Source organism: Streptomyces sp. NPDC026417, assembly GCF_055567695.1.
In genome coordinates this window covers 25,037-81,503 of the sequence record NZ_JBVHPY010000027.1, presented here as the reverse complement: position 1 = coordinate 81,503, position 56,467 = coordinate 25,037, and the positions used below count along the sequence as shown (strand labels likewise).

Genomic DNA, 56,467 nt, shown 5'->3' with positions numbered 1-56,467 from the left:
ATGGCGCGTTGGAAGGCGCGGCGGACGCGCACGTCGGAGAAGAGCGGGCTCTCGGTGTTGAGGTAGAAGCTGTCGACGGCGCCGGGGGTGGCCTTGGTGACGACCTGCACGCGGGTGTTGCGCTTGACGGCGCCGTACTGGTTGGCGGGCAGCGCGCCCGCCGCGTCGACCTGGCCCGAGGTGAGCGTGCCGACGCGGGTGGCGGCCTCGGGGACGAACCGGACGGTGACCTGGTCCAGCCGGGCCGGGCCGGAGTGCCCGGCGCCCTGCGGCGCCCACTTGTAGGCGGCGTTGCGGGTGTAGACGCGCTGCTGCCCGCGGGCGTACGTCTGCGCCTTGAACGGCCCGGAGCCCACGGAGTCGGTGCCCGCGCACAGTTTGTCGTTGCCGTCGTCCAGCGAGGCGGGGGAGGCGATGCCGAGGTTGGTGGTGCTGGCGGCCTGGAGGAAGGGCGCGTAGGGGCGGCTGAACCGGACCTGCACGGTGTACTTGTCCTTGACCGTGGTGGAGCGGTAGGGGCCGAGCAGTCCTGCGGCGTACTGGGACTGGGTGCCCTTGGCGGTGATGTGGTCGAAGTTGGCCTTCACGGCGGCGGCGTCGAGGCGGGTGCCGTCGTGGAACGTGACGTTCTCGCGCAGGGCGAAGGTGTAGGTGCGGCCGTCGTCGCCGATCGTCCATTTCGTGGCGAGCCACGGCTTCAGGTCGCCGTCCGGTGTCTGGTAGACGAGCGAGTCGAAGACGGGACGCTGGACGAAGGAGGTGATGTCCTGCGCGCTGGCGTGCGGGTCCCAGCAGTCGGGTTCCTGGTCCGCGGCATAGGTGAGCGAACCGCCGGACCGGGGAGCCGCCGCCCCGGCGGTACCCGTGTCACCGTCGCTGTTGCTGCAGCCGGCGACGGCGAGCGCGAGGGGGAGGAGCAGGGCTGCTGTGCGGACGGTCCGGCGTGGATGCATGGAGGCTCCGTATGGCGCGAAGGGGTGCGAGTGCCGAGGGAACTGTCGCCATCGGGGCTAAAGCGGGGCTGAAACGCTTTCGTTGGAGCCGGGCCGCACCGCGGCAGCCGCCTGCGCCAGGAGCCGGAAGGAGTGCAGCCGCTCCTCCGGGTCGGGGACGACGGTCAGAGCCATCACCTCGTCGCTGCCGGTCGCCGCGACGAGCGCGTCCAGCTTCTGGCGCACGGTGTCAGGGCCGCCGATCAGCTGCGGTTCGGCGAGGTCGTCGAGGAAGGTCCGCTCGGCGGACGTGAACGTGTGGCGTGCCGCGGTCGCGGCCGAGGGGAAGGCGTCGAAGCGGGGCACCTGACGCATCCGTATCTTGCCGAGCAGATACGGTGCGGCGACCCGCCGGGCGTCCTGGTCGCTGTCCGCCACGGTCGCCAGTACGGCGATGAGCGTCCTGGGCCGGTCCAGGTACGGGGAGGGCCGGAACGCGGTGCGGTAGGCGTCGAGCGAGGGCAGGGTGGCGTAGGGGTTGATCTGGTGCGCGTACGCGTACGGCAGGCCCAGGGCGCCGGCGAGCTGGGCGCTGGAGGGGCTGGACCCGAGTGCCCACAGGTCGGGCCGCCCGTCCGCGGCAGGTACGGCGATGATGCCGGAGGCCGGGTCGCCGGGAGCGAAGTAGCCGTCGAGTTCGACCAGTTGGTGGGCGAAGTCGTCACCGCCGCGATCGGGTGCCCGACGCAGGGCGCGGGCGGTCAGCGGGTCGGTGCCGGGGGCCCGGCCGAGCCCCAGGTCGATGCGGCCCGGGTGCAGCGCCTCCAGGGTGCCGAACTGCTCGGCGACCACCAGGGGCGCGTGGTTGGGCAGGAGGACTCCGCCGGAGCCGACGCGCAGGGTCGTGGTGGCGGCGGCGAGCCGGCCGATGAGGATGCCGGGCGCGGAGGTGGCGAGGCTCGGGGTGTTGTGGTGCTCGGCGACCCAGTACCGCCGGTAGCCGAGGGCCTCGACCTGCGGTGCCAGGGCGACGGTGCGGCGCAGCGCGTGGGTCGCGGAGTCCTCCTCGAAGACGGGGACGACGTCGAGGACGGACAGGGCGAGCGTGGATGCGGGCTGGCTCATCGGTGGACTCCTAGGTGCTCACGGGCGGTGGCCCGGGCTGCGCCCGCCGGCGCGGGGGATCGACCGGCGGGCGCAGCGGCATGGGAAGGCGGCTGTCAGGCGTGGTCCGCCACGGGTTCGGCCGGCGCGGCCGCGGGTGCGGGCTGCGGCCTGCCCGGCAGCAGCAGGCCCGCGACGAAGACGACGACCGCGGCGGCGACCGGCCACCAGAAGGCATTGCCGAAGGTGTCGGCCGTGGGCGTGGTGTGCGCGCCGCCACCCTGCAGGAGCAGCGCGACCACGGCGATGCCCAGGGACGCTCCGATCTGGTTCAGGATGAACACCGCGCCGGTCGCGCCGGCGACGGCTTCGCCGGGCACGGTTCGGTACACCGAGCCCATCGTGGGCGCGCCGACCAGGCCCATGCCGAAGCCCGCGGCGAGCTGCGCGAGCGTCAGCGCGATCTGGGAGCTGCCCGCGTCGGACTGGGTGAACACCAGCGCTCCGGCCCCGATGAGCAGGGCGCCGAGCGGTACGAGCCGCTTCGCGCCGATCCGGTCGGCGAGATTCCCGGCGACGGGCATGCCGATCAGGGTGCCGAATCCGAGCGGGGCGAGCAGCAGCCCGGACTCCAGGACGCTGTGGTCGTGCACCTGCTGGTAGTACAGCGGCAGCAGGAACAGCAGCGAGAACAGTCCGCCGCCGAGGAGGAACATCGTGGCGACGCTGGCCGAGAACCCCTTGCTGGAGAACAGCCGCACGTCGAGCAGCGGGGTCCTGGCCGTGCGCAGCGCGTGCACGGTGTAGGCGGTGAACAGGGCGAGCCCGAGGACGATCCCGGTGATGACGGTGGTGCTGCCGAAGCCGTGTGCGCCCGCCTGGGACAGGGCGTAGACGAGCGCGGCGAATCCGGGGCACAGCAGGGCGACGCCGAGCACGTCCAGCGGCACCGGCTCGGTGCCGCGCGGCGGGTCGGCGGGGAGTACCCGGACGGCGAGGATGATCGCGGCGAGTGCGAACGGGATGTTCACCAGGAACATCCACTCCCACGAGAGGTTCTCCAGGAGCAGGCCGCCCACGATGGGGCCGACGACGGGACCCAGGGTGATCGGTACGGAGATCAGGCCCATCACCCGGCCCATCCGCTCGGGGCCCGCGGCGGTCGCGACGACGGTCATCATGATCGGGTCGACCATGCCGCCGCCCAGTCCCTGCAGGACCCGGAAGGCGATCAGGCTCTCCGCGTTCCAGGCGACGGCGCACAGGGCCGAGCCCGCGAGGAACACGGTCAGGCCGAGCAGCCACATCTTCTTGGCGCCGAAGCGGACCGTGGCCCAGCCGGCCACCGGGATGGCCAGTGCAACGGCCAGCAGATAGCCGGTGGTGACCCACTCGATGGTGGAGAGGGTCGCGTGGAACTCGCCGCCGAGCGTGCTGATCCCGACGTTGACGATGGTCGCGTCCAGGTAGGACATCATCCCGCCGAGCACCATCACGCCCACCACGGTGAGCAGTGCGGCATCGAGCCGGGCGGGCCCGGTCTCGTCCGCCTTCGTTACAGACACAGCAACTCCCTTTAACCGACTCACTCTGTAAATTGAACTGGGTAGTTAAATTCTGTGGCTGGCACGGTAGCATGGCCGCATGAACGTTGGCGAGAGCGAAAAGGCCGCAGCAATCCCCGCCGAGCGGGGTCGCATGGACAAGCGCAGGGCGATCGTCGACGCGGCACTGCGCGTCTTCGCGCGCGTGGGCTACACGCAGGCGAGCCTCGATCTGATCGCCGTGGAGGCGGGTGTCTCGAAGCCGACGATCTACAACCACCTCGGCTCGAAGGAGAACCTCTTCCGGTACGTCATGACCGAGACGGCCGCCGGATCCAACGCCAAGACCCTGCACGTCCTGCAGGACTTCCCCACCGATCCCGAGGGGCTGCGGCCCGGCCTCCAGGACATCGCGCACAAGCTGGTCGACTGCTACTGCGACGAGCGCTCCGAGGCGGTGCGCCGGCTGTTGTACGCGGAGGCCGTGCGCTTCCCCGACCTGTTCGACGCCGTCCGGGCCAGTGGGCCCGACCAGTTCACCGAGGCCCTCGCCGGCCGGCTGGCCCGCCTGTCCAACGCCGGACACCTGCGGATCGAGGACCCGGTGCGGGCCGCCAACCAGTTCATCGCGCTCATCTACGACGAGCTCCCGGGCATGAGCGCCCTGGGCACCCGTCCGCTCGACCCCGAGGAGGTCGCCGAGGTCGTCTCGGCCGGCGTGGAGACGTTTCTGCGGGCCTTCGGCGCGGGCGAGGAGCACCTCAGCGGCTGAAACCGCCGAAGGAGCCACGGTAGAACAGCAGCGGCTCCCCGTCCGCGGTCGCGTCCAGGGCGCGCACCCGCGTGAGCACGATGGTGTGGTCCCCGGCGGCGTGCTCCGCCTCCACCGAGCACTCCAGCCAGGCCAGTGAACCCTCCAGGACGGGGGTCCCGCCGGGCGAACCTGTCCACGGCAGCCCGCTGAACTTGTCCGTGCCCGATGCGGAGAGCCGCATGGCCGCCTCCTTCTGACCGGCGCCCAGGATGCTGATCCCGAGGAGTCCGGCCCCCCTGATGCGCGGCCAGCTGCTGCTGGTGTGCGCCACGCAGAAGGACACGAGGGCCGGTTCGAGCGACACCGAGCAGAACGAGTTCGCCACGAGTCCCGCGCGCGTACCGTCGGCCGGATCGGCCGCGGCGACCGCGACCACCCCGGTCGCGAACCGGCCGAGCACGTTGCGCAGACATCGGGAGCCGCCCTCCAGCAGCATCTCGCTCACGCGCGCCGCCTTCCGCCGTAGCGCAACCGGGCGAACTCCCGTGTCAGCGCCGTGCGTTCGGCCCCGTACCCGCCGCGCATCCGCAGCACGGAGAGCAGGGTCCACAAGCGGGTCTGGGCGAAGTGCGACGGTGAGCCGTGCACGTCGTCGTGAGCCAGCAGGCGTATCCCGCGCACCCGTTCACGCAGCAGACGCGCGTCGGCCGACGGGATGATCTCGTCCCGCAAACTGGTCACATGGGCCACCGGCACGCGCAGCGCGGCCAGTTCGTCCCCGCTCAGCGCCCAGTCCCGGACCAGGTCGTACACCTTCTCCGGCGCGGTGCCGGTGAGATGGGCGAGAGTGTCGGTGGTGACCTGGGGTACTCGCCGCTGCCAGTCGGCGTCCGTGAAGAAGTCCCGCACCGGCAGCCCGGCCCCCACGACCCCCCTGATCCGCTCGTCGCGCAGCGCCGCCCGCAGCGCCAGGTGACCGCTGAAGCTCAGGGCCAGCGCATAGGTACGCGACACGTCCGCCCGCCCGGCGACCGCGTCCAGCAGCGCCGAGAACATGCCCGGGGCGTCCGCGTCGTAGGGCAGCGTGTTCTCACCGACGCCCGGCATCTCCGTGACCACGCCCGCGAAGCCGAGGTCGCCGAGCTGGGTCAGCACCGGCGCCCACTGCTCCTTGACGGACACGATGCCGCCGGTCAGCACCAGCAGGGGCCGCGGCTCGGCGGCGTCGAGCCCCACCGTCCAGCAGCGCACCCGGCCCGCGGGCAGGGTCACGTCGAGGCGCTCGATCGACGGGAAGACGTCTGCGCGCCAGGCGTCGAACGCCGCGGTGCAGCGGTCCAGAGCCGTCTGCCGGGCCGGGCCGTCCACGAAGGGGAAGCGGGCCATGTTGTAGTGCACACAGGCGTCCAGCAGCCGTCCCTCCTGGGCCAGCCGGTCCGCCTCGGTGCTCCACTCGTGCACCCACGACCCCGGCGTGCCGTCGCCGTCGTCGCGGACCCGGGCGAGCAGCGGATCGTAGTGCTCGGGGGGCAGACCCTGCGACCGGGTGTGCGCGACCACGAAGTTCTTGAGTTCCGCGATGTCGTTCATACGCTCTCCAGCGCCTCCTTGACCTCGGTCAGCACGTCCGCCGCCTCGGCCCCGTCGATCACGCGGTGGTCGAAGCAGAGACTGAGCCGCAGCACGGGCGCGACCGCCACGACCCCCTCGCGCACCACCGGCCGGTCGGTGACCCGGCCCACCCCGAACGTCAGCGTCGTACCGCCCACCGACTGGAAGGAGTCCACCGCCCGGTGGCCCAGGGACGTCACCGCGACGGTGCCCGTCAGGTGCGGCCGCAGCTCCAGCGAGCGGGCGGCCCGCCGGAACCGCCGCCGGGCCGCGATCAGCGCCCCCCGGTGCAGCGCCCGGATGCCCTCGAAATCCGGCGCCCGCTGCGGATCACTCGACCGGACCCGCTCCACATGGGCCTGGATGTCGGCGAGTTCGGCCTGGTGCAGGTCCGGCACCACGGCGCCGAGCACCACTCGGTGCCCGGCGAGCGTGCGGTCCAGGGTGAGCTTGCCGCTGACGAACGGATAGCGGGCTATACGTGGCCGCCAGGGAGGGCCGCTCACAGCGGCGTTGGCGTCGGGATGCTTGGCCAGCACGCCGCCCACCGCGCGCAGCACGTACGCGGTCGTCGCATACCGCACCCCGTCGGATTCCTGGGCCGCCGCACGGTGCGCACGGACCGCGCTCATGTCGACCTCGGTGTCCAGGAAGACCGGGGCGAACTCCTTCACCACCTCCTGGAAGAAGAGCGTGTGCCGGCGCTGGCGGGGGAGTGGTTCACCGGTCCGCCGTGTGCTCATGACGCGGTCGCCAGTCGGTAGACGGCCTCCAGGGACGGCGCCTCCAGGACCTCGGCGAGGACCAGCGGGCGCCCGGTCTCCCGTTCCAGGATCGTGCACAACGACAGCAGGTGCACCGAATCCCACGAGGGGACGGCGTCGAAGCCGAGACCGACGTCCTCGGCGGTGACGGACAGGGCGAGTTCGTCGCGCAGCAGGGCCACGAAGTCGTCGATGGAATTCACGGGGTGTCGTTCCCTCCCGGTTCGGGCCGCAGCCGCGCGGTCAGACGGATGTGCTCCGGCGGCGCCGGCACCCGGTCGAGGTCGTGCCGGAACAGCGCCCCGGCCCCGCCCTGCTCTCCGGCGACCGGCGCGAAGCCCGAGCGGGTGTAGAAGTCGGCGACCTTGCCGTTCTTCGGGCTCGGCACATAGCGGCCGATCACCTGACGGGCGCCGGTGGCGCGGGCGTCCGCCAGCACGGCCGCGAGGACCGCCTGCTCGATGCCGCGCGAGAACACCCGGCAACTGAGCAGGAAGTTGTCCAGTACGACGGCGTCGCCGTCGCGGTGCAGCAGCACCGTCCCGACCAGCCCGTTGTCCCCGAACCGGTCCCGGGACTCGATCACCAGGACGTCCGAGCCGGGCGCCCGAACGAGCGCCTGCACGTCGGAGGGCTGCAGCCGCTCGGTGGTCAGATTGAACTGATTGGTGCGCAGGGTGATCTGCGAGACCCGGGCGAGCTGCCCGGCCGTGGCGGGCGCGACCGTCACCGCGATGTCCAGCTCGCGGAGATAGCCCTCCAGTGAGTCGAAGTCGTCCAGGAAGTCCTTGCGTGCCCGCTCCTGCCGGTACCTGGTGGGTCTGGCCCGGTCCTCCGCGGTCAGCTCCACCACGTCGAACCAGCCGTCGTGCAGCAGGTCGCCGACGTGCCGGGCCGGCTCTTCGCCCACCGCGACCACCGCGACACCCGGCAGTTCCCGGCGCACCAGACCGCGTTCGAAGGAGCTGTCGTCGACGAACACCACGCTGTCCACGGACAGGTTCAGATCCGCGGCGAGCTCCGTCAGGTTCTCGTGCTTGGGTCGCCAGTCGGCCCGTACCTGCACGAAGTCCGTCTCGCGCAGGGCCAGGTCCGGGTGGTCGCGCAGCACCTTCTCGACCGGCTCCAGGTCGTTCTTGCTGACCGCGGCCAGCAGCACGCCCTGCGCGGACAGCTGCCGGGCCACCCGCTGGAAGCGCTGGAACGCTTCGCCGCGGTAGCCGCCCGCCACCTCGATGCCCTCCGGCCCGGCCTCGCCGAGGACTCCGCCCCAGAGCGTGCCGTCCAGGTCCAGGGCCAGCACCTTCTTGCCGCCGCCCGTGGACTGGCGCAGCAGATGCCCCACCTCGCGGGCGTACGCCGCCAGCAGTTCCGGCGACAGATGCGCCTTGGCGTAGACGCTCTGCCGCACGTCACGGGCGGGCAGCCCCTCGGCGAGCAGCGGGTCGAGGTCCACGGTGACGGTCCCCGGCCGCCGCTCCGGCAGCCGGAGCAGCCGGGCATTGGCCTCACGCCACAGCACGCCGAGCCGGGCGCGCGAACGCAGGTCGACCAGCTGGGCGGTCAACTCGCGTGGCAGAGGCAGGGTGTTGAGGACGAGCGTGGCGGCGGGTGCGGCCCGAGCGAAGACCTCGGCCGCGTGCTCCACCAGATCGACCTTGTGGGCCAGGACCCGCTCGGCGTCCTCCACGGTCCACGGCACCGGCAGCTCGTCGGCGATCAGCGCCGCGTCCAGCACACAGAGGACGAACGCGGGAGCCCGTGCGTACAGCGCGCTGTCCGGGGTGAGCAGATCGAAGACCCAGCTGTCGAACTCCGACAGCTCCACCCGGGCCAGGAGACCGTGCCGGGCGGCCTGCGCGGTGAGCGCCGGGACCAGGGCGGACAGGGTGCCGTGACCGGTCACGGCGACGAGGGGCGCGGGCGTGTCCGGGTGGGCGGCCAGCACCTCGTCGGCGTCGGCCCTGGCCAGCAGGTGGCCCGCACGGGCAAGACCCGCGTCGTCCAGCTCCGCCAACAAGCCGCGCACGTACGGGTAGCGGGCGGCGAGAAGGCCGCTGCGGTGCAGCTCGGCGAGGCCGGCCACGGCGTCCTGCGTCACGGTGCGCTCCCCTCCAGCGCGAAACCGGCCTTGAGCCACTTGCTGGACTCGATCGAGATGCCCAGCGCCCGCTCCCCGGCGCGGAGTTCGGTCAGGGCACGCTCCAGCTGGAGGAAGACGATGGCGTTGCCGCAGTTGCCCGCCTCGTCGACCACCGACACGTCCCGCGCCGCGGGCAGGGCGAGCCGGTCGCTGATCAGCTTGGTCATCCGGCCCGACAGTTGCGGCGGCAGCAGCAGGCCCACGTCCTCGGCACGCCAGCCGGAATCCGCGAGGAGTTCGTGCAGCACCTCCTCGGTCATCCGGGGCACGTGCTCCTCGATCGCCTTGTAGTCCTCGGTCGCCGCGGGCCGGTCGCTGCCCCGGTCGGCGGGACCGAACCACTCCAGTACCGCGCCCGGTTCACGGCCCAGACCGACCAGCCGGGTGAACAGGGCCCGTACCGCGGCCGAGCCCGGGGCCGGCTCGGCGGACACGACGGCAGCGCCCGCCGCGTCCCCGAACAGCACGAAGTTGACCAGCTCGGCCGGGTCCGCCCGGCGCAGATCGGTCGTCACGTCGTAGAACCGGGCGATGACGTCCCCACCGAGGACCAGCACCCGGCGGGCGGCGCCCCCGAGGACCAGCTGACGCGCCACGTCGAGTGCCTGCACGGCGCCCGAGCAGCCCGACTGGAGCTGGAAGCTGCGGACCTGGTCGATGCCGAGCCGGTCCGCGACGACGTTGACCGTGGCCGGCATCAACCGGTCCGGGGTCGCGGTGCCCAGCACCACCGCGTCGATGTCGCCGGGGGCGAGAGCTGCCGCCTTGAGCGCCTTGCGGCCCGCCTCCTCCGCGAGATCGGCGAGGGTGCCGGTGAGTCGGCCCGACTCCAGGTCGAGGGCCAGATGCCGCGACCTGGTGCCGATGAACGCCTCGACCCACTGCTCCCACAGTGCGTCCATGCCGAACCGCCGGGCCAGCGCCGCGTTGTCCACGGGCGGGCCGGGCAGCGCGGAGGCCGCCGACAGAATGTGCACGTCCTGCTGGGACATGTGCCGTTCCTCCTTGGGGGCCGCGACTAGTCGGAGAGCAGGATCCGCGCCTCGGCCGACGCACGGACCCCGGTCATCCGCCACTTGCGGAAGCCGGTCAGGCCCGCGTAGCGGCCGCCCGTACCGGTCGCCGGGTAGAACACCCACTCGCTGGTGCGCACGTCGTGGAAGTCGGCCCAGCCCTCGGCGTGGATGGTCCCGTCCTCCAGCGTGATGTCCTCCGAGTAGTAGGTGAGCAGCCCGTCGTCGCCGGGGCGCACGTACGTGATGGTGAAGGTGCCGTGCGAGGTGCCGATCAGTTTGCCGGTCTCGTCGTACAGCTCGTCGTCGAAGGTGCCGCCCTGCCCGAGCTGCGGGTCCTCCAGGTTCTCCACGTCGTCGACGACCTTGACGACGACTTCCTTGGGCACGCGCAGCACGATCTGGTCCGCCATGGTGGGTCCCTTTCCGGGTGAGGTGCTGGATGGGGTGGTGAGGTCTCAGGGGGTGAACAGGGCGCGCTCCGCCAGGGCGCCCGCGACCACCGGCTGCCGGTCGGGCGTCACCCCCGGGCCGGTCGGATCGAAGACCGCGCCGGGAGTCCCCGGCCCGGGCGGGCGGGGGAAGAAGGCGCGCGCATCGCCGCGCGCCGCCACGGCCCACACGTCGTGGCGCGTCCACGTCGCCGTGTTCACCGGGTCGTTGTCCGCGAACGTGTACGGCGCGTACTGCAGGCCGGTGGGGTCCGGCTGGGTGAAGCGGCCCCAGAAGCCGTTGTAGAAGTGGTGGTCGAGGAGGTGGGCGCTGCGCAGCAGCTGGTAGGCGCCCCGGTAGCGGAAGGGGTTGGCCGCAGCGGCGTCGCCCGACGCCGTCACCGCGCCGTGCGGGGTGTAGCCGTAGCGGGCCGCGACGCGGCCGTCCTCGTCGAGCAGGGCGAGGACGGAACCCTGCTGGTCCGTGACGGTCCAGTAGTGCCGGCCGTCCGCCGTGAGCACGGCGAGGACGGTGCCGTCGGGGGCGCGGACGACATCGGTGGGCACACCGTCGTCCAGCACGCGGGCGATGCCCAGCGGCGAGTACGTGAACACGTGCGTGACGGTCCGGCCGTCGAGCGCCGTCTCGGTGATGCGGCGGGGCATCTCCTGACCGAGGGCGTCGTAGCGCATCTCGGCCACCAGCTGCCCGCCGAAGACCCCGGCCAGGGTCTGGTTCGTGGGGCTGTAACTGAACGAGCCGGTCGGGTTCACCTCGTCGGTGAAGTTGCCCGCGCCGTCGTAGCCGAACTCGGTCTCCCCGAACCGCACCACCTGGCCCGCCGCGTTGAGGGTGAAGCCGATCGAGCCCAGCCGGGTGAGATGGTGGGCGTCGTCGTAGGCGTACGTGACGTCGCCGGCCCGCACGAGACGCTTCAGACCGTCGTAGGCGTACGTCGTCGTCTCGCCGTCGACGGTGACGGAGCGCAGCACGTCGGTGTCGGCGCCGTCCGGCGTGGCGTACCCGTAGGCCACGCGGACCAGCTCCGCGCCGTCCCTGTCACGCACGACCAGGGAAGTCCGGCGGCCCGAGGCGTCGTGGCCGATCTCCTGCACGGCGTTGCCGAAGTCGAGGCGGGTGACCCGGCCCGCCGCGTCGTGCCCGAAGCGGACGACCCGCCCGGACGGGCCGGTGACGGACGCCAGGTCGCCCGACCCGTCGTAGGCGTAACGAGTGGTGCCGCCCGCGGTGGTCAGGGACAGCGGGGCGCCCGTCGGGTCGTACGTCAGTCCGATCTCGTCGCGGTCCTCACCCTCGGTACGGACCGCGGTGGCGAGGCGGCTGCCGGCCGCCGTGCGCACCCAGGTGAAGGAGTACGCCCAGCCCGCCCCGGCCTTGCCGACCACCCGGCCCAGTGCGTCGCGGGCCAGGGTCAGCAGCACGGCGCCGGAGTCCTCGTCGGTCACCTCGGCGAGCCGGCCGGAGGCGTCGTGCCGGTAGCCGGTGCGCCGCCCGTTGCCCGCGCTCACCGCGGTGATCCTGAACAGGTCGTCGTGGTGGAAGACGGTGCGGCCCAGCGGCGCGGGGGGTGTGACCGCGGTGAGCAGGCCGTCGGCGATGTAGGAGAAGGCGGTCGTGTCGCCCTTGCCGTCGGTGAGGGAGGAGAGCCTGCCGTGCACCGGGTCGTAGGCGCGGACGTCCAGGGGAGTAGCCCGGCCGGGCGCGGTGGTCCGCGCCAGGCGGCCCTGCGCGTCGTACTCCAGGAGCAGCGTGTTCCCGGCCGGGTCCCGCAGCGCCGTGGGGAGCGCGGGGTGCGCCGCGTCGCCGTACTCGGCCGTCGACCGGGCCGAGGTCGGCAGCGTCACCGCCGTCAACTCACCCGACGGGCCGAGGGAGTAGCGGATCGTGTGCCCGGTGGCGTCGGTCGCCCCGGCCGGCCCGCCGTGTTCGTCCCACGACCAGTGGCCGAGTTCCCCGGCCGGGCCGGTCACCGACAGCGGCCGGTCCTGCGCGTCGAAGGCGTGCACGGTGACGCGGCCCACGGCGTCGGTCACCGTGGTCCTGCCGGGCGCGTGGTCGAACCGGGCCCGGGCGCGCCCGTCGGGGCCGTCCCAGCCGACCTCGGTCACCGTGCCCGACGGGCCGTATGCGATGTGGACACCGCCGCCGTCGGGCAGCAGCAGACCGGCGAGCCGGCCCTCTTCGTCCCACCGGTAGCCGGTGGCGTGTCCGTCGGCGTCGGTGTGCCGCACGAGCCGGCCGTCCCCGTCGTACGCGAAGCCCGCCACCCGCGTGCCCAGCGGATCGAGCACCGCGGTGACCAGCCGGTCCGTGTCGCGCACCAGGGCCGCGCGCCGCCCGCGCGCATCGGCGTCCGGTCCGCGCAGCAGCGTCCAGCCGGGACCGAACCCGTGCTCGGCGTCATCGGGCTTGCCGCCGCTTCGGTACTCGCGTACGACGCGCAGCTCGGCGCCGGGCGGCCCCGCCACGAACAGATCCTGCTGACGCAGCCGCAGCTCGCCGGTGGCGAGGGCCACCGCGAGTTCCTGGGTGTCTGCGAGCGGCAATCGCCATTGCACGGCGTCGGTCGGCAGATCGCGGGGCACGGTCACGGGCGGGCTCCTCGGTCCGGTCGGCGGAGCGCCAGACTCACCCGCGGCTCTAAAGCTGCCCTAAGGGACCCGCAGGCCCGCCGTCACCGCCGGTTCGCCCGCCAGACCGGACGATCGATGAATGATGTATGACACTCCTATTACGCGTTGGCCGCCGCGACGCGGCCCCCGTACGCTGAGGCGAGTCGAAGCTGTCCCGTGCGCCGCCTGGGGTGCAACGTGCCCTCGCGACCGCGTCAACGGGACCCGGGGGAGAGGGACTTCAGACTTGACCACCACGACGACCCGAATACGGCCCGCCGCACCGTTCACCGTCCGAGGAGCCGAACTGCACCGGCTCCTCACCGCGGTGGACCAGACGGCCGTCCGCCGCGGCTGCGTCATGGAGCTCGCCGGCGACCCCGGCACCGGCAAGACGCGCCTGCTGACCGCCCTCGCTCAGGAGGCCCACGCCCGTGACCTGACGGTGGTGCGCGGCACCTGCACCGAGCAGTACGCGGACGTCCCCTTCCAGCCGTTCATCGAGGCGTTCGGCACCTGGTGCACCAGCCCCGGCGACACCTCCCCGCGCCCGGCCACCGCGCTCGTGAGCGCCCTGTCCGAACCGCCCGCCGGGCCCCGGCACACGGACTTCACCGACCGCTGCCGGTTCTTCGCCGAAGTCCGCCGACTGCTCGCCGACTGCGTCGCCGCCACGGACCGCGGACTGGTCCTGATGCTCGACGACGTCCACTGGAGCGACCTCGGCTCCGTGGAGCTCCTCGACATGCTGATGCGCTGGCCCGTCACCAGCGGACTGTCGGTGGTCGTCGCGCACCGCCCGCGGCAGACCCCCGTGCCCTTGCGCGCCGTGCTCCAGCAGGGCGTCGAACTCGGCGCGGTCGAACCGGTGCGGCTGGAACCCGTCACCCTCACGCAGAGCGCGCACATACTTCAATGGGCGGGCAGCCGGGACGAGTTGACGGAGCTGCACGCCCGCGCCGAGGGGAACCCCCTCTACCTCACGGCCCTCGCCGAGGCCGCCCCCGGGGCCCCGGACGCGGATGCCGCCGGCGGCCTCATGGCCCGGCTGCTCACCGAGACGGCCCACCTGGACCACACCGAGCGGACCGCCCTGCACGCGGCAGCCGTCCTCGGCGACACCTTCGACGTCGACGGAGTGGCCGAGGTCGCCGCCCTGGACCGGGACGCCGCCTGCCGGGCGCTCGGTGCCATGCGCCGCCGCGACCTCGTACGCACCACCCCCTCCGGCCACCTCGCGTTCCGGCACCCGCTGATCCGCCACGCGCTGTACGCGGACTCCGACGCCTGCTGGCGGGCAGGCGCCCACCGCAGGGCCACCCATCGCCTCGCCGCGCTCGGCGCGCCGCCCGTCGAGCTCGCCCCGCACATCGAGCGGGCCGGGACCAACCCCTCCGCCGCCGACCTCGCCGCGCTCACCGAGGCCGCCCGCGCCGCCCTGCACCTCGGACGCGTGGACGACGCGGCCCACTGGCTGACCATGACACTGACCCTGACCGGCACGGCCGCCGCCGACACGGCCGAGCTGTGGCGCTCCGTCGTCCGCGCCCTGGCGGCACAAGGGGCCGCGGACCGGATCCGTACCGTGAGCCGCCTCCACCTCGCGGCCCCCGCGCCTGCGGCCGCCGACCGCGCCGACGACGTCGCCTTCCTGGCCACCGTGTACGCCGGGCTCGGCCACGCCGACGAGGCGCGGAGCCTGATCGCGGCCCACCTCTCGCGCACGGCGGACATCGCTCCCGCCCATGCGGCGACGTTCCAGGTACAGCTGCGCCTGGTGCAGGTGCTCGCGGGATCGCTGCCGACCCGCTCCGACGCCGAGGCCCTGGTCCGTGACACCCGGCACGCCGACCCCGCCACCGCCGGCGGAGCGCTGGCCCTGCACGGACTGTGCGCCGTGCTCACCGGGGACATCTGCACCGCCGAGACCCGTCTCGACGCCGCCGCGCAGCTCCTGGACAGCGTGGACGCCACGGCCGGCCGGCCGGGCGCGCACCTGCCGGAACACCTGCTGACGCTCGGCTGGGCGGAGGCGCTCATGGGCTGGCACGGGGCGGCCGTCGGCCACATCGAGCGCGCCGTGCCCCTCGTCCGGGAGAACGGGGACGGCCACCTGCTGGCGCCGATGCTCAACACCCTGGCGTACGCCCACTACCAGTCGGGGCGGATGGCCGACGCGCTGGACGCGGCGCAGGAGGCGCGCACCACCGGCCGGGCCGTCGGCCGCGCCGACCAGGCGGGACTCGCCGTGGCGATCATCTCGGCCGCTCTGGCCCAGCTGGGCGGCACCGCCTTGCAGGGGCGCGGTCCGGTGGTCACCGGCCCCACGGAGCAGGAACCGCGGACCCCGCTCAACGCCCTGCTGCACGCCGAGGCCGCCCTGGCCCGCGGTGACGGGGACAGCGCCCTGTCGCTGCTGCTGCCGACCGGCACCGCCTGGCGGGTGTCGGAGCCGGTGCCGGTACTCGCCGCCCGGGGCTATGAACTCCTCGCCGCGGCCGTGCTCTCGAGCCCCGAGCGGGACACGGACATCGCGGAGTGGGTGGAGCACGCGGCCGAGGCCGCCGCGGGCACCGGCCTGCCCGAGCAGAGCGGCCACGCGCTGCTGGCCCGCGGCCATCTCCTGGCCCATCGGGGGCAGTTCCAGGAGGCGGCGCGGACCTACGAGGACGCGGTGGAGCTGCTCGGCGGCGAGACCCCGGCCGGGGTGCGGGCCCGGCAGCTGGCGCGCCAGGCCCGGGGCGGGACAGGCCACGGGGCCGCGCTCCTGGCCGACCTGACCGTGCGCGAGCGCGAGGTCGCCGACCTGGCCGGGCAGGGCTTCAAATCCAAGGACATCGCCGAGCGGCTCAGTGTCAGCCCACGCACGATCGACGTCCATCTGGCGCGGATCTACAGCAAGTTGGGGGTCGACTCGAAGTCGGCGCTGGTCCGGTTGATGGCCCTCGCCCGCTGAGGTACGACGACAGCGCTGGCCAGCAGCCCACCGTCCGCCGACCACCGTCCGTCGAAGACGGAGACGGGCCGCCCGCCGACCGACGGGCCCGGCACGAGGAGCCGGGCCCGGAACGTGCCGTGCCGGGCCCCCGCCGAGGCGACGGAGAAGGAGATGTTCGCCTCCGAGAAGTCCAGCAGCAGCCCGGTCAGCGGGAACCATGCCTTGTAGACGGCCTCCTTGGCACTGAACAGCAGCCGGTCCCAGGCGATGCCGGGGGCGGCGGCGCCCAGGCGCCGGATCCGCCCGCGCTCCTCGTGCAGCGACACCGTCTCCAACATGCCCGGGGGCAGGGGCAGAGCGGGCTCCGCGTCGATGCCGAGCGCGGCGGTGCACACCGCCCGCGACACGGCAGCGGCCCGGAATCCGGCGCAGTGCGTCATGCTGCCGACGATCCCCTCCGGCCAGCGCGGCGCGCCCCGCCGGCCCGGCAGCAGGGGAGGCCCGGCGAACCCGAGACGGGCCAGGGCCGTCCGCGCACAATGGCGTACGGTCGTGAACTCGCGGCGGCGGGACTCCACGGCGTGCGCCACCACCGGCTCCTCCTGCGGATGCAGCCTGGCCTGCGGCGGATCGCCGTACACCTCCACCACCTCCGTACTCGGCGGCAGCAACGCGCGGATCACCGCGGCCCACCCTCCGCCGGCAGGATGCGGCGCAGTACGCCGACGGGCCCGGAGCGCCCGCGCCACTCCCTCGGATAGCCCACCGACACCTCCTCGAAGCGCACCCCGTCGTGCCACGTGGTGCGCGGAATGTGCAGGTGCCCGTACACCACCGCCTCCGCCCGGTAGCGCCGGTGCCAGTCGTGGGTCGCCTCGGTGCCGCACCAGGCCGCGAAGTCGGGGTGACGCAGGATCCGGGTGGGCTCGCGCACCAGCGGGAAGTGATTCACCAGGACCGTCCTTGTCTGCGGGGCCAGCGCGTCGAGGCGACGTCGGGTCACCCCGAGCCGGGCCCGGCACCACGCGTCGAGCGTCGGATACGGGTCGGGATGGAGCAGCGCCTCGTCGGCGGCCACCACGCCGTTGGCGAGTGCCCGCGCCAACGCCTGGTGTTTCGTGTGGACGCCCGGCTGCCGGAACGTGTAGTCGTAGAGCAGGAACAGCGGCACCACCGTGACCGGGCCGCCCTCGCCCTGCCACACCGGATAGGGGTCTTCGGGTGTGAGGACTCCCAACTCCCGGCAGAGCCGCACCAGATGGCGGTAGCGTGCCTCTCCGCGCAGGGTGACCGGGTCCAGCCGGTGCGTCCACAACTCGTGGTTGCCCGGCACCCACACCACCTTCGCGAAGCGCTTGCTCAACAGCTCCAGCGCCCAGGCGACGTCCGAGACGATCTCCCCGGTGTCACCGGCGACGATCAGCCAGTCGTCCTCGTGCTCGGGCCGCAGCGTCTCCGCCACGGCGCGGTTGTCCTCGAAGGCGACGTGCAGGTCGCTGATGGCCAGCAGGCTCCCCGCGCCGGTCCCGCCCGTCACGCCCGGACACCGGGCAGCCGCGAACCGACCAGCCGCGCCACGGCCTCCCAGTGCTCGGCGAGGAAGAAATGCCCACCCGCGAAAACCCTCAGCTCGAAGGCGCCGGTGGTGTGCCGACCCCATGCCGCCGCGTCCTCCACGGACGCCTCGGTGTCAGCCTCGCCGGTGAGCGCCACGACGGGACACGACAGCGGTGCCCCCGGTGTGCCCGTGTAGGCGGCCACGGCGCGGTAGTCGGCCCGCAACGCCGGCAGGATCAACTCCCGTACATCCGCGTCGTCCAGCAGCTTGGTGCCGGTACCGCCCAGCCGACGGACCTTGTCGAGCAGCGCGGAGTCGTCCCGGAAGGCTTCGGCACCGTGCCGCGGCCGGGACGGTGCCCGGCGGCCGGAGACGAACAGCGCGTCGGGGCCGGCGCCGCCCGCCCGGGACAGCACGGCAGCCGTCTCGTACGCGACGGACGCGCCCATGCTGTGGCCCAGGAAGGCCCAGGGCACGCCGGCCGCCCGGCCACGGTCGGCCAGTTCGTCCGCGATCAGCGCGGCCAACCGGTGCAGATCGTCCACGGCGGGTTCCCGGTGCCGGTCCTGGCGGCCCGGGTACTGCACGGCGAGCACCTCCACATCGGGCGGCAGCGCCGCGGCGAGCGGCTGCCAGTACCCGGCCGCACCGCCCGCGTGCGCGAAACAGACCAGGGTCGCCGCGGGGGTGGCGCCGCCGGGCCGCAACCTGCGCAGCCATCGCGAGTTCGCGCCGGCCCGCACATCCGTTCCGGAAGCCATGTCAGACCGCCAGCGGGAGGTCGAGGTGCCGGTCGGAGGTCAGGATCGCCTGGTGCATCCGACGCAGCGAACGGCAGGGCTCCAGGCCCAGTTCGGCTCGGAGGACACGCTGCGCGGAGCGGTACACCTGGAGCGCCTCGGCCTGCCGCTCCGAGCGGTACAGCACCAGCATCAGCTGCCGGTAGAAGGCCTCCCGCAACGGGTACTGCGCGGTCAGCGAGGACAGCAGGCCGATCACCTCCCGGTGCCGGCCCAGCGCGGTACGGGCGTCCACGAGCAGTTCGAGGCAGGCCAGCCGCTCCTCCTCGACCCAGGTGCTGAACGATCCCAGTGCCGTCCCCTCCGCCGTCCCCGCCAGCACCGGACCGCGTACGAGTGCGAGCGCCCGGTCGAACGCCCCGGCCGCCTCGTCGTGGCGCCCCGCCTGCTGGTGCGCCCGGCCGGAGCGCATCGCGTCCTGGAAATCGTCGACGTCGAGCTCCGCCCCGCCGCGCCGCAGCAGATAGCCGGCGGGTGTGGTGGCGATGGCCTGGCCTTCGGAGTCCCCCGCACAGACGAGGAACTTGCGCAGCTGCGAGATGTAGACGTGGACGGCCGCGGCCGCACGGCGCGGCGGACGCGTCCCCCACAACTCGCTGATCAGCTGGTCCTTGGTGACACTCTGCCCGGCGCTGGTGAGCAGCAGGGCGAGCAGGGTCTCCATCTTGGGGGCACTGAGGGTGAAGTGGTCCTGGCCGTTCGCCACCCGCAGCGGGCCCAGTAGTTCGTAACGCATCGACACCTCGTGCGATAGGGGAGGTCGGTTGCGGTCGCGCTCGATCACAGTCGCTTCCGCTGCGGTGTCCGCGCATCAGTGGAACTACGTACGTGACAACCTTTGGCCAATATCCGCCGTCGCACGCTCCCGACCAGGCCCCTCGAACACCCCTGCCCGCAGCTCCCGTTGAGCGTTCCGCAGCCCGCTTTGGTCTCGCTTAGGCGTGCCCGGGGACGCTTGCCGCATGCGCACCTATCTGGTCCGTCTCCTCCGCGTCGTGTACGAGAGCCTGGTCGCCTTCGGACAGTTGTGGATCCTCCATCCGCCCCCACCGCCGGACGTCCCCGCGGCCCCGGCTCTGACCGGCCCGCCACCGGATCACCCCGAGCGCCTCTGCCCCGAGCTGCCGCTCACCGCCGTCGAGCAGGAGCTGCAGCGCGCGCTGCGGGGCGACGGGGCGCCGGGCCGCACGGGCCGCTGAGTCGCTCTCGGCGTCCGCTCGGCCGATACCTACCGGTCGCCGGCGGGATCGCCGGCCTCCGTGTCGTAGCGTTCACGGGCCCGGTGCACCTCGTCGAAGTGGGACTCCGCCCAGTCCTTCACCGCGGTCAGAAGCAGGCTCAGGCTGAGGCCGAGCGGGGTCAGCTCGTAATCGACCCGGACCGGGACGGACGGGGTGACGGTGCGGGTCAGGATGCCGTCGCGTTCCAGCGAGCGCAGCGTCTGGGTCAGCATCTTGGGACTGACACCGGCGATCTTCCGCCCGAGGTCGCTGTAACGCATCGGACCGGCGGCGAGGGCGCTGACGATCAGGCTGACCCACTTGTCGCTGATGCGGTCCAGGAGCTGATTCGTGGGGCAGCTTCTGAGGAACGCGTCGTAGTCGAGACGCGCCTGCTCGCGCCGTTGTGCCGCCGTTCTGGTCGCCATGGCTCACCTCGGGGAGACGTACGCACTCTCGGGTAACTACTTCCTCCTGGATAGTAACTCTTCCTAGGGTTGCTGTCAGTCGCGGAGAAACCGCGCTGAACAGTCGAAGCCAGGGAGATCCCGTCATGCGTGCTGCAGTGGTGACGTCGTTCGGTGGGCCGGAGGCCGTGCGTGTCGTGGAGGCGGCGGTGCCGGAACCCGGGGCCCGGCAGGTGCGGATCAAGGTCGCGGCGGCGGCCCTGAACCCGGTCGACGCGGGTGTCCGCGAGGGCGTCTTCGGCGGAGCGGGCAAGCCGATAGGCCTGGGCTGGGACGTCGCCGGAACCGTCGACGCGACCGGGGTGGCGACCGCCTGGAGCCCCGGGGACGAGGTGGTGGCGCTGGACTACGGCATGGTCAAGGCCCTGGGGGCGCACGCGGAGTACGTGGTCGTGCCGACGGAGGCGGTGGCCGCGGCGCCCAGGACGGTGGACGCCGTACACGCGGCGACCCTGCCGCTGAACGCGCTGACCGCCGCCCAGGCCCTCGACCGGCTCGACCCGGCCCCCGGTGCCTCGCTGCTGATCACGGGTGCGGCGGGCGCGGTCGGGGGGTACGCCGTGCAGCTCGCCACCCGCCGGGGGGTGTCCGTCACCGCCCTCGCCCGACCGGACGACGAGGAGCTCCTGCGCTCCCTGGGCGCCGCGCGGTTCACCGGCGACGATGTCGAGGCCGGCAGTTTCGACGCCGTACTCGACGCGGCTGTGCTCGGCGAGCCCGCGCTGGGCTGGGTGCGGGACGGGGGTGCCTACGTCGGCGTGATCCCCCAGGCGGCGCCGGCACCGCAGCGGGGCGTGCGGGTGGACACAGTCGAGGTGAGCGCCGACGGGGCCCGCCTGGCGGAGCTGGTCGCGCTGGTGGACGAGGGCGCGCTGACCCTCCGCGTGGCGGAGACCTTCTCCCTGGACGACGCACCCAAGGCACACGCCCGGCTGGCCGAGGGAGGCGTACGCGGGCGCCTCGTGCTGGTGCCCTGACAGAAGCAGGCCCTTCCGGCGGAACGGCCTGCCTCGTGGCCACGTTGCTCTGCCCGTGCGCGCGGCCAGGGAATGCTCGTGACGAGCCTGTGCACGGCTGCCGCGAACGAGTTGCTGCAATGGCGGGTGGCTGGGCAGGGCCCGTCAGCCCCGCTCTCACGCATGAGCGGGGCTGACGGGTAGGTGGCTACGGGCGTCGATGCCGCCCGGTGACCGTCAGGGCAGGGTCCATTTCTGGTTCGGGCCGGTGTGGCAGGTCCACAGGTGGACGGGTGTTCCGTCGTTCCAGGTGCTGCCGGAGGCGTCGAGGCATTTGCCGGACTGGGGGTTGCGTACGGTGCCGTCGGTCCCCGGGTTCCACTTCTGTGCGCCGGTTCCGTTGCAGGTCCACAGTTGGACGCGGGTGCCGTCCGCGGTTCCGCCTCCGGAGACGTCCAGGCATTTGCCCAGTGCCTTGAGGGTGCCGTCTCCCGGCACGGTCCAGGTCTGTGCGGCCGAGCCGTTGCACGTCCACAATTGCGCCCGGGTGCCGTCGGCCGTGCCCGCGTTCTCCACCTGCAGGCACTTGCCGCCGACCCCCTTCACCGCACCCGAACGGGGACCAGGGGGCTGGGTGTCGGCCTGCTTGACACGGATGTTGCGGAAGGCCACTTCGTCGCCGTCACCGTGGTTCTGGATGCCGATGTGCCCCTGCTTCAGGCTCCGGGCCGGGTCGGTGTTGGTGAAGTCGTTGATCTTGCTGCCGTTGAGGAAGACTTCCAGCCGCTCCCCGGTGACGCGCAGCTCGTACGTGTTCCACTGCCCCGGCGGGTTCAGCGCGGCATCGCGCGCGGCGATGTCGGCGGACCGGAACCCGTAGACGGCTCCCGTGGTGCGGTCGACGGAGTCGGTGGCGTCGATCTGCACCTCGTAGCCGTTGTTCACCGCCGACCACGGGTCCGAGGAGGCCGGGAAGCCCAGGAGGACGCCGGAGTTGTCGTCCCCGCTCGCCTTCCAGTCCAGCTTGAGCGAGTAGTCCCCGGTGAACTCCTTGGCGCCGTACCAGAGCATGCCGAGCCCACCGTGGGACGTCAGCGTGCCGTCGGCCAGAGCGAACCCGCCCGGCCCGGCCTGCTGCCAGCCGGTGGTGCCCGAACCGTCGAACAGGGATGTGTAGCCGGTCTCGGGGCGGCAGTCGGCGTGCGTCATCCCGGCGGCCCAGCGGATGCCACCCAGGAGATGGCGCCGGAAGGCGGCCTCGGCGTAGGAATCCTCGGTGTGGCCGCCCCCGGTGTAGAAGGCCCGGCCGCCCCGGTAGTCCTTGCACCACGCGATCGGATGGTCGGCGCCCATCGAGCCGCCCGCATAGCTGGATTCGTCCAGCGAGGCCAACACATGCGCCGTGGTACGGGGGTTGGTGCGGTAGTCGTACCACTCGTCGGTGCGCTTCCAGGTGCTGCCCAGATGGGCGGTCGCGTCGTGCGCCCGGTCCTCGACGTCGACCGTGGCGGACTGCACGGCCGGATGGGACCGGAAGAGGGCACCGGCCAGCCCCTCGTAGAACGGCCAGTCGTACTCCGTGTCGGCCGCGGCGTGGATGCCGACGTATCCGCCGCCGCCCTGGATGTAACTCTCGAAGGCCGTCTGCTGGGCGGCGCCCAGGACGTCCCCGGTCGTCGACAGGAAGACGACCGCCTTGTACTGGCCCAGGTTGCCTGTGGTGAAGACGCCCGGGTCCTCGGTGGCGTCCACGGTGAAGTTGTTCGCCGCGCCGAGCTGCCGGAGTGCCGCCACCCCCTCGTCGATGGAGGAGTGGCGGAAACCCGTGGTCCGGGAGAAGACGAGGACCTTGTAGGCCGGGTCGGCCGCGGCCTTGGCGGTGGCCTCCGCGTGCAGGCCGGTCGAGGCGTCGGCGGCCGTGGCCGGCGACGCGGCGGCCTGCGGGGTGGAACAGAGCGCGGCACCGACGAACAGGCCCAGAGCCGCTTTGAGTTGCGTGCGCATCTGCGTCACCTCCTTTCTAGGGCAGGGTCCATTTCTGGTTGGCTTCGGCGTGGCAGGTCCACAGGTGGACGGGTGTTCCGTCGTTCCAGGTGCTGCCGGAGGCGTCGAGGCATTTGCCGGACTGGGGGTTGCGTACGGTGCCGTCGGTCCCCGGGTTCCACTTCTGTGCGCCGGTTCCGTTGCAGGTCCACAGTTGGACGCGGGTGCCGTCCGCGGTTCCGCCTCCGGAGACGTCCAGGCATTTGCCCAGTGCCTTGAGGGTGCCGTCTCCCGGCACGGTCCAGGTCTGTGCGGCCGAGCCGTTGCAGGTCCACAGCTGGGCCCGGGTGCCGTCGGCCGTGCCCGCGTTCTCCACCTGCAGGCACTTGCCGCCGACCCCCTTCACCGCACCCGAACGGGGACCGCCCGTGGTGGTGAAGGAGAACTCGTCCACGTCGAAGAGGGAGCCGCTGCCCCCCTTGAAGACCAGATAGAGAGTCGTGGAGCCCGCCGGCCGGCTGCCGAGCGTCGCCGTCACGTCCCGGAAGGTCTCCCAGCCGCCCGTCACCGGCACGGTCGCCGTGCCGAGCAGCGTGCCGGTCTTGGACCCGGCGCGCACCTCGATGGTGCCGCCGGCGCCGCCGGAGGAGACACGGGCGGTGAAGGTGTCGGTGTTGCCCAGCACGTACGGCTTGAAGGAGATCCAGTCCCCGTTGTCGATGTACCCGACCGTCTTGCCGCCGTGGGCCGGGGTGTGAGCGGCGACCTCGATGCCCGAGGAGTCGCCGTAGTGTTCGGCCTGCCGGTGGCTGGGCTGGGTGATGTGCTGGTCGTGCGTGGTCAGGGCGGGTTGACCGTTCGCGCCCTTGTCGGTGTATTCCGCGTCGATGACGCCGAAGATGTTGGCGTTGGGGTCGTGTTCGCCGTCGGCCAGCGTCTGGAGGGTGCCGTTGCAGCCGGTCGTCGACGTCTGCGGGTGGCCGTGGCTGTCGTGGCCGATGATGAACGTGACCTTGACCTTCGTGCAGTCGATGGTGCCGTCCTCAGGATCGGTCACCGTCACCTTGAACGGGATCGCGGCCCCGGCGTCGTAGATGGCGCCGTCACCGGGCAGGTCGATGCGCACCGTCGGTGCGGTGTTCCCGACGGTGATCTGTACCGATGCCGTGGCGGTCTTCCCGGTCGTGTCGGTGACCTTCAGCGTCGCCGTGTACTGGCCGTTGGCGGTGTACGTGTGCGACGGGTCGGCTGCGTTGGACGTGGTGCCGTCGCCGAAGTTCCAGGAGTGGGTGAGTGCGTCACCGTCCGCGTCCGAGCTGCCGGCCGAGGAGAAGGTGACGGACAGCGGCGCTTTGCCGGAAGTGACGTTCGCCTTCGCCTGGGCCACCGGGGCATGGCCGCCGGTGACGTGCTCGATGCGGTACAGGGCGCTGTTCGCGTCGCCGTTGAAGTAGCCGGTGCCGTAGTCGAGGACGTAGAGGGCGCCGTCCGGGCCGAAGGCCATGTCCATCACCTGCGTGCCGCTCCAGGGGAAGGAGTTGATGGACTGCACGGTCCCGTCGCCGGCCGCCTCGATGCGTTTGATCCAGCGGCGGCCGAACTCGCCGGCGAAGAAGTCGCCGTCGTACTCCTGCGGGAACTTCACGTCGGACGACGAGTTCGCGTCGTAGCGGTAGACGGGGCCGCCCATCGGCGACTCGGACCCGCTGCCGAACTCCGGCACCGAACCGCCGTCGTAGGGGATCCAGGCGGGCTGGGCGGGGGGCAGGTCGGTCAGTCCGGTGTTGCGGGGCGAAGTATTCTTCGGTGCACCGCAGTTGAACGTGGCGCCGGTCGCTCCGGTGGCGAAGTCGTGGTCCACGTATGCGCTGTTCTTGCCGGTGCAGTACGGCCAGCCGAAGTTTCCCGCCTTGGTGATCCGGTTGAACTCGACCTGCCCGGCGGGACCACGGGACGCGCTGGCTGTGCCCGCGTCGGGCCCGTAGTCGCCGACGTAGACGGTGCCTGTGGCCTTGTCGACACTCATGCGGAAGGGGTTGCGGAAGCCCATCGCGTAGATCTCGGGGCGGGTCTTGGCGGTGCCGGGCGCGAAGAGGTTGCCGGACGGGATCGTGTACGACCCGTCGCTGCTCACCTTGATGCGCAGGATCTTGCCGCGCAGGTCGTTGGTGTTGCCCGCGGAGCGCTGGGCGTCGTAGGCCGGGTTGCGCGAGGAGCGCTCGTCGATGGGGGTGTAGCCGTCCGAGGCGAAGGGGTTGCTGTCGTCGCCGGTTGACAGGTACAGATTGCCCGTCGCGTCGAAGTCGATGTCACCGCCGACGTGGCAGCACAGGCCGCGGGAGGCGGGCACGTCGAGGATCTTCTTCTCGCTTGAGGTGTCCAGGGTGCCGTCGGTCCGCAGGACGAACCGGGAGAGCCGGTTGACGCCGTCGAACGGCGTGAAGTCGGCCGGTGCCCCGTCCGTCGGGGCGTCGCCGCTCGGTGTGCTCAACTTCGGTGCGTAGTAGAGGTAGATGAAGCGGTTGGACGTGAATCCGGGGTCGACGGCGACGCCTTGCAGGCCTTCCTCGTCATGGCTGTACACGGCGAGCGTGCCGGCCACGCTGGTGGTGCCGGCGGCGTCCGTCAGCCGGAGTGTCCCGTCCCGCGACGTGTGCAGCACCGAACGGTTCGGCAGCACCGCAAGGGTCATGGGCTCGCCCGTCTCGGCGACGCCCTTGGCCAGGGTGACCTGCTGGAACTCGTCGGCTGCCGCGGACATGGCCCGACCGCCGGGGTCGGCCGTGTCCGCGGCGGCCGGACTCACCGGCAGGGCGAGGCCGATGGCACACGCCATGGCCGGCAGGAGGAAACGGACACGTCTGTGTCCGCGCGGTCTCGTGCGCACAGAGTTCTCCCAGAGGGGGTGGGGGTGGCGGCAGCCCACAGGGACCGCCGTGAGGGAGTACAGGCGCGCGCCGTCGCGCCGTCGAGCCCCGGTCGGGGAGTTCATGACCGGTTCATTTCAGGGAAGTTAGCGGGGTTGGTTCAAACTCGTAACCCCTTTGGTTCAAGATCTTCGCTCTTTTTCCCATCAGGGGACAAAGTCTCGGACTCCGATGCCAGAAAGGGAAGTTGGGCGTAATCCTTGATCGCTGGGGCGGCGCACTCGACAGCCGCACGCGAACACAACCCACCATTCGGCCAAGTCAAAGCGTTACGCGGCCTCGGCTGCTTCGTGTCCTCACCTGGCTAAGTTCGCAGCAACAATCGATCAACCAGGGGGACCCACATGCGCCGGACTCGAGCTCTCCTCGTCGCCGCGGCGGGGACCGCCCTGCTGGCGGGGTCCGGCCTCGGGTGCGTCCCCGAATCCGGCGTCCAGGGCACTGCCTCGGGTGTCAGGAATTCGGCCCCGGCCCCCTCCGTCAGCGCGGCAACCCCCACACCCCTGCCCGGCGCCACCACCCGCCCTCCGTCGCCCACTCCGGTTGCGCCGTCCGAGCCCGTGACCAAAGCGCCGGCGCCGACGCGACTCGCCATGCAGGTGGCCGCCCCTGACGGCGGTCTCGCGCTGAAACCCGGTGGAGCCGCGGGTGAGTTCACCGTCACGCTGCAGAACGGCAACACCCGCGCATACCGGCATCTGCTGCTCGCCTTCCAGATGGAAGCCCTGCCCGGCACCGCCACTCACCCCGCGTACACGCTCGAATCCTGGGACAGTGCGAACGGGACCTGGCGCGCGGCCACCCTGCGTATCGCCAACGACGCCTTCCCGTACACGCTCTACACGGGCGGCGCCCCGCTGGCCAAGGACGCGACGTCCGCCCACCGCTTCCGTGTCCGTGCCCTCACCGGGGCGCCGCATGGACCGAACCCCATCATGGTCAGCCTGATCGACACGGACGCGGACACCCGCACGCACGTGACCGCGCTGGCCCACACCACGCTGTGAGCCCAGGCAGGCCGAGCGTTCCGGCCACCGAGAGGACCTCATGACACCTCGGTTTGATTTCGCGAGTGCCCTGGACGAGCGGCGCTGGTACGTGGCCAACGAGCTGCTGGCGTTCCTGCTGGAGCTCGCCGCCCTTGCGTGTCTGAGCTGGTGGGGGTTCGCCGTCGATGCCGACAAAGCGCTTCGCATCCTGCTGGGAGTGGGAACGCCCCTGGTGGCGATCGTGCTGTGGTCGTTGTTTGCCGCGCCGAAGGCGCGGCTGAGACCGCGGCTGCCTCTCGTACTGGCCGTCAAAGCGGCGGTACTGGGTGGAGGAGCAGCGGCCCTGTACGGAGTCCGGCATCCTGCCGCCGCCGTCGTGATGGCGGTTGTCGTGGTGATGAACACAGCGGTGGCCGAGATATCTCGCCGCAGACCGGCGGGCCCGCGCAGGAGGTCGGAGGCCGCCACTCCGGCCTCGGACGGCTGAGGCCCGGGACGGCAGCCGGCGCCCCCGGGAATCGCACTCCCTACGCGAGATTACCCAGGGGCGAAGGCCCACCCCGGCCTCTCATGCGGTGGCGCAGCACGCAGGCGCCGAGTGGGTGCCGGCCGGCTCACCGAGCCGCTGGTCGGGGCATCGGCTCCCTTGCACCGGCAGGTTGGTGCGGGCCGAATCCGACGGGTGTCAGGGACCGACAACCCTGTGGGTGGCAGGCAGGGCACTGTCTGCCGGGCCCTTCCGGCGAGAACAGCCGCCAGGCCATACGCGGAGCCCCGCTGTCCGACCTGCCGATCCGTCCTCATGCGATCAGGCTCCGCTACCCTCGCCATCCGCGGCGACCGCGCCTGGCGGAAAAGTGCTGTTACGCGCTCCGGCCACGACACCGGAGTCGGGGCCGTGCCGTCCGCAGCGTGTCGGCCGACACCACGGTTCCCGATTCCCCTCACGGGGCGAAACGCGACGGACAGGAGCTGACATGGCCGGGACGGCACTCCCCAGGACGACGGTCGCCGAGGTGATGGCGGAGCTGGCCGAGATCGAGGACCCGAAGACACGCGAGGTGAACAGGAAGCACGGTGACGATCACGGTGTGAACCTCGGCGAACTGCGAGCGCTCGCGAAACGGTTGAAGACGCAGCAGGACCTGGCTTGTGGACTCTGGGCAACGGAGGACACCGCGGCGAGACTGCTGGCGACGCTGATCTGCCGGCCGAAGGCGTTCGGGCGGGACGAGTTGGACGTCATGGTGCGCGAGGCACGCACACCCAAAGTCCACGACTGGCTCGTGAACCACGTCGTGAAGAAGAGTCCGCACTCCGAGGAGCTGCGACTGGCCTGGTCCGGCGACCCGGATCCCGAGGTCGCGAGTGCCAGCTGGGCGCTGACCGTCGAACGGGTGGCGAAGCAGCCCGAGGGCCTCGACCTCCCAGGACTGCTCGACGTCATCGAGGCGGAGATGAAGGACGCCCCCGATCGGCTGCAGTGGGCGATGAACCACTGCCTGGCCCGGATCGGGATCGAGCACGCCCAGTACCGCGCCCGCGCGATCGACATCGGCGAGCGCCTAGGGGTGCTCAAGGACTACCCGACCTCCCCGGGCTGCACATCCCCGTTCGCGCCGGTCTGGATCACCGAGATGGTGCGCCGCCAGCCCAATCCGTAGACCCGAGCGACAGCTGACCGGCTCGCTCGCCGGGGGGACTTGAAGGAAACAGCTGCCGCTCCGCTCAGTGTGTGTGGAGAGCCCGGCGACTAGGCGGGCGCGCCGAGGTACTGCTCCGACGACAACTCGAAGACCCGTACCCGCCGACCGCCGGCGGGACTGACCGTCTCACGGAACACCCGCATCCCCAGTTTGGTCATGATCCGTTCCGAGGCGTCGTTGCCCACCTGAGTGATGCTGACGAGCCGTTGCAGCCCGCGTTCCTCGAACGCGAACCGTACGGCGGCGGCAGCGGCCTCGGTGGCCAGGCCCCGTCCCCAGTGGGCACGTCCCAGTCGCCAGCCGACCTCGACCGCGGGCAGTACCTCCGGCAGGAAGGCGGGCACCGAAAGGCCTGTGAAGCCGGCCAGCTCGCCGGTGGACCGGATCTCCACGGCGAACAGGCCGAAGCCCTGCGACTCCCACTCGCGCTCCCATGCCTGCATTCCGGCGCGCGTCTGCTGTTCGTCCCGGACGCTGCCGTCCCGGATCCACCGCATGACCTCGGGGTCGGCATTGATGGCAGCCATGGGTGCCACGTCCTCCTCGCGCCAGCGACGCAGGATCAGACGGGGAGTCTCGAGCGTGACCATCCCGTCATTCTGGATCACGAACGGGCTCTGCGTCATCCTCGCCGGGTACCGCCGATGCATGCCCTGGTAGCGCGCCATCAGGTCTTATCGTCGACGCCGATCAAGAGGATGTGTGGGGGTGTGCCGACAGCGGCTCTCGAGTGCTCCCGGAGGCGACGGAGGTGCCGACGGTGGTCAGAGCAGGTCGGCCACCAGCACGGCGATGTGGTCCTCCTTGTTCCTCCCGAAGTTCTCCAGCAGGAAGTCGCAGAGGGCTTCCAGGCCCTCCGGAGCGCCGGTCACCGCGTCGCGGAGTTCAGCCATCGTCACGTCCAGGGAGGCGGTACGTACCTCGATCAGCCCGTCCGTGACGAGCAGCAGGCGGGTGCCCGGAGGCGTGGCCACCACCGAAGGCGGCGGATGGGGCAGCCGCAGTCCCAGCAGAGGACCGTGCGGGCTGTGGAACGCGGCGTCGCCTTCGGGACTGATGAGGAGCGGAGGGATGTGGCCCGCGTTGGCGATGTGAATGCGACGGCCGTCGGGTTCGATGAGGGCCAGACACAGAGTGAGCGTCACCGTGGGCTGGGATCGTGCCAGGAGGGTTTCGAGATGGTGGAGGATCCGCTGCGGGGGGTGCCCCTCAATGGCGTAGGCGCGCAGGGCGTGCCGCACCTCTCCCATGACGGCCGCGGCGCTGAGGGAATGTCCCGCCACGTCACCGATGGCCAGCAGCAGGCCGTCGGCCGTCGGAAGGGCTTCGTAGAAGTCACCGCCGATTTCGACGTTCTCGGACGCAGGCAGGTAGCGGACGGCCATCTCGATGCCGTCGACGGCAGGCAGTTCGGCCGGCAGGAAGGAGCGCTGCAGGGCGAGGGCGAGCGCGTGTTCCTCGTTGTAGGCCCGCAGCGCCTCCACGGCCAGTGCGCAGGCGTGCGTGAACTGCTGGAGGACGTGCTTCTCGTTCGGTCCGGTGATGACGGCGGCGGGCACCGCGAGACAGACTGGCGGACGCCCGCGCTTGGTGCGCGCCACCGCGACCGCGACGTCCTCCACGAGGTGGTCGCCGGGCAGCAGAGTCGTCCACTGACCCGCGGTGAACCGGAGGAGAATCGCTCCGGTTCCGCTCCCGAAATCCTGGTCGACCAGCCGGTCCAGCAGTTCCGGCCTGGCCGGCACGGTCCGGGTGGGAGCGTCCCGCCCGGCGCTCGTGCTGTGCACCGCCTGGCCCTGCGGTGACAGGAAGACCGCGCTGGCCGGGCACGACAGCAGTTCCGCCGCTCCGCCGGTCGCAGCGGAGGCGAAGGAGTGGAAGCCGACGGCACTGTAGACACTCATGGTCGCCCGGTTGAGTGCGAACAGGCGGGTGGCGAGTTGCTCGGCACGGTGCCGGGCGCGCGCGTAGCGGAGCGTCGCCGTGACGGTGGCGAGCAGCTCGTCCGGGTCGATCGGCTGGTCGCAGCGGGCTCGGCGCGGGCCGATGCGGTGATCGGCAGAGACGGCCCGCGCCTCGCCTCGGTTGCAGCAGTGTGCTTCCGTCGTCCTCGCCGGTTCTCGAAGGCCAAGATCCTCGCCGGAAAGACCCCTGAGCGTGGTACCTATAGTCCTCTTGTGTGGTGGATGCAACAAAAGGGCGCAGAGGCTCAAGGTGCCCGCGCCGGACGCCGGCGCGGGCCGGCACGCCGGGGCGGTAGGAGAAACGTGATGGAACCGGACCTTGGTTGACGACATAGCGACGCCGGACGAGTCATCCCTGCAGGTGACGGTCACTCTGGACGGCGGCAGTGAGTGCATAGGGGTGGCACGGCATCTGGCCGTCGACTTCATGGACCGGGCCCGTACCGAGCACCGGCTGCTCGTCTCACGGCGTGCCGTGGACCTTGCCCAGCTGGTGGTCAGCGAGTTGGTGACCAACGCATGCAAGTACGCGCCGGGGCCGGCGACGATGGACTTGCGCATCGCCGACGGCATGCTCGAGGTCGTGGTTCAGGACTCTCTGCCGGCGCTGCCCGCGGCCAGGGCGGCTGATGCCGGCCGTGTGGGTCAACACGGCCTGGAGATCGTGATGGCCGTCGTCCGGCATTTCGAGGTGCAGCCCGCCCCGGACGGCAAACGCATCATCGCCCGACTCGCTCTTGCGGACGAGCCTGAAGGTGCGGGAGTCGAGCAGTGAGAAACGGCCGTGATGCCGCCCGCTCAAGGCTGCCTCGTGGATCCGCCGTCTCGACGACGTAAGACCTTGCCCCGAACGGTCGGCCCGGGCCACGGGACCGTGCCCATCGAGCGGCAGGAGTTCGAGTACGACGAGTGTCGGCGCCCGGGGAGGCGGCCGCGGGTTCACGCGGTCGCCTGGCCCGTTCGGGCCGCCTCCGCTCGCAACGCGCGCGCCCGCTCGGCCGGATCGTAGTTCGGACCGACCCCCTCGATCAGCACCACGTCGCCCTCCACGTGGTCGGTACGCAGACTCAGGATCGCCTGGTAGGCGGGGGAGTCGTACCAGGCGCGGGCCTCGGCCAGGCCGGGGAATTCGATCAGCACCATGTTGCCGGGCCACGTACCTTCCACGACCTCGACCGGCGGACCGTGGATGACGAAGTGGCCGGCGAAGGGGTCGAGGGTCGCCTGGATGCGCTCCAGGTACTCGATGATGTCGGCGTGATTCCGGCGGCTGCGGAGATGGGCGAAACCATAAGCGGGCACGACGGGCTCCCTTGAGTTCCTGGTCTGAGCGATGACCGGAACGTAGCCGAGGGTGATTCCGCGGGGCGATTACCTCGGAGGTAATGGCCGGACCCACGCGCGCAGTCGAGGGTATTTCAAGGTCGCTCGAAAAGGTTCTCTGTCGGGAGCCCACCGGGAAGCATCGTGCTCGTCGATGGGCGTCGCCCTCCGGGCCACGCCTTCCAGTCCTCGTGCGCATCCACAAGGAGTCCCCATGCGTCTTCGTCGTTCCCTGGCTGCCGCGGTTCTCGGAACCGCGCTCGGACTCGGCACCCTGGCCGTACCGGCCCACGCGGCCCAGCCGGTCGGTGACACGCCTCCTCCCGCCACCGCTCCCGTCGGAAACGTCCAGGCCGACGATCCTTCCTACCCCTGGGCCTTCGTCGGCTACTACTACTGGAACGAGGACTGCCTCAAGGCCGGCGAGCGTGGCCAGGAGCTTCGGAAGTGGTCGCGGTACCAGTGCATCAACGGCGGTTGGTTCCCCGGCGACGACTACGAACTGTGGGTCATCTGGAACTGAGCCGCGTCGGCCGGCCGCGGACTCCCTGTGAAGGGACACTCCGCGATCAGGCTTCCACCCATGCGGACAGCCCCGTCCCGCGCGCGGGACGGGGCTGTCCGCACAGTCGCGTCGAGTGGTTCCCGGCCGGCCGGGCGCGGTGTGCGGCCCGCCGTGAGCCTGCGCGACTCTCCCGCTCACCGGCACGGTGGGCGATAGGGGATACCCGTCAGATATCGCCGCCACGCGGCTCGCGTGATCTCCGGACGCGCCTGGTCGCAGGCATGCGCGACGGCGCGATCGAAGTCGAGCGGCAACTGCCGCACCATGCCGTCGTACACGCCGGAGAACAGCGTCCCGCCGTCGGGTGAGTAGCGGAGTACGGAGACGGCGGTGCTGTAGCCGGTCAGCGTCGTCCCGCGCCGGGGGTGACTGGCGTCCGTGACGTTCCACGAGCGGACCGTGCGGTCGTCGCTCCCGGTCGTCACGGTGCGCCCGTCGGGGCTGAAGGCGATGGTGCCCACGACGTCACTGTGCCCGGTGAGTCCCGCGGTCTCGCGGGGCCGCCGGTCGCGAACGGACCACAGCCGTACGGGCGCGTCCCCGCCGCCGGACGTGACGAGGACGTCCTCGCGCGGGCTGAAGGCCACGGCGAAGACACCGAGGTGGTGCGCCCGCCAACGGGCCAGCCGGACCGGCGCGCGCGGTGCGCCGACGTCCCAGAGCTGCGCCGTCTCGTCCTCGCCGCCGGTGGCCAGGGTGCGCCCGTCCCGGCTGAACGCGACACAGCGCACGGTGTCGGTATGGCCCTTGAGCACACTCAGCGGCCTGGGGTGTCGCGGGTTTCCGGTGTCCCACAGGCGCGCGGTGCGGTCGTTGCCGGCGCTCGCCAGGGTTCCGCCGTCGGGGCTGAACGCGAGTGAGCGGATGCTGCCGGTGTGGGCGCCGGTGGCAGACAGGAGCACCGGGCGCCTGGGATCGGCGACATCCCACAGCCGGATCTTTCGGTCCGTGCCCGCGACGGCCAGAAGGTCGCCGCGCGGGCTCATCTCCACGGCGTGGACGGCGGTTTCGTGTTCCGGCAGCGTGGCCAGGAGGCGCGCTCCCGCCGTCCTGCCGACCTCCCAGAGCCGTACGGCTCCGTCACCGCCGCCCGTGACCATCGTCCGGCCGTGCGGCGCGACCGACAGCGAGAGCAGCTCCTCCCGGTTTCCGGACCACGTCGGCATGAGGGTACTGAGCAGGCTGTCCCGCGTGGCGTGGCCCGGCGCGAGGCGATAGGCGACGAGCGCGAGTTGGACCGCCAGGGCACGGTGCCGGCCTGCCAGTTCGGGCGCCTTGGCCGCCGCATTCCCGGCGATGGCGCGGTCGCGCTGCTGGGTCATCTTCTCGTTGGCGCGCATGGCGTACACGGTCATCGCCAGGGTGAGCGTGAGCAGCGCGGCCAGCGCGGCGACGAGCATCCGCATCCGGCGCGCACGGCGCTGGGCGGTCTCGCTCTCGGCTCTTTCCGCATCGGTCCCGGCCCGGAGGAAGGCCCGCTCCCGCCGGGTGAGCTCGATGCTCCCGGAGTCCGCCAGCTGCCGGCCGAGTGCGAGACGTGCGCCTCGGTACAGGACACCGGGATCGCGGTCCAGGGACTCCCACACCGCAGCCGCGTCCGTGAGCCGCCGGTGCTCCCGCAAGGCCTGCCTGCTGCCGGTCAGCCAGCTGCGCAGCCTCGGCCAGCCGCGGATCAGGGCTTCGTGCGTGATCTCCAGCCGCTGCCCGTCGAGGGTGATCAGACGGGACTCCGCGGCCCGCTCCAGAACGATGCGGGTGTCGCCGTCCGGGTCCAGTTCGGAGCGCTCGATCCGGCGCTTGGTGTCCTCCGTGCCCTCGCCCGGCGCCGTGAGACGCAGGAAGATCTGACGGGCGACGACCCGCTGGCGCGCGTCGAGCGCACCGTAGAACGCCTCCGCCGTCTGTGCGAGGGAACCCTCCACCCCGCCGGACGCGCGGAAACCGTCGAGGGTGAGCTGATGACCGCGACGCCGTCGCCAGGTCTCCAGGAGCACATGCGAGAGAAGCGGCAGCACCGCCCCGTGGCCCTGCGCGTGTGCGACGAGATGGGCGAGCAGCCGTCCCTCCACGCGGCAGCCGGCCCGGACGGCGGGTTCGACGATGGCGCGGTGAAGCTCATCGGCGCTCATCGGCCCGACGGTCACCTGGGCGTCGCGCATCGCCTCCACCAGGTCGGCTTGCTCGGCGCAGTGGGCGTAGAAGTCGGCGCGGATCCCCAGGACCACCCGGCAGCGGCTGTTCTCGGCCTGCGCGCAGTGCACCAGCGCGGCGATGAAACGGGTCCGCTCCTCCTGGCTCCGGCAGACGGTGAACAGCTCTTCGAACTGGTCCACGACGAGCACGGTCTCGGCGTCCGGGCCGTCCTCCGCGGCGATCCCGCACAGCGTCCGGTGCAGATTCCGCGGCTCGGCGGTGATGTCCTGGTGGAGCCGTCCCGGCGTGGTCCGTGCGGGTGGGGCGAGCACGATCGCGGCCTCCTCAACCGGGTGCGGGCCCGGCGTGAACAGGAAGACCTTCCGGCCGTCGGCGCGCAGGCGGGGCAGCAGCCCGGCGCGGAGGACCGAGGACTTGCCGGCACCCGACGCCCCGAAGACGGCCACGAACCGCCGCTTCGCCACCCGTGTCGCGAGGTCGTCCACGAGACGTTCCCGGCCGAAGAACCAGGGGGAGTCGTCGGGTTGGAAGGCAGCCAGCCCGGCGTAGGGCGCCCGCTGGAGCGGCTCGGCGTCCTCGTCGTCTCGGTCCGGGCCGTCACGCAGCGCGGACTCCGCGGCCAGTTCCGCGGCCACGGCGTGCCAGCGGTGTTCCCATCGGTCCGGGTCGCCGCCGCAGGCGCGTACATAGGCCAACGTCACGTCCAGGGAGGGGAGTTTGTGCCCGGCCGCGGCGCTCGACAGCGTGGCGACGGAGAAGTGGGCGATCCCCGACAGGCTGCGGTACGAGGGGCCGCCGGCGTCGTGGCGCAACTGGCGCAGCTCCGCGGCGAATCGCACCAGAGCCGCGTTCCCCGGCGGGAGCGGCTGCTCCCTGCGCGGCATAGAACGACCCCCTCACGCTCGATGTCACATGCGACCGCTGTCCGTCACTCCGCACAGTGCCGACCCGATGATGATCCCGCGCCTCCGACGGCGCCGTGCCGGGTGGATCGAGGACGGCTAGATCACGCCGTGGATACGGGACGTGTCCCTCCCTGTTCCACATACCTTGCGCGACGTGAGGAATGAGCGTTTCCCCGCGGATCAGGACCACGTGAACGGGGCCACCGGCTGCCTGTCCCGGACACCTTCCGGACGGCCGTATTCGATCCCGACGCGGTACGGCCATGTCCGTGGCGCCGATGTCCCGGCGGTGCCCGGGACAAGGGTCGCGGCAGCATCCGTACGCGAATGCGACAGCGGCGTGAAGGCACGCGGGTCGCATGGGAGCGCGCGTCCGAGACATTCATATGGACACGTTCCGGTCCGCGAGCGGACGCCCTGTTACCAGCGGCGCGGACAGCCATGGGCAGGTGAGAGAGCACGTCGAGGCACGTGAACCGGCCCCGAGCCGCCCCCGTTGCAGCCGATAGGCCCAACGGGCAGGGCGCTCCCCTTCGGACAGCAGGAAGTCCCGGGAAAGCGACGGCTGCAAATGCGAAGGCTTACGCGTGAATTCACGGCGTCAGGGCCTCGCGGCGGCGGCGTACATGAACGGCAAGTGGCGCGACGGTTATGGGAATTGCGAGTCCGTTACTTTCCACACTCGCCGAGTTGCGGGTGCGGCAGAATACCCGTGGCCTTCCGCGATCCGGTTGCGCACGCAGGGTCCGTGGCTGCGGCCCTGACCTCACCAGGTCGCCCCCCCGTCGTTCCACCTTGGCCGGGAAGCGGCCCCGGCCGCGGTGCCCGGACACGGTACCGCCCGGGTACGACGCGGAACGAACCGGTACCGCCGAGGTGCGCGGGACGTTCGACGCGGGGGACCCCCGGGCGGGCGGCCTCGGCCCTGCCCCGACGGCCGGCGGTTCAGGACGCGAGTACACCCAGCAGTTGTTCGCCGCGCCGGGTCAGCAGGAGCCGTACCTGCTGGCCCTGGCGCCTGCGCCGGACGAGTCCGGCCGCCTCCAGCAGCTTGCAGTGATGCGTGGCGGCCCCGGGTGCACAACTCAACCGGGAGCTCACCTCGCCCATGGTCAGCCCTTGGGGTGCAAGGCGCATGACCCGGGCGCGCATGCCGCCGAGAACCGCCTCCAAAGGGTCGAGGGGGCGGTCGGTGGTGGCCGCCCCGGAGGCCAGGTCCCGAAGTCCCGGTACCGGGTAGCCGATCCAGCTCCCGTCCGGTCGGCCGAGAGCGAGCACACCGGCCGTGGTACCGGAGACCAGCGGAACGAGCAGGAGCCGACGGTCGGGCAGCTCCCACACTTCCCGGCTCGTCGCACCCCTCGGCAGGGACAGCCCCTCCCGCGTGCGGCGGATGCGCGGCCCCAGACGCGTGAGGGCGGAGTCCAACGTCCCGGTGACCATGGCGATGCCGATGCGTTCAGCCTCGAGTTCGACCAGGTGACGCGACCTGCGCCACACCGGCACGAAGGCTCCCCACAGGCTCGTCACCGCCGCGATGTAACCGTGCACGAACGGCGTCGGCCTGTCGAGGACGCGCCGCCAGCCGGGTGGGACACCGTCCGGGAAGCGTTCCGTGACCTCGGCGGCCAGTTCCTCCTGCGTGACCGCGGCGATTCGGTCGATTTGCTCGGGAAGGGGACTGGTGTCGAGCGGCACCGGCGACAGGCAGTCCGGCAACCACAGCCCGCGGCGCCCGCACGCGGGGGCCAGCGCTCGTGCCGTCCCGCTCGGGCACGCGGCGAGGGCCGCCGACCGCCACATCGGCGGTACCCCTTGGTCCGCCGCACCGAGTGCGTCGGCCAGCAGGGACAGCACCGTGGGCAGCGGCTGCCGTCCCACGGAAACCCGCAAGTCCTCTGTCGTCCCCAGTCGCAACACGGATCCGTTCATTGCACGATCCCCCGTTCCTGCCGTGCCCCGGCCCTGCGCCACCCGAGCGCGCGAGCCCTCGGTGTCCAGGCGTACCAGGGGAACGTTGTTCAGGATCCTCAGCCGAGCGCCGAACAACGCGACGCGAACAACGTCGGCGCGCCCCGCCGCCGCCGGCTCCGGGACGGAGGCGGTCGCGGCGCCCTCGACGGCACCGGCCCGACCAGCGGTCCTGCCGGTTGTCCATATGACACCGGTCGAGGGCGGAGACCGGAATGACTCCGGGGGTGTGCCGGGTAGAGGCGGACCGGGGGCGCGCTCACGTGCTCCACTACGGTGGCAGGGGGCCGACCGGTGTTACGGATCCACTTCACGGCGGAGGACCTCGCCCGGACACGGGTGGCGGCAACGATCGGTGTGGCAGCGGAGATCTACTACAGCCTGGAACTGCTGAAGGAGAACCGGGACCTGCCGCACTACCGCTCGTGGCGGTCGGCGGTCGTGGGCCGGATGGGAGCCGGGACACGCCCCCTGACGTCCCTGGTTCCCGTCCGCGGTCCCGGGCTCGATCTGCTGGCCCTGACGGGCGATGTGCCCTCGGTGGACCACGCGGTGGACAACCTGCTGCACGCCCCCGTGTCCCGGCTGCGGCGCGAGTTCGCCGGTCTGGACTTCCATCCCCGACACGTGGCGTGGGCAAGGCTGGTGTCCGAGGGTGACCGCGACGCCCGGCGGGAGCTCGCCGAGGCTCTGCGCGCCTGCCATCGGCTGACGGTGGAGCCCTTCTGGCACGAAGGGCGGTCCGAACTGGTGGCGCTGTCCACCCGTTGCGCGAGCCTGATGCTGGAGGGCGGTACCGATCTGCTCCTGCGTTCGGTCTGTGCGCCCCTGGTCCGCTGGCGGCCGCCGGTGCTCGAAGCTCCGTATCCGCGTCCGGTCGAGGTGCACCTGCGCGGCAGGGGGCTGCTCATCACACCCACCATCTTCGCGAAGCACCCCGTGAGCTTCCTGTGGGACCCACTGGACCCCGCTCAGCCACCCCGGCTGACCGTGCCCGCCCTCCGCCGGGCGCTGACCGGTCGTCGACCGGCAGAACCGGACGGTGCCGCCTTGCGCAACCTGGAGTCCCTGATGGGGCGCACGCGAGCCGCCGCACTCCGGCTGACGGCGGAGGGCTGCACCACGACCGAACTGGCACGCCGCCTCGACGTCACGGCTGCGGCGGCCAGTCAGCACGCGACCGCTCTGCGAAACACCGACCTCATCACCACCAGCCGCCGAGGCGGATCGGTGTTGCACCTCATCACCCCGCTCGGGCTGGCCCTGTTGCGGACGGGCACTCTGGCGGAAGCGTGAGTTCAGGGCACGCCGCGGCGGTACTGCGGTGAGCAGCGCCCACATCTCCCGGTGCTGTCGGACACTTCGCGAAAGGCAGGGTCCGCCTGCCTGCCACCACGAGTCCGCCCTCCCCTTTTAAGCCCTGCCTTAAGAGGTGGACCGCCTACGGCCGGCTCGCCCAGGATGCGTGAGCCGCACCCCACTCGTTCCCTCCCGGAGACCGCATGCAGCCTCGCTTCACAGCCGCCGTCGACGCCGTCGCGCCGACCTTCGGCGCCCAGGCGGGCGGGGCGCCGATCGGGCGTAGGGACGCCACGCGCATCGGGTTCGGAACCGGGGCTCGACGGCATCCGACCGGGCCCGCGACTTCACCGCGCGGCGCCCACCGCCACCCGCAGCACACCGACTGAAGGAGAGACCATGCCCGTATCGAAGTTCCGGACAGTGACCACCAGCATGGCCATGGCAGCGGGGCTCGCTCTCGCGGCCCTGACCGCGCCCGTGGCGTCGGCAGCACCGTCCACGGGGAGCGCAACCGGCTACGACCGGTGCGCCAGCCCCAACTTCTGCCTGTTCGAGAACATCGACGGCCAGGGGCGTGTCATCGGCCTGCAAGGGCAACGCGGCACACTTCCCCTCGACTTCGACAACATCACCTCGTCCATCCGGAACCGCAGCGGCCGGATCTGGTCCGTCTACACGGGGACCAACTTCACCGGGCGATGCCTGCCCGTCTCCGCCACCTATACGGGGAACGTCACCCAGTACAGCTTGAACGACCAGATCAGCTCCGCGCGACCCGGCCCCTGCCCGGCCTGACCCTCACCTCCGAGCGCCTGGTCCAGCTCCCCCACCGGAGCTGAACCAGGCGCTCGCAGCGCGGAGTTCGACTCGACGCTCACGAGTGACCTGCGGCCTGGACCTGGGTGCCTTCGGCGTCGGGATGCGGCGCGAGGGCGGGGGGCGCGGGCGGCGACCGCGGTGCGGATGCCGCGCTCCACGATCAGGCCGTGCGTCAGCAGGGTCGCCGGCACACCGGCGAGACGCATGAAGTTCTTGCGATGTGTGCCGAAGCCTCTGGAACGCTCTCACCCTGGTTTGCCGAATGGGAGAAGCGGACCGGACGTCTCAGCGACCGACGTCTCGCCGAAGCGGTGGAGAAGTGGGAGTACAGGCTCCTCGGAGACAGCCTCCCGTGGTACATGGACTGGTAAGAGAACTACGAGCAGGAGATGCGCACCCGACTCACGGCCTGGAAGCATTGAGAGGCGTCGTGTTCGTGGTCAGCGAGGTCAGGAGAGGGGGACGGGTGCGGAGACTCTTCGTCCTGTGCCGGAACAGAACCCGCGTTGCTGCTTCCGTGGCTCTGTTGCTCGGCGTCGGCGTGGGCTTGATGTACGCCGCAGCCAGGTTCGGCACTCTCGGATCGGCCGATGCCACGGCTGTTCTGCTGGCGCCCTACCTCTTCGTCCACTATCTGGTGTGGCGGTTCAGACTCAGCCCCGGCATCGGGGCCGGCCCGGAGGGCCTGGTGGTGAGGAACGAGTACCGGGAACACTCAATTCCGTGGTCCGAGATCAGTGATGTTGCCTGGGGGAGGGGCGTCGCGGGCCGAGTCCTGCGCGTGCGTGCGCACGGCAGCACGATCGAATCCGCCGCCTTCACGGGGATCTTCGTCGCTGAGGCGGAGCGACGCAGGATCCTGGCATATATCGCGGAGGCCCGGCGAAGGCCAGGGGACGGGGAAGGCAACTACCGCGTGCGCACGGTCTTCGGTGTGGCGGAGGTCTTGTGCCTCGGAGGGTTCGTGTCCGCACTGATCGCCGCGACGAACTGACCCGGTCGCGGGCGGCCTGCACGGGAGGTTCGGGACAATGCCTGGACGGCATTCCGGGCACACGCGGACCTGGTCGACATGCGCGCCCTGGCTGACCTGACCCGCGCGACGAAACGGGAGACCCCCGCATGACCGACCGCTATCCGTATCGAATAGTGACCGCAAAGGAAGAGAGGACGCTGATCTGGCTTCCCGGGAAAGGTGATGCCCCCGATGAGCTCGCCGTCGACCACCTCGGCAGACTCCTCGCCTTTCGTGACCGCAAGAGCCTGCAGGACTACTGCGATCGCAAAGGCTGGGAGCTCACTTCTGAGGGCGAGGCCACTCTCGATCTGGCCGCCGTCCATGGGTGGTTGGCGCGGTTCGACCTTGGCTCGGTGCCGGCAGGCCTGGTGCTGGAGACATGGAACTTCCTGGAAGACCTCTCCCGGAGCCTCGAGGCCGTCGAACTCCTTCCTGCCCAAGGATCAACCCACGACAGCGCCTACGAAAAGATCTTCGGCGGTGAAGCTCTCGAACCGATCGCTCACGAGGGAGCCTGGACGGACGAGGAGACTGCGGCCGTGCGTGAACTCCTCCGCGCGGGGCTGGATCTTTGGGAGGAAGCCGTGCGCGGGTCGAGCGCTGGATCACCAGGTTCCGCGCATGAGGAATCGAAGGCAGGCTGATTTCGAGGACTGTCTGCATTCGTGCCTGGCAATCGAGGTGCTTCTTCGCGGAGTTGTAGGGTTGTGCGGCTTCGGCATGACCTGGAACACGCTGGGGGAGTGGCGCACAAGGAGGGGAGCGCAGACTAGTTTCCGGCTGGTGGATGCCAGAGCCCCATCCGTTGAAGGCGGCGCTGTCGGGCACGTTCGCCCAGGGCCGTCAGTCCGAAAACGAGGCTGAAGCCAAGCCAGCCAACGACAAGCGGTATTGCATCACCGACAGTGTGCAGACTGTCCAGGTTACCGAGTGTCAGAATTGCTGTTACGAGGGTTGCCGTCCCAGCAGCCACAGCGAGTGGGCGGCGCGCAGCAATCTGTTGCAAGCGAGAGGGCGCTTCGAGACCACCAAGAGCCCGCTCCATGCGCCAGTAGGCGCGAGCGCAACCTCGCCATGTCTGTTCGACCCGAGACCGCACGGTTGTCATGGGCGGAGCGTACCGAAGTGCGTTCAAGTCCGAAGCCCGGCAGCGTGGTTGGCGCCCCAATCGTCCTCTGAAGAGTCCCACCGGGACGATTCCCGTAGCCGGAAGCCTCGGAACCATCCGTTCGCGAGGCGGGCCACCCACCCGTCGTCTGCCGTGCCACCACGGTGCACAATGGGCTGCTCGGGTCGCAGTTGCAGCTCGGGTCAACGGGAGACTCATGGGGCACCGCTCTGAGCGGGTGAACGGCGAGGGATCAACGTCCTCTCGGTACACCCGGGACGTACGGGAAGACCGCCGCTCTGTGCGTGAGGCGCTGCGCTCAGATCTGCCTGCCGCTCACTGGGGCTTGGGCGTGACCGTCATCGTCTTGATCGTGATCGCGGGCCTTTCGGGTCCCGCATGGCCTCTGATCGTCGCTGGGGCGTTCACGGCCTGGTTCCTTCTTGTGCTGACAGTGATTCACATCGGCGGTAGGCGTGGCCGGGACGCCGTCAAGCGGGCCTACGTTGCGACGTTCGGCTGGGCCGACTGGATCTGAGACACGGCGGGCCCGCAGCGGCACCTCGATCCACGATCTCGCTCCGCGGCTTCACCGTGGGTCTTGACCGACGCAGGCCCTCCAGGCGGCGTGGACCGGGGGTGTCACGCGACCGACGTCGCCACCGCAGCCGTCGAAGGCGCAGTGAACCGCGCGAACAACGCCACGATCCTGGCCGCTGATCTCCCCGCAGACCGCGGGGGTCGGTTGGCACCTGCCGGTTCCGAAACGGTGGCCCGCCGGCCTCACGGGTGGCGGGCAGCCGCACCTGCCTTGCGCTGACGGCGGGGTGCTGCTGCGTCCCTGATCTCCTCGGTGGCCACCTGGAAGGCAGGGGTGGCCCGAGCGAAGTAGTCGAAGAGAACGGCGCGTTGGTCCGGCGTGTATCGACTGAGGACTTCGGCGATCCGACGCCGGGCAGGCCCGACCACGCTCTCAATGCGGCCGAGGGAGTCTGCCACCGGCGCGACGATGACCTTGCGCCGATCGTTCGGATCGGCAGCCCGGCGGACGAATCCGGCTCGCTCCAGGCGGTCGATCAGGCGAGTGGTCGCCCCGGTGGTGAGACCGGTACGGGCGGCGAGTTCTCCCGAGGCGAGCGTTCCCTCCAACGTGATCTGGCTGAGCGCGTACCACTCGGAGGCGCTGAGCCCCACCGCTTCCGCCCCGGCCATGCCGTGGAGTCCCACGGCGTCGAGGTATTGCCGGAAGACCACGTGCTCGTCCGCGTGCGTCGGTTCTGCCATGCCCCTGGCTGCCCCTTGTCCATATAGCTGCACGTGTGCAGATAATGTTGACGTGCAATATCTGCATTAGTGTAGCTACTGGGAGGATGTCATGCCCCACACGGACGACCGGAGTGCCGTCACGGCGGTGATCGCCTCACTCATCGACGCCTGGCGACGCCATGACGCGGACAGGTACGGTGCACACTTCACGCAGGACGCCACCTACGTCACTTTCGTCGGCACGCACTACCAGGGGCGTCGCGACATCATCGACAGCCACCGGACGCTGTTCGCCAGATTCCTCAAGGGCACACAGCTCGCGGACGAGATCCTGGACGTCCGCTTCTACGGTCCGGACACCGCCGTCGTCACCGGCCGTGGCGACAGCTACAGGGGCAGCAGGCCGAAGAAACTGACGAAGGTCCAGACCTACACCCTGGTCCGGGAGCAGGACGGTCACTGGCGCATCGCGGCCTTCCACAACACCAAGCGCAAGCCGCTCATGGAGGCCATCTCCTTCAAGGCCGCCCCCACTCTCGTACCGGCATCCCGGAAGTGACCGGTGAAGCAGCAGCAAGACCGAAGAAGGGCCGGGCCCTCCGGGGTCACGCCGGTATCCGGTGCGCCTACGGCCGGGCGCACGTATCGAGGGTCACCATGAACATCTAATCGCGTGAGAGATCCGCCGACGACTCGCTCCTCCGCGGACTTCCTTCTACGACGACAGGACTAGTGATGACCGAAGCGCACGGCTCGACGTCCCCCCGTGACATCTTCTTCGTCTCCAACAACGTGGACGAGATCGGAGGCGTCACCAGCTGGGTGCATCAGATGGCTCGCCTGTTCGTGCAGCGGGGCCACGCCGTGCAGGTCATCGGAGTCGTTCCCGCTCCCGAGGATCAGCGCGTGGACCTGGGTGCCGGCCTGCCGTACGCCACCGCCACGCTGTACGACGTCCACCCGACCCCTCCCGCGCCCCGGCGCAGGTTGGCGCGCACACTCGATCTGGCCGAGCGGCGGCGCGGGGCTGCACGGGCCGCGGGTATGCGGGAGCAGGCGGCCAAGCTCACCTCGCTGTTCCGCGCGGCGCGGCCGGGAGCGGTGATCGTCGTCACGCAGGTCTGGGCCATGGAGTGGGTCGCGCTCGCCGACACGTGCGGGCTGCCGGTCGTCGGCATGACGCACGAGTCGTTCGAGACCTGCCGCAGATCCTCCCGGTTCCACCGGGTCAAACGGTTCTACCGTGACGTGGACCGGCTGCTCGCACTCACCCGCGAGGATGCCGACCTGTGGATTCGCCAGGGCATGAACAACGTGGGCTGCATGCCGAACCCCCTGCCGTTCTTCCCTGACGTCCCGTCCCCGCGGACCGAGAAGCGCGTGGTCAGCATCGGTCGGCTCCACGAGGAGAAGGGCGTGGACCTGCTCCTCGACTCCTGGGCCGACATCGCCCCGGACCACCCCTCCTGGACGCTTGCGGTCTATGGCGCAGGTCCGGAGGAGGGGGCCCTGAAGAAGCAGGCGGCGCACCTGGGGATCACCGATTCGGTGGAGTGGAAGGGCCGTACCGGTGATGTGCCCGGGGCGCTGCGCGAAAGCGCGGTCTTCGCGCTTCCCTCGCGGGGGGAGGGTTTTCCGCTGGCGCCCATGGAAGCGATGGCCACGGCCGTGCCGTGCGTGGCCTTCGACGTGAGTCCCGGAGTGCGGGAGATCATTACGGACGGCGAGGACGGCTTGATCGCCCCGGCGGGGAACACCCGGGCGTTCGCGCAGCACCTCGACAGGCTGATCTGCGACCAGGACCTGCGAGACCGAATGGGCGAGCGGGCGCGACAGAGCGTTCAACGGTTCTCCCCGCAGGAAGTGGTGAACCGTTGGGAGTCCCTCTTCGCCCTGCTGTACTCCTAGTCAGCCGGCCGCCACGTCTCCCCGTCGCCACCCCGCGGCGGGGGTGACGCGTTGCTCGGCATCGGTGGTGTCGCGGCCATCGTGTGCCGAGGGTGAACCGGACCGGGGTGATGTCCCGGGGGAGTCGGTGGGGGCGGGCGGCCGGTTCGCGGCGTTCCGGTGCTGGTCCTGATCCTGCTCCACGGCCCGGCGGGCGCTGCGGCGGGTGACTGCTCCTGCCGTGATCAGGATCAGTGCGAGGGTGCCGGCCGCCGCGGGCCAGTACACGTAGCGGTAGTTGGCCTGGGGTGCGGTCGGCAGGTAGCACGCGATGTACAGCACGGAACTCAGTCCGAGGAGCCGCAGTTCTCTGGACCAGGGTCCCGGCCACCGCCGGCGGAACGTCAGTGCCAGGGCGACGAGCAGCCAGAACCATGCCTGGAAGAGCCACGGCACGTCGCGGGCGAAGCCCGTCACGTAGGACCTCATGGCGGCGTCGAGCGCCGGATTCACCCGGACGTTTCCAGGTGTGCCCTGGAAGGTGCCGCCCGCGTAGCGCAGATTGCCCTCGAACAGCAGGCGGGCGAAGGTCCGGGTGCGGTACCCGGCGTAAGCGGACGCGTGCCGGGGAATCTGCTGCACCCACATCTTCACCAGGACATTCGCCTGGTCGGCCGTGAAGTGCGGGCCGATGGCGTCCCGGTAGCCGGGGGAGTGCGGATAGCACGTGAAGTACGCGTCCCACAGGATGTTCCTCGTCCGGCAGTTCTGCGCGGTGGCGACGAGTTCGTCGCGGAACGCGGGCGAGGCACCGGCCTGCTCGGCGGCGGACCGTACCTCTGGCGGGGTGAGCACGTGGACCAGGTCGTCCAGGGGGATCTGTGCGTACTGGCGGACGGCGAGCGGGTGGGTGGCGGAGGAGACCGTCACGCTGCCGACCGCGGTGAGGGCGGCCACGGAACCGACGGCGATCAGCCATCGACGCCTGCCGGGCACGGGCCACAGAGCGAGTACGAGCATCGGAAGGAGGGGCACGGCGGCGACGAAGGCGTTCTTCCGGACCAGGATCGCGTACGCCATGAAGAGCAGGCCCAACATCAGCAGGGCCCAGCGTGCCCGGCCGTGTCCCGGTGGCAGCTCACGCGCGATGAGGGCGATCGCGCACACGGCGAGCAACGCGTAGGCCATGTGGACGTCCTTCCACACCACCCCGGTGAAGTTGGCGATGTGAGGTGCGAGACCGAACCCGAGCATGAGCAGGGACAGCGGGCGGCTTCTGGTCCGCCTCCACAGGGCGACGGACAGCACCCACACGGTCGCCCACAGCACGGCGGTCTGCAGGGCCGCCATCGCCGCGAGAGTACCGGTGGTGTGGATGAGGACGCGCCAGAGCAGAGCCATGACCGGCGGATGCCAGTTGGTCACGGGCCGGGTGCTTTCTGCCTGGAGAAGCTGTTCGACGCTGTCGGCGGTGAGGAATCCGGGATGGAAGACCGTGCTGACGAGGTAGCCGCAGCCCGCGGCCGCCAGGGCCAGGAACCCTGGCCAGAACCTGTCGTCCCGCCACCCACCCGTGTCGCGGGGACCGGGATCGCCCGGATTCACCGAGGGCCCGTCGGAAGGGTCCTCCCGCGACGGCGTGAAGACGAGTCCTCGGTAGACGGTGAAGCGGACGAAGGTAGCCGCCGCCCATCCCATCAGGCGGGCCACATTGTCACTCAAGGCCGTGGAGTGGCCGAGCAGTTGATGAGACACGTACAGCGGGGCGGCAGTGATCGCGAGTCCCACCAGGTTGACCCCGATGAACCAGGCCACCTCACGCGGGCTGATCGGCCCCTTGCGGTCGCGGTAGGTCCAATGGCGATTCCCGAACCAACTCACCAGCATGGCGAGCACGGTGGCGACGGCCGAGGCGCTCACCGGAGCGGCATGCAGCGGCCCCTCACCCGGTGGGCCGAACGCGAGCAGATTGAAACTCGCCGTCTCCACCACGAACGCGAGCGCGCCCACGGTGCCGAAGGCCGCGACCTCGCGCCAGATGGTCCGCATCCATGCGGGTGAACGTCGAATCCAAGCCGTCGGCTCCAGCATGACGCCGAAGGTAACGTATGCCGCAAAAGCTACCAAATCCGACTGCCGGTCGTGAGGGAAGCGGCGACCGGCACCAGGGGCGACACGGAGGCCGAGGAAAGACCATGAATCCCACCGTTGCGTGCGTCGTGCCCTGTTACAACGAGGAGGCGGCCGTCGGGAAGGTCGTGCGCGACCTACGCGCTTCGCTCCCCGAGGCGATCATCTACGTCTACGACAACGCCTCCACCGACAACACCGTCGCCGAGGCTCACGCGGCCGGCGCGGTCGTGCGGTCCGAGCCGCGCAAGGGCAAGGGCAACGTCATCCGTCGCGCCTTCGCCGATGTCGAGGCCGACGCGCTCCTCATCATCGACGGAGACGACACCTACGACGCCTCCCGGGCCCGCGAAATGGTCGACCTGCTCTTCGAAGGCCCCTACGACCAGGTCGTCGGCGCCCGCCGCGAGAGCGTCGAGACCGCCTACCGGGCAGGTCACGCGGTCGGCAACAAGATGCTCACGGGTGCCGTGCGGACCCTTTTCGGCAACGACGTCACCGACATGCTCAGCGGCTACCGTGTCTTCTCCCGCCGCTACATCAAGTCCTTCCCCGCTCTCTCCCGCGAGTTCGAGACCGAGACCGAGATGACGGTCCACGCACTCAGCCTGCGGCTTCCCACCGTCGAGTTGGAGGTGGGCTTCAAGGACCGTCCCGCGGGCAGCACCAGCAAACTCCGCACCTATCGCGACGGTTGGCGCATTCTGAAGCTCATCCTGGGGCTGGCCCGCAGGCAGCGGCCGTCCCAGTTCCACGCCGTCATCGCCGGCGTGCTCACCGTCGTCGCGTTCGCTCTGGGCCTGCCCGTCGTCGTCGAGTTCACCCGGACCGGCACCGTGCCGCGACTGCCCACCGCCGTGCTCGCCGCCTCCATCATGATCATCGCGGTCCTGGTCCTGCTCGTCGGCTACATCCTGGAATCGTTCAAACACATGCGCCAGGAACAGGCCAGCCTCGTCCACCTCGGATACTCCGCCCCCTCCCGCAGCGCGGACTTCGTACCCGTGACCCTCGCCGACACCACCCACAGCCGAGTCATCCGTCCCTGACGTACCGTGCCGTCCGGCTCCGGCACGCCGCCGTCCGCAGTGATCCACCCGACCCGCACCGGGTGAGCCGTGTCTCACCCCGGCGGCGTTGCTATGCAACGAGGTGCATAGGAGGATCGTGCGCATGGCGCTCGAACACGCGATCCTCGTCTCCCTGCTGGAGAAGCCGGGCTCCGGTTATGAGCTGGCCCGGCGGTTCGAGCGGTCCATCGGCTACTTCTGGACCGCCACCCACCAGCAGATCTACCGCGTGCTCAAGCGCATGGAGAGCGACGGCTGGATCGACGTCCGGGACATCCCGCAGTACGGGCGACCGGACAAGAAGGAGTACTCCGTCACCGAGCCCGGACGGGACGCGCTGTCCGCGTGGCTGCACGAACCGACCGAGCCCGAGAGCGTGCGACACGACCTCGCGGTGAAGGTCCGCGGCGCCGCCTTCGACGATCCGGCCGCCCTGATCGGTGAGGTCGAGCGGCACCGCCAGACACACGCGGACCGCCTGGCCCACTACCTCGCGGGCGAGGCCCGCGACTTCGGGGACCCCCCGCCGGACGGCACGCCCGACGCAGAACGCGAGCTCCAGCACGTGGTACTGCGCGGCGGCGTCGCGTACGAGCGGATGATGATCGCCTGGCTCGACGACGTCCTCGCCACCCTCGCCGGCTTCGAGACCGGTCGCTGACCTGCCCAGCAGACCCCCGGGCCCCGTGCCCCAACCCACCCCCAACCCTCCCAGCCGAAAGGCGGCACCCATGGCCGACGCCCTGCTCTTCAACCCGCGGACGTACGACCCCGCGCACTTCGACCCGGAGACCCGCCGGCTGCTGCGCGCCACCGTCGACTGGTTCGAGGACCGGGGCAAGCGCCGGCTGATCGAGGACTACCGGACCCGCGCCTGGCTGGGCGACTTCCTCGCCTTCGCCGCCAAGGAGGGACTCTTCGCGACCTTCCTCACCCCCGCCTCCGCCGCCGCGGAGACCGAGAGCGACAAGCGCTGGGACACCGCCCGCATCGCCGCCCTCAACGAGATACTCGGGTTCTACGGCCTCGACTACTGGTACGCGTGGCAGGTCACCATCCTCGGCCTCGGCCCCGTCTGGCAGAGCGACAACGCCGCCGCCCGTGCCCGCGCCGCGGAACTGCTCGCCCAGGGCGAGGTGTTCGCCTTCGGCCTGTCCGAGAAGGCCCACGGAGCCGACATCTACTCCACCGACATGCTCCTGGAGCCCGACGGCACCGGCGGCTTCCGGGCCACCGGCTCCAAGTACTACATCGGCAACGGAAACGCCGCCGGGCTCGTCTCCGTCTTCGGCCGGCGCACCGACGTCGAGGGCCCGGACGGTTACGTCTTCTTCGCCGCCGACAGCCGCCACCCGGCCTACCACCTGGTCAAGAACGTCGTCGACTCGTCGAAGTACGTCAGCGAGTTCCGCCTCGACGACTACCCCGTGGCCCCCGAGGACGTCCTGCACACCGGCCGCGCCGCCTTCGACGCCGCCCTCAACACGGTCAACGTGGGCAAGTTCAACCTGTGCACCGCCTCGATCGGCATCTGCGAGCACGCGATGTACGAGGCCGTCACGCACGCGCAGAACCGCATCCTCTACGGCCGCCCCGTCACCGCCTTCCCGCACGTGCGGCGCGAGTTGACCGACGCGTACGTCCGGCTCGTCGGCATGAAGCTGTTCAGCGACCGCGCCGTCGACTACTTCCGCACCGCGGGCCCCGACGACCGCCGCTACCTCCTCTTCAACCCGATGACGAAGATGAAGGTGACCACCGAGGGCGAAAAGGTCATCGACCTGATGTGGGACGTCATCGCCGCCAAGGGCTTCGAGAAGGACAACTACTTCGCCCAGGCCGCCGTCGAGATCCGCGGCCTGCCGAAGCTGGAAGGCACCGTTCACGTCAACCTGGCGCTGATCCTCAAGTTCATGCGCAACCATCTGCTCGACCCGGCCCCGTACGAGCCCGTCCCGACCCGCCTCGACGCGGCCGACGACGCCTTCCTCTTCCGGCAGGGCCCTGCGCGCGGCCTCGGCTCGGTGCGCTTCCACGACTGGCGCCCGGCCTTCGACGCCTACGCCCACCTCTCCAATGTGGCCCGGTTCCGCGAACAGGCCGACGCGCTCTGCGACTTCGTACGCACGGCCGCTCCCGGCGAGGAGCAGAGCCGGGACCTCGACCTGCTCCTCGCCGTCGGGCAGCTCTTCGCGCTCGTCGTGCACGGACAGCTGGTCCTGGAGCAGGCTGCGGCGGCGGGTCTCGACGAGGATGTGCTCGACGAGCTGTTCGCCGTCCTCGTGCGGGACTTCTCCGCGCACGCCGTCGAGCTGCACGGCAAGGACTCCGCAACCGAGGAGCAGCAGCACTGGGCACTCGGCGCGGTCCGGCGCCCGGTCGTCGACGCGTCGCGTTCGGAGCGGGTCTGGCAGCGCGTCGAGGCGCTGTCGGGAACGTACGAGATGAAGCCCTGAGGCCCGGCGCGGCCACGGGCCGCCCGGCGGAGCACTGCGCCCGCCACCGGTCGTAGTCCGTCACGGCCGGCGCTCTCCGCCGGGCGGGTGCCCCCCGGGGCCCGGCACGCGCCGGGCCCCGGGCCGCTCGTCAGGTGGCGGCCTCCGCCTCCGGGAAGTCACCGCCGTCCCACCACTTGAGTTGGCGCTGGAAACGGCGGCAGCCCACCCTGGTGCAGCGGTGGAAGGCGGACGGGTCGTCCACCTCCAGGATCCGGCGCACGTGCGCCTCCTCGTCCTTGGTGAGCTTGCGGAACCGCTGCAGCGGCCCTCCGCAGTTCGGGCAGCGCACGTCCACGGCGACACCTCCGTGTGGAACCGGTCCGGGGGAGAGAACAGGGGCGGGGGCCGGAAGCGTCCGGGCGCCGGACGACGGCCCCGCGCGCGCATGCGCTCCCGGGCTGGGCCCACGGTCCCGAACTCCGCCGCGCCGCGTCGCCCCTTTCACCTCAAGCGCCCCCTCGGGGGAGCCGGCCGTCGAGGAGGTCCGGGCCGACCGGCCCGGCACAGACCGGCGACGCCGAGTCCGAGACCCGCGTCGGCGAATGCCGCTTCGATGCTTCCGGGCACGGTCCTGTCACCAGGGGAAGGCTCCGGACCCCCGGAAGGAGACCATGAACCAGATCACCAGAGGCATGAGGACAAGAAGAACGAACCCGGCAAGGACCTTCGCCCATGCCGCTGACTTGCCGGGTCCCGCGGTCGCCATGATCGCTCCGAGTGGGTGCCTGGGCATGGCCGACTGCCGACGCCTCCCCGATGGTAGCCCGTGCAATTGCGTTGGCGGGGGCCGCAGTTCAGCGGTTCAGTAGGACCAGCGCCAGGCGCCCGATCGGTAGCGGCACGTGATGCCGGTGCCGGAGGCGTTCGTGGTGCTCGCACCGTGGTCGCTGTTCCGGCAGTACTGCCCGGCCTGGTAGCAGTTGCCGGAGTTGGAAGTGATGGAGCACGTGCCCGTTCTGCCGGCGTCGCCCCCACTGCTGGACGTCGAGGACGTGCCGCCGCTCGTGCTGCCCGCAGGACGGGAGGTCTTGGTGACGGTGACGGTCGGTGCCGGCTCGGCCTTGGCCGTCTTGGTGACGGTGACGGCGGGTTCGGGTGCTGCGGTCACGGATCGCGTCGCCGTGACGGTCGCTCTGGGCACTGCGGCTGCGTTCGCGGTGTCCGGATTCTCGCCGGCGGCACCGAACATGCCGCCGAGCAGCAGGAGTCCGGCGCCGGAGGCCCATACGCGCTTGCGCTTGCGCAGCGGCCGGGAGTCCGGGCGGTTGGGTGGCGCCGAGGGCGGTACGGGGCTGGACGGGCCGTACGGGTTGCTCATGATCCCCCCTGGGATGCGGTGACTGCAGGGCCGCCAGGCCCGCCGGCCTGTGTCCGGCGGCCCCCCTCGCGGCTCAGCGGCTCTCAGTGTCCCTGCCGGCGCGGAACGTCACACGCGTATCGAGAGGATGCGTGCCGGGCACGCACGAGACCCCGGGGTATGTACCAGGACGTCCCGGGGTCTCTCTGTGTGGGTTGTGCGGTTCAACGGGTTGCCAACAGTGCGGGACGTAAACGCCGGGCACCGGCGGACGAGGTACCGCGCTCGACCGGAACCGGCGCCCCGCCTGCAGCCGGGCCGCTTCGTCGGCCCGGCAGACGCAGCGGACCGGCGTCCCGTCGGCCGCCGCTCCTGGAAGAGCAGGCGCCGAGGGGGCAGGGCGGCGCCCACCGCCATGCTCAGGCGGTGGCGCCGGGGATGCGGTCGATGATGCCGGCGAGGTCCACGTCGGTGGGGAGGGTACCGAAGGCCAGGCCGCGGTCCCCGGCGAGCCGGGTGGCGCAGAAGGCGTCGGCCACCGTGCCCGGTGCGTACCGGACCAACAGGGACCCCTGCAGCACCAGGGCCATTCGTTCGACCAGGCTGCGGGCGCGCAGTTCGATGTCGGCGCTGGGCACGAGTCGGCCGCGCAGTTCGCGCCAGGACTCGTCGAGTCGGCGGTCGGCTCCCAGCGCCGATTCGATCTCGCTGCGGTAGGCCTCCAGGGAATCCGGTTCACGGATGATTGCACGCAGCACATCGAGGGCGTTGACGTTGCCGGAGCCTTCCCAGATTCCGTTGAGCGGTGCGTCGCGGTAGAGCCGGGGCATGCCCGAAGCCTCGTCGTAGCCGTTGCCGCCGAGGCACTCGACCGCTTCGGCGACCATGGTCGGATGCCGCTTGCACACCCAGTACTTGCCGACAGCGGTGGCCAGTCGCAGGAAGGCCCGCTCCTGGTCGTTGCCGTGCTGCGCGCGGTCGGCCGCGCCGGCGACACGCAGTGCCAAGGTCGTGGCGGCCTCGGACTCGAGGGCCAAGTCGGCGATCACATTGCGCATCAGCGGCTGGTCGATCAGGGTGGCACCGAAAGCCGAGCGGTGCCGGACATGATGGGCGGCGTGGGTCAGGGCGGTACGCATTCCGGAGGCCGAGCCGAGGATGCAGTCCAGCCGGGTCATGGTCACCATCTCGATGATGGTGCGCACCCCACGGCCCTCGTCGCCGACCAGCCACGCCACGGTGTCGTCGAACTCCGGCTCGCTGCTGGCATTGCTGCGGTTGCCGAGCTTGTCCTTGAGCCGCTGGATGCGGAAGGTGTTGCGGCTGCCGTCGGGCAGCACACGCGGCACCAGGAAACACGAGAGCCCACCGGGCGCTTGGGCGAGCACCAGGAAGAGGTCGTTCATCGGCGCGCTGGTGAACCACTTGTGCCCCCGCAACCGCCAGGTGCCGTCGGGCTGTTCGGCTGCGGTGGTGGTGTTGGTGCGTACGTCCGAGCCACCCTGTTTCTCCGTCATGCCCATTCCGGCCAGCAGGCCGAGCTTGCCGCCCGGCGCCGCCAGGCCGGGGTCGTAGACACGGCTGGTCAGCAGCGGCTCGTACTCCGCCGCCAGCTTCGGCGCCGAACGCAGCGCGGGAACGACGGCGTAGGTCATGGAGACAGGGCAGATGTGCCCGGAGTCGGTGAAGCTCCACACCATGAGCCCGGCAGCGCGCGCCACATGGGCACCCGGCCTGTCATCCCCCCACGGCGCGCCGCCGAGGCCCTCGCGGATCGCGACGTCGATCAGGGAGTGGTAGGAGGGGTGGAAGTCGACCTCGTCGACCCGGTTGCCGTAGCGGTCGTGGGTGCGCAGCACCGGCTCGTGCCGGTTGGCCTCCTCGCCCCAGCGCTGGGCCTGCTCGCTGCCGGCGAGGCGTCCCAGACGGTGCAGGTCCTCCAGATGCCACGCGGCGCCCTCGCGGCGCACGCCCTCGATCAGCGCCGGGTCGTCGGCGACATCGTGCCCGGCCAGCGGCGGGGCCTGATTGGTCACCTCATGCGTGGACGCGGTGGGATTGCTGCGCAGCAAAGGACGGTCGGCGGTTGCGGTCATCGAGGTTCACTCCACGGGGCCTGGGGATTCACGCTCGGGGCGGGCGCCCGCACAGCGCAGGGACATGGCGGTCAGCTCGGTGATCAGCTGTTCCGCGTCGTCCTCGTCCGGCGCGGCCAGCGGGTCGATCAGGACCTCGGCGATCGCCCCCGTCAGGGCTGCCGCTGTGACGTGAGGGTCCTGCTCGGGGAGGATCCCGGCATCGACGCCTTCGCGGACGACCTCGGCGAACAGGTCGCGGTAGCGGCGCCGGTACTCCAGCCGTTCTCGGCCGACCGCAGGGTCGGCCGGTGCCGCGACCAGGGCGTAGGCCAGGCCTCGCGCCTCCAGGGCGCGCCGCGAGAAGACGCCGATGCCCAGGGCCAGGCGCTGCACCGGGTCGCCTCCGGCCTCGCGCAGCACCTGGCCGAGGACCTCCACCTCGCGTCCGGATGCGCGGCGGAAGACCTCGACGGCCAGTGCGGCCTTGGAGGGGAAGTGCTGATAGACCGAACCGGCCGACATTCCGGCTGCGGCGGCGACCGCGTTGACCGAGGCGTTGGCCCAGCCCACGTCAGCCACCACGGAGGCGGCCCGGTCGAGCAGGTGCTCCCTGGCGGTGTCCAGACGATGCTGCACGGCGGGCGTCTTGCGGTAGGCCATGAAAGAAGTGAACCATCATTCAGACCTTCACGCCAGGCTCTGTACGTCGCCTGGGCTCAGCCGTCCGACGCGGCGGGGGAGTGGGGACCGTGGAGCGGCTTGCTCCTCCCGCTTCGGATGGGCCGGGGCCGGACCTCGGTCATCGACGCCGAGTCCGGTTCACGGTTCGGCGACGGCGGTACCACGGCTGCGGTGTCAGTCCGCTGAAGTATCGTTCGCGCCACCGCACACCGACTGTGAGGACAAAGAGAATTGACCGGCCTGTCCGCCTTCCCGCTGCCCTTTCATGCCTCCCGTTCCATAGCGTTCGCGAGACCGCGCACGCTGGGGGAACTGCAGATGATGCAGTGCAGCTCCCACCTCCGGGCGAAGCCGGGGTGGTTCGACAAGATGAACGATGCCGACATCGTCACCAGGTGGACGCGAGAAGCGATCGCGCAGGGCCTCACCGAGGCGCAGGTTCGTTACGTGCTTGCGGAACTCGCGCACTACGCCGCGCTGAGGGACGGACGATCCGGTGTCGAGGTGTCCGCCGTCGACGGGGTGTGGCAGTCGGACGCGCTCGTCGACGACAAGCTCAGTTCGCGACTGCGTGAGGCGGTGCGGGTTCTGGAGCAGGTCCCGGAATCGGAGAAGGACTGGCATCCCGGATCCGACGGCCAGGTACTGGATCTGGTTCACCCTTCGCTCTTCTGCCTGGTGAGAGAAGTGAGCGAGGCGCCCGACCGGGCCTGGCAGAACCCGACGGACCGCTACTCGAAGTACGAGTTCTCGGAGAGGTTCCAGTGGCTGCCCACGGACGTCGACGTCAGCGGCGACGGGGATGTCACCTTCCGCTCGTACGTCAACAACGTCCACCCCGAGACCCATCGAGAACTGGCCGCAGTTCTGCCGGAGTTGTTCGCGCGATTCCGCCCGCTCCTGGAGAACGTGCTCACAGACCTGCGCCATCCGCGACCCCTGCGGATCGAGGCCGATCCCTACGGCTGGTACGACTCGAAGCCGGAGTATCCGAACAAGTCCTCCTACGCCGATGACGAGGCCTACGCGGAAGCCGTCCGCGCATGGGAAACAGCACACGACGACTGGTGGGAAAACCGTCGCCCGTCCGTCCCGGACGCTCCGGAATTCACCCCGCCCGAGTCGCCCGACGAACCCGCCCGAGTCGACCTGCGCGGCCGCGGTCTCCAGGTCATCGTCAAGCTCGCCACCATTCACCTCACCCCGGACAAGCCCGAGTACCCGGGCGGTTCCTGGCACGTCGAGGGGATGCTGAACGAGCGCATCGTCTCGACCGGCATCTACTACTGGGACAGCGAGAACGTCACCGAGAGCCGGCTGAGTTTCCGGGCGGCCCTCGACGACCCGGACTACGAACAGAACGACGACAACGGCGTGCGTGACGTCTACGGCCTGGAGGACGAGGACGCACTCAACCAGGTGCTGGGATCGGCATCGACCCCGGCGGGCCGCTGCCTGGCCTTCCCGAACATCCTGCAACACCGGGTCGGCTCGTTCCGCCTCACGGACCCGACCCGCCCCGGACACCGCAAGATCCTCGCCTTCTTCCTGGTCGACCCGTCGGAAAGAATCGTCTCGACATCCGATGTGCCACCGCAGCAACCATGGTCCGAGACCTCGACCATGACGCTCGAAGAGGCCAAGGAATACCGCGAACAACTCATGCGGGAGAGGAAGTTCTTCGTCGACGAGCACAACGAGCAGCTCTACGAACGAGAGTTCTCCCTCTGCGAGCACTGAGCGGCTTCTGCCTCCCGTCTGGGGGCGGACGGGTCCGGACGACCTCGCCCGACGGCCGCGGGCGTTGCAACACACCGGCGGCGCCGCCCCCCTGCCACAGGGGGGGGGGGGGCGGCGTCCGCGCGGCTGGTGGTGGTTGCTGATGCCTGTGTCTGGTGTCGGCGGTGGCGCGGTATCACCGTGCGATCCCCTTCTCCCCTGCATGTGTCACTGCCCT

The 56,467-nt window shown here is 70.9% G+C and carries 49 protein-coding genes (1 of these 49 only partly in view); 20 read left to right on the top strand and 29 right to left on the bottom strand.

From position 1 onward, the window contains the following. The 3 genes from ACZ4NT_RS32790 to ACZ4NT_RS32780 all read right to left on the bottom strand — a co-directional run. Nucleotides 1-953: the 5' portion of an ABC transporter substrate-binding protein gene (locus ACZ4NT_RS32790; RefSeq protein ID WP_467728664.1), read on the bottom strand. The gene continues 682 nt to the left of window position 1, outside the view; 953 of the gene's 1,635 nt are visible here — the first part of the coding sequence; it begins with the start codon at nt 951-953; the stop codon falls past the left edge of the window. A gap of 57 nt (nt 954-1,010) precedes the next feature. Beyond that, entirely contained in the window at nt 1,011-2,057 is a 1,047-nt protein-coding gene (locus tag ACZ4NT_RS32785; protein ID WP_121408897.1) for an LLM class flavin-dependent oxidoreductase, read from the bottom strand. A 95-nt stretch (nt 2,058-2,152) separates the two neighbouring features. Then, nucleotides 2,153-3,601, bottom strand: coding sequence for a DHA2 family efflux MFS transporter permease subunit (locus ACZ4NT_RS32780; RefSeq protein WP_467728661.1), 1,449 nt, complete (start codon nt 3,599-3,601; stop codon nt 2,153-2,155). Between the two features lie 79 nt (nt 3,602-3,680). Between ACZ4NT_RS32780 and ACZ4NT_RS32775 the strand changes: the two genes are divergently transcribed. Beyond that, complete coding sequence (locus tag ACZ4NT_RS32775) at nt 3,681-4,352, top strand: TetR/AcrR family transcriptional regulator (RefSeq protein WP_121408896.1); 672 nt, start codon at nt 3,681-3,683, stop codon at nt 4,350-4,352. On the opposite strand, the gene ACZ4NT_RS32770 is transcribed toward ACZ4NT_RS32775, so the two are convergent. The 8 genes from ACZ4NT_RS32770 to ACZ4NT_RS32735 are packed head-to-tail and all read right to left on the bottom strand — an operon-like array spanning nt 4,342 to nt 12,909. Next, nucleotides 4,342-4,830, bottom strand: a complete 489-nt coding sequence (locus ACZ4NT_RS32770) for a flavin reductase family protein (RefSeq protein WP_121409458.1) — start codon at nt 4,828-4,830, stop codon at nt 4,342-4,344. The genes ACZ4NT_RS32775 and ACZ4NT_RS32770 overlap by 11 nt on opposite strands. 5 nt (nt 4,831-4,835) lie before the next feature. Next, nucleotides 4,836-5,924, bottom strand: coding sequence for an alpha/beta fold hydrolase (locus ACZ4NT_RS32765; RefSeq protein ID WP_467728659.1), 1,089 nt, complete (start codon nt 5,922-5,924; stop codon nt 4,836-4,838). Then, complete coding sequence (locus ACZ4NT_RS32760; RefSeq protein WP_121408894.1) at nt 5,921-6,688, bottom strand: 2-oxo acid dehydrogenase subunit E2; 768 nt, start codon at nt 6,686-6,688, stop codon at nt 5,921-5,923. The genes ACZ4NT_RS32765 and ACZ4NT_RS32760 overlap by 4 nt, the downstream gene beginning before the upstream one ends. Continuing rightward, nucleotides 6,685-6,912 (bottom strand): acyl carrier protein, encoded by a 228-nt coding sequence (locus tag ACZ4NT_RS32755; protein WP_121408893.1) that lies wholly within the window; start codon nt 6,910-6,912, stop codon nt 6,685-6,687. The genes ACZ4NT_RS32760 and ACZ4NT_RS32755 overlap by 4 nt, the downstream gene beginning before the upstream one ends. Beyond that, nucleotides 6,909-8,810 (bottom strand): HAD-IIIC family phosphatase, encoded by a 1,902-nt coding sequence (locus ACZ4NT_RS32750; RefSeq protein ID WP_467728658.1) that lies wholly within the window; start codon nt 8,808-8,810, stop codon nt 6,909-6,911. Before ACZ4NT_RS32750 ends, ACZ4NT_RS32755 begins: the two co-directional genes overlap by 4 nt. Beyond that, nucleotides 8,807-9,844: a 3-oxoacyl-ACP synthase III family protein gene (locus ACZ4NT_RS32745; RefSeq protein ID WP_121408892.1), complete on the bottom strand. Its 1,038-nt coding sequence runs from the start codon at nt 9,842-9,844 to the stop codon at nt 8,807-8,809. Before ACZ4NT_RS32745 ends, ACZ4NT_RS32750 begins: the two co-directional genes overlap by 4 nt. A 26-nt stretch (nt 9,845-9,870) precedes the next feature. Further along, entirely contained in the window at nt 9,871-10,278 is a 408-nt protein-coding gene (locus ACZ4NT_RS32740) for an allene oxide cyclase barrel-like domain-containing protein (RefSeq protein ID WP_183117224.1), read from the bottom strand. 45 nt (nt 10,279-10,323) lie between these two features. Further along, the gene (locus ACZ4NT_RS32735; protein WP_467728657.1) at nt 10,324-12,909 is read right to left on the bottom strand and encodes a DUF6531 domain-containing protein; all 2,586 of its coding nucleotides are present in this window, start codon (nt 12,907-12,909) and stop codon (nt 10,324-10,326) included. A 268-nt stretch (nt 12,910-13,177) separates the two neighbouring features. On the opposite strand from ACZ4NT_RS32735, the gene ACZ4NT_RS32730 reads away from it, so the two are divergent. Next, on the top strand, nt 13,178-15,886 hold the full coding sequence (locus tag ACZ4NT_RS32730) for an AAA family ATPase (RefSeq protein WP_467728656.1): 2,709 nt from the start codon (nt 13,178-13,180) through the stop codon (nt 15,884-15,886). Here ACZ4NT_RS32730 and ACZ4NT_RS32725 read toward each other — a convergent pair. The 4 genes from ACZ4NT_RS32725 to ACZ4NT_RS32710 are packed head-to-tail and all read right to left on the bottom strand — an operon-like array spanning nt 15,823 to nt 18,962. Further along, on the bottom strand, nt 15,823-16,551 hold the full coding sequence (locus ACZ4NT_RS32725; RefSeq protein ID WP_467728655.1) for a 4'-phosphopantetheinyl transferase family protein: 729 nt from the start codon (nt 16,549-16,551) through the stop codon (nt 15,823-15,825). The genes ACZ4NT_RS32730 and ACZ4NT_RS32725 overlap by 64 nt on opposite strands. Further along, entirely contained in the window at nt 16,548-17,405 is an 858-nt protein-coding gene (locus ACZ4NT_RS32720) for a metallophosphoesterase family protein (RefSeq protein ID WP_467728654.1), read from the bottom strand. Before ACZ4NT_RS32720 ends, ACZ4NT_RS32725 begins: the two co-directional genes overlap by 4 nt. Continuing rightward, the gene (locus tag ACZ4NT_RS32715; RefSeq protein WP_467728653.1) at nt 17,402-18,187 is read right to left on the bottom strand and encodes a thioesterase II family protein; all 786 of its coding nucleotides are present in this window, start codon (nt 18,185-18,187) and stop codon (nt 17,402-17,404) included. The genes ACZ4NT_RS32720 and ACZ4NT_RS32715 overlap by 4 nt, the downstream gene beginning before the upstream one ends. 1 nt (nt 18,188) lies before the next feature. Beyond that, complete coding sequence (locus ACZ4NT_RS32710; protein WP_121408887.1) at nt 18,189-18,962, bottom strand: AfsR/SARP family transcriptional regulator; 774 nt, start codon at nt 18,960-18,962, stop codon at nt 18,189-18,191. Nucleotides 18,963-19,188: 226 nt separating this feature from the next. Here ACZ4NT_RS32710 and ACZ4NT_RS32705 point away from each other — a divergent pair, with 226 nt between their 5' ends. Beyond that, on the top strand, nt 19,189-19,425 hold the full coding sequence (locus ACZ4NT_RS32705; protein WP_467728652.1) for a DUF6059 family protein: 237 nt from the start codon (nt 19,189-19,191) through the stop codon (nt 19,423-19,425). Nucleotides 19,426-19,454: 29 nt separating this feature from the next. Here the strand turns inward: ACZ4NT_RS32705 and ACZ4NT_RS32700 are convergent, their stop codons facing one another. Further along, entirely contained in the window at nt 19,455-19,874 is a 420-nt protein-coding gene (locus ACZ4NT_RS32700) for a winged helix-turn-helix transcriptional regulator (protein ID WP_121408885.1), read from the bottom strand. 125 nt (nt 19,875-19,999) lie between these two features. Between ACZ4NT_RS32700 and ACZ4NT_RS32695 the strand changes: the two genes are divergently transcribed. Beyond that, on the top strand, nt 20,000-20,890 hold the full coding sequence (locus ACZ4NT_RS32695; protein ID WP_121408884.1) for an NADP-dependent oxidoreductase: 891 nt from the start codon (nt 20,000-20,002) through the stop codon (nt 20,888-20,890). A 216-nt stretch (nt 20,891-21,106) separates the two neighbouring features. Here the strand turns inward: ACZ4NT_RS32695 and ACZ4NT_RS32690 are convergent, their stop codons facing one another. After that, complete coding sequence (locus tag ACZ4NT_RS32690) at nt 21,107-22,873, bottom strand: ThuA domain-containing protein (RefSeq protein ID WP_467728651.1); 1,767 nt, start codon at nt 22,871-22,873, stop codon at nt 21,107-21,109. Between the two features lie 16 nt (nt 22,874-22,889). Next, nucleotides 22,890-25,688, bottom strand: coding sequence for a PQQ-dependent sugar dehydrogenase (locus ACZ4NT_RS32685; RefSeq protein ID WP_467728650.1), 2,799 nt, complete (start codon nt 25,686-25,688; stop codon nt 22,890-22,892). A 651-nt stretch (nt 25,689-26,339) separates the two neighbouring features. Here ACZ4NT_RS32685 and ACZ4NT_RS32680 point away from each other — a divergent pair. The 3 genes from ACZ4NT_RS32680 to ACZ4NT_RS32670 all read left to right on the top strand — a co-directional run bounded on the left by ACZ4NT_RS32680 (nt 26,340) and on the right by ACZ4NT_RS32670 (nt 28,432). Next, entirely contained in the window at nt 26,340-26,786 is a 447-nt protein-coding gene (locus tag ACZ4NT_RS32680; RefSeq protein ID WP_147464444.1) for a hypothetical protein, read from the top strand. Between the two features lie 40 nt (nt 26,787-26,826). Next, nucleotides 26,827-27,255, top strand: coding sequence for a YrdB family protein (locus tag ACZ4NT_RS32675; protein WP_467728649.1), 429 nt, complete (start codon nt 26,827-26,829; stop codon nt 27,253-27,255). A 490-nt stretch (nt 27,256-27,745) separates the two neighbouring features. Continuing rightward, the gene (locus tag ACZ4NT_RS32670) at nt 27,746-28,432 is read left to right on the top strand and encodes a DNA alkylation repair protein (RefSeq protein WP_467728648.1); all 687 of its coding nucleotides are present in this window, start codon (nt 27,746-27,748) and stop codon (nt 28,430-28,432) included. A gap of 89 nt (nt 28,433-28,521) precedes the next feature. Here the strand turns inward: ACZ4NT_RS32670 and ACZ4NT_RS32665 are convergent, their stop codons facing one another. Further along, on the bottom strand, nt 28,522-29,064 hold the full coding sequence (locus tag ACZ4NT_RS32665) for a GNAT family N-acetyltransferase (RefSeq protein WP_121409455.1): 543 nt from the start codon (nt 29,062-29,064) through the stop codon (nt 28,522-28,524). Between the two features lie 174 nt (nt 29,065-29,238). After that, the gene (locus ACZ4NT_RS32660; protein WP_467728647.1) at nt 29,239-30,378 is read right to left on the bottom strand and encodes a PP2C family protein-serine/threonine phosphatase; all 1,140 of its coding nucleotides are present in this window, start codon (nt 30,376-30,378) and stop codon (nt 29,239-29,241) included. 379 nt (nt 30,379-30,757) lie between these two features. On the opposite strand from ACZ4NT_RS32660, the gene ACZ4NT_RS32655 reads away from it, so the two are divergent. After that, nucleotides 30,758-31,213: an ATP-binding protein gene (locus ACZ4NT_RS32655; RefSeq protein ID WP_467728646.1), complete on the top strand. Its 456-nt coding sequence runs from the start codon at nt 30,758-30,760 to the stop codon at nt 31,211-31,213. A gap of 164 nt (nt 31,214-31,377) precedes the next feature. Here ACZ4NT_RS32655 and ACZ4NT_RS32650 read toward each other — a convergent pair whose 3' ends face one another. Continuing rightward, the gene (locus ACZ4NT_RS32650) at nt 31,378-31,740 is read right to left on the bottom strand and encodes a DUF1330 domain-containing protein (RefSeq protein ID WP_467728645.1); all 363 of its coding nucleotides are present in this window, start codon (nt 31,738-31,740) and stop codon (nt 31,378-31,380) included. A 235-nt stretch (nt 31,741-31,975) separates the two neighbouring features. Between ACZ4NT_RS32650 and ACZ4NT_RS32645 the strand changes: the two genes are divergently transcribed. Beyond that, nucleotides 31,976-32,284, top strand: a complete 309-nt coding sequence (locus ACZ4NT_RS32645; RefSeq protein ID WP_467728644.1) for a hypothetical protein — start codon at nt 31,976-31,978, stop codon at nt 32,282-32,284. 176 nt (nt 32,285-32,460) lie between these two features. On the opposite strand, the gene ACZ4NT_RS32640 is transcribed toward ACZ4NT_RS32645, so the two are convergent. After that, complete coding sequence (locus ACZ4NT_RS32640; protein ID WP_467728643.1) at nt 32,461-35,319, bottom strand: nSTAND1 domain-containing NTPase; 2,859 nt, start codon at nt 35,317-35,319, stop codon at nt 32,461-32,463. A gap of 1,011 nt (nt 35,320-36,330) precedes the next feature. Continuing rightward, nucleotides 36,331-37,266 carry a hypothetical protein gene (locus ACZ4NT_RS32635; protein ID WP_467728642.1) on the bottom strand — a complete coding sequence of 312 codons (936 nt, stop codon included), beginning with the start codon at nt 37,264-37,266 and terminating at the stop codon, nt 36,331-36,333. A 384-nt stretch (nt 37,267-37,650) separates the two neighbouring features. Here ACZ4NT_RS32635 and ACZ4NT_RS32630 point away from each other — a divergent pair, with 384 nt between their 5' ends. The 5 genes from ACZ4NT_RS32630 to ACZ4NT_RS32610 all read left to right on the top strand — a co-directional run bounded on the left by ACZ4NT_RS32630 (nt 37,651) and on the right by ACZ4NT_RS32610 (nt 42,141). Further along, the gene (locus tag ACZ4NT_RS32630) at nt 37,651-38,652 is read left to right on the top strand and encodes a transcriptional regulator (RefSeq protein ID WP_183117220.1); all 1,002 of its coding nucleotides are present in this window, start codon (nt 37,651-37,653) and stop codon (nt 38,650-38,652) included. A gap of 402 nt (nt 38,653-39,054) precedes the next feature. After that, nucleotides 39,055-39,453 (top strand): peptidase inhibitor family I36 protein, encoded by a 399-nt coding sequence (locus ACZ4NT_RS32625; RefSeq protein ID WP_183117219.1) that lies wholly within the window; start codon nt 39,055-39,057, stop codon nt 39,451-39,453. A 454-nt stretch (nt 39,454-39,907) separates the two neighbouring features. Beyond that, complete coding sequence (locus ACZ4NT_RS32620) at nt 39,908-40,471, top strand: hypothetical protein (RefSeq protein ID WP_467728641.1); 564 nt, start codon at nt 39,908-39,910, stop codon at nt 40,469-40,471. Nucleotides 40,472-40,599: 128 nt separating this feature from the next. After that, nucleotides 40,600-41,139, top strand: a complete 540-nt coding sequence (locus ACZ4NT_RS32615; RefSeq protein WP_467728640.1) for a hypothetical protein — start codon at nt 40,600-40,602, stop codon at nt 41,137-41,139. 816 nt (nt 41,140-41,955) lie between these two features. Continuing rightward, nucleotides 41,956-42,141: a hypothetical protein gene (locus ACZ4NT_RS32610; protein WP_467728639.1), complete on the top strand. Its 186-nt coding sequence runs from the start codon at nt 41,956-41,958 to the stop codon at nt 42,139-42,141. Between the two features lie 245 nt (nt 42,142-42,386). On the opposite strand, the gene ACZ4NT_RS32605 is transcribed toward ACZ4NT_RS32610, so the two are convergent. Beyond that, nucleotides 42,387-42,887 (bottom strand): MarR family winged helix-turn-helix transcriptional regulator, encoded by a 501-nt coding sequence (locus ACZ4NT_RS32605; RefSeq protein WP_467728638.1) that lies wholly within the window; start codon nt 42,885-42,887, stop codon nt 42,387-42,389. A gap of 91 nt (nt 42,888-42,978) precedes the next feature. Between ACZ4NT_RS32605 and ACZ4NT_RS32600 the strand changes: the two genes are divergently transcribed. Continuing rightward, nucleotides 42,979-43,428, top strand: coding sequence for an SgcJ/EcaC family oxidoreductase (locus tag ACZ4NT_RS32600; RefSeq protein WP_121408868.1), 450 nt, complete (start codon nt 42,979-42,981; stop codon nt 43,426-43,428). 176 nt (nt 43,429-43,604) lie between these two features. After that, the gene (locus tag ACZ4NT_RS32595) at nt 43,605-44,777 is read left to right on the top strand and encodes a glycosyltransferase (RefSeq protein ID WP_121408867.1); all 1,173 of its coding nucleotides are present in this window, start codon (nt 43,605-43,607) and stop codon (nt 44,775-44,777) included. Here the strand turns inward: ACZ4NT_RS32595 and ACZ4NT_RS32590 are convergent, their stop codons facing one another. Next, nucleotides 44,778-46,805 (bottom strand): GtrA family protein, encoded by a 2,028-nt coding sequence (locus ACZ4NT_RS32590; RefSeq protein WP_467728637.1) that lies wholly within the window; start codon nt 46,803-46,805, stop codon nt 44,778-44,780. A gap of 146 nt (nt 46,806-46,951) precedes the next feature. Between ACZ4NT_RS32590 and ACZ4NT_RS32585 the strand changes: the two genes are divergently transcribed. From ACZ4NT_RS32585 to ACZ4NT_RS32575, 3 genes are all read left to right on the top strand, one after another. Then, on the top strand, nt 46,952-47,935 hold the full coding sequence (locus tag ACZ4NT_RS32585; protein WP_121408865.1) for a glycosyltransferase family 2 protein: 984 nt from the start codon (nt 46,952-46,954) through the stop codon (nt 47,933-47,935). 124 nt (nt 47,936-48,059) lie between these two features. Then, nucleotides 48,060-48,617: a PadR family transcriptional regulator gene (locus ACZ4NT_RS32580; protein ID WP_121408864.1), complete on the top strand. Its 558-nt coding sequence runs from the start codon at nt 48,060-48,062 to the stop codon at nt 48,615-48,617. Nucleotides 48,618-48,687: 70 nt separating this feature from the next. Continuing rightward, nucleotides 48,688-50,412 carry an acyl-CoA dehydrogenase family protein gene (locus ACZ4NT_RS32575; RefSeq protein WP_467728636.1) on the top strand — a complete coding sequence of 575 codons (1,725 nt, stop codon included), beginning with the start codon at nt 48,688-48,690 and terminating at the stop codon, nt 50,410-50,412. A 130-nt stretch (nt 50,413-50,542) separates the two neighbouring features. On the opposite strand, the gene ACZ4NT_RS32570 is transcribed toward ACZ4NT_RS32575, so the two are convergent. The 4 genes from ACZ4NT_RS32570 to ACZ4NT_RS32555 form a co-directional block, all read right to left on the bottom strand. After that, on the bottom strand, nt 50,543-50,749 hold the full coding sequence (locus tag ACZ4NT_RS32570; protein ID WP_121408862.1) for a hypothetical protein: 207 nt from the start codon (nt 50,747-50,749) through the stop codon (nt 50,543-50,545). A 507-nt stretch (nt 50,750-51,256) separates the two neighbouring features. Next, nucleotides 51,257-51,772, bottom strand: a complete 516-nt coding sequence (locus ACZ4NT_RS32565; protein WP_121408861.1) for a hypothetical protein — start codon at nt 51,770-51,772, stop codon at nt 51,257-51,259. 398 nt (nt 51,773-52,170) lie between these two features. After that, nucleotides 52,171-53,847, bottom strand: a complete 1,677-nt coding sequence (locus tag ACZ4NT_RS32560; RefSeq protein ID WP_467728635.1) for an acyl-CoA dehydrogenase family protein — start codon at nt 53,845-53,847, stop codon at nt 52,171-52,173. A 6-nt stretch (nt 53,848-53,853) separates the two neighbouring features. Further along, nucleotides 53,854-54,489, bottom strand: coding sequence for a TetR/AcrR family transcriptional regulator (locus tag ACZ4NT_RS32555; protein ID WP_121408859.1), 636 nt, complete (start codon nt 54,487-54,489; stop codon nt 53,854-53,856). 252 nt (nt 54,490-54,741) lie between these two features. Here ACZ4NT_RS32555 and ACZ4NT_RS32550 point away from each other — a divergent pair, with 252 nt between their 5' ends. Further along, nucleotides 54,742-56,250: a DUF4246 domain-containing protein gene (locus tag ACZ4NT_RS32550; protein ID WP_467728634.1), complete on the top strand. Its 1,509-nt coding sequence runs from the start codon at nt 54,742-54,744 to the stop codon at nt 56,248-56,250. Nucleotides 56,251-56,467: the final 217 nt, after the last annotated feature.

Bases quoted from the DNA above. Each gene is read 5' to 3' on its own strand.
- ACZ4NT_RS32785 (WP_121408897.1), bottom strand. From the start codon at position 2,057: ATGAGCCAGCCCGCATCCACGCTCGCCCTGTCCGTCCTCGACGTCGTC.
- ACZ4NT_RS32775 (WP_121408896.1), top strand. From the start codon at position 3,681: ATGAACGTTGGCGAGAGCGAAAAGGCCGCAGCAATCCCCGCCGAGCGG.
- ACZ4NT_RS32770 (WP_121409458.1), bottom strand. From the start codon at position 4,830: ATGCTGCTGGAGGGCGGCTCCCGATGTCTGCGCAACGTGCTCGGCCGG.
- ACZ4NT_RS32765 (WP_467728659.1), bottom strand. From the start codon at position 5,924: ATGAACGACATCGCGGAACTCAAGAACTTCGTGGTCGCGCACACCCGG.
- ACZ4NT_RS32760 (WP_121408894.1), bottom strand. From the start codon at position 6,688: ATGAGCACACGGCGGACCGGTGAACCACTCCCCCGCCAGCGCCGGCAC.
- ACZ4NT_RS32745 (WP_121408892.1), bottom strand. From the start codon at position 9,844: ATGTCCCAGCAGGACGTGCACATTCTGTCGGCGGCCTCCGCGCTGCCC.
- ACZ4NT_RS32740 (WP_183117224.1), bottom strand. From the start codon at position 10,278: ATGGCGGACCAGATCGTGCTGCGCGTGCCCAAGGAAGTCGTCGTCAAG.
- ACZ4NT_RS32715 (WP_467728653.1), bottom strand. From the start codon at position 18,187: ATGGCTTCCGGAACGGATGTGCGGGCCGGCGCGAACTCGCGATGGCTG.
- ACZ4NT_RS32710 (WP_121408887.1), bottom strand. From the start codon at position 18,962: ATGCGTTACGAACTACTGGGCCCGCTGCGGGTGGCGAACGGCCAGGAC.
- ACZ4NT_RS32705 (WP_467728652.1), top strand. From the start codon at position 19,189: ATGCGCACCTATCTGGTCCGTCTCCTCCGCGTCGTGTACGAGAGCCTG.
- ACZ4NT_RS32700 (WP_121408885.1), bottom strand. From the start codon at position 19,874: ATGGCGACCAGAACGGCGGCACAACGGCGCGAGCAGGCGCGTCTCGAC.
- ACZ4NT_RS32695 (WP_121408884.1), top strand. From the start codon at position 20,000: ATGCGTGCTGCAGTGGTGACGTCGTTCGGTGGGCCGGAGGCCGTGCGT.
- ACZ4NT_RS32690 (WP_467728651.1), bottom strand. From the start codon at position 22,873: ATGCGCACGCAACTCAAAGCGGCTCTGGGCCTGTTCGTCGGTGCCGCG.
- ACZ4NT_RS32685 (WP_467728650.1), bottom strand. From the start codon at position 25,688: ATGGCGTGTGCCATCGGCCTCGCCCTGCCGGTGAGTCCGGCCGCCGCG.
- ACZ4NT_RS32675 (WP_467728649.1), top strand. From the start codon at position 26,827: ATGACACCTCGGTTTGATTTCGCGAGTGCCCTGGACGAGCGGCGCTGG.
- ACZ4NT_RS32670 (WP_467728648.1), top strand. From the start codon at position 27,746: ATGGCCGGGACGGCACTCCCCAGGACGACGGTCGCCGAGGTGATGGCG.
- ACZ4NT_RS32665 (WP_121409455.1), bottom strand. From the start codon at position 29,064: ATGGTCACGCTCGAGACTCCCCGTCTGATCCTGCGTCGCTGGCGCGAG.
- ACZ4NT_RS32660 (WP_467728647.1), bottom strand. From the start codon at position 30,378: ATGAGTGTCTACAGTGCCGTCGGCTTCCACTCCTTCGCCTCCGCTGCG.
- ACZ4NT_RS32645 (WP_467728644.1), top strand. From the start codon at position 31,976: ATGCGTCTTCGTCGTTCCCTGGCTGCCGCGGTTCTCGGAACCGCGCTC.
- ACZ4NT_RS32625 (WP_183117219.1), top strand. From the start codon at position 39,055: ATGCCCGTATCGAAGTTCCGGACAGTGACCACCAGCATGGCCATGGCA.
- ACZ4NT_RS32615 (WP_467728640.1), top strand. From the start codon at position 40,600: ATGACCGACCGCTATCCGTATCGAATAGTGACCGCAAAGGAAGAGAGG.
- ACZ4NT_RS32605 (WP_467728638.1), bottom strand. From the start codon at position 42,887: ATGGCAGAACCGACGCACGCGGACGAGCACGTGGTCTTCCGGCAATAC.
- ACZ4NT_RS32600 (WP_121408868.1), top strand. From the start codon at position 42,979: ATGCCCCACACGGACGACCGGAGTGCCGTCACGGCGGTGATCGCCTCA.
- ACZ4NT_RS32595 (WP_121408867.1), top strand. From the start codon at position 43,605: ATGACCGAAGCGCACGGCTCGACGTCCCCCCGTGACATCTTCTTCGTC.
- ACZ4NT_RS32590 (WP_467728637.1), bottom strand. From the start codon at position 46,805: ATGCGGACCATCTGGCGCGAGGTCGCGGCCTTCGGCACCGTGGGCGCG.
- ACZ4NT_RS32585 (WP_121408865.1), top strand. From the start codon at position 46,952: ATGAATCCCACCGTTGCGTGCGTCGTGCCCTGTTACAACGAGGAGGCG.
- ACZ4NT_RS32580 (WP_121408864.1), top strand. From the start codon at position 48,060: ATGGCGCTCGAACACGCGATCCTCGTCTCCCTGCTGGAGAAGCCGGGC.
- ACZ4NT_RS32575 (WP_467728636.1), top strand. From the start codon at position 48,688: ATGGCCGACGCCCTGCTCTTCAACCCGCGGACGTACGACCCCGCGCAC.
- ACZ4NT_RS32565 (WP_121408861.1), bottom strand. From the start codon at position 51,772: ATGAGCAACCCGTACGGCCCGTCCAGCCCCGTACCGCCCTCGGCGCCA.
- ACZ4NT_RS32560 (WP_467728635.1), bottom strand. From the start codon at position 53,847: ATGACCGCAACCGCCGACCGTCCTTTGCTGCGCAGCAATCCCACCGCG.
- ACZ4NT_RS32555 (WP_121408859.1), bottom strand. From the start codon at position 54,489: ATGGCCTACCGCAAGACGCCCGCCGTGCAGCATCGTCTGGACACCGCC.